The sequence below is a fragment of the Dyella sp. SG609 genome, assembly GCF_012275375.1.
GTDB classification, from domain to species: Bacteria; Pseudomonadota; Gammaproteobacteria; order Xanthomonadales; family Rhodanobacteraceae; genus Dyella_D; species Dyella_D marensis.
Genome location: NZ_JAAZQJ010000002.1, coordinates 344,708 through 400,819 on the forward strand (window position 1 = coordinate 344,708; position 56,112 = coordinate 400,819).

Sequence of the window (56,112 nt, forward strand, 5' to 3'; positions counted from 1 at the left end):
CGGTATAGCCTGCAGGGTTAGCAAGACTCAAGGTATCGGCGAGGTAGATAAGCGTTGCCGCCAGCGCCACCTGCCCCGCCCATACGCGCCAGGCTTTTCGAAGCATGCCTGCAAGCGAAACCCGTCCGACGAAAACGAGTACGACGGCCGAAGGGAGCCATAGGGCAGCAAGCAGGAAGGTGATCAGGATGACCGCGAACATTTTGCCCTCATTGCGATGAATGGACTTGCCATATCTATGACGGCCCTGTGGCGCCAAAAGCTCACTGGGATGTGGCACCGAGTCGCTCAAGATAAGCGCAAAACATATCCGCCATGGCATCCGCATATGCCTTGATCTCATGTTCCGTCCGCGGACTCTCCGAAAACTCCTTCCCCACCGCACTCATCGTCGCCTTCACCAGCTCCCCCGCCAACTCCCTCTTAGCCTTAGGCGTCTCAGGCAACACCTCCCGCATGAACGCCTGCATCGCCCTCTCTCCGGAAGCCTTCACCTCCTTCGCCTCCGGCGCATCGCGATAAAGCGGCGCGGCGTCGCTCAGCGCCACGCGCATCGCGGCCTCCTCGCATTCGGAGCGGATAAAGGCGTGGATCAGGGCGCGCAGACGATCGAGCGGCGCCCTGCTCTTGTCCTGCAATATCTGGTGCAGCAAGCCCGTGGTCTGCTGCCATTCGTCGCTCTGCAGCCGGAACAGGATCGCTGCCTTGTTCGGGAAATACTGGTAAAGCGAGCCGATGCTGACACCTGCCTTCTCGGCCACCCGCGCCGTGGTGAAGCGGTGCGCGCCCTCCTTCGCCAGAACCTGAGCAGCCGCTTCGAGAATGGCCGCCACCAGCTCGTTCGAGCGGGCCTGTTTGGGCTGTTTTCGCGAGGAAATCCTGGGGTTCTTGGGTTCGCTCATGGCCGCTCCGGCAATGCGAATAGGAAAACTGACGAATTACTCGCATTCTAATCCGGCCCCGCAATACCCACGCAAGTACCGGAGAAAACCCATGAGCACCCTCACCACTGCCCCGCTTGCCCCGCTGCTGGACGACCTGTTCGCGCAGTCCCAGGCGAACAGCCCGAACTGGTCCGATTTCCCGCGCGAGGAACTGAACCGGCTGATGCACAGCAAGACCGAGTATCGCGATCTTTATGAACGCATGAAGGATTTGTGGCTTCCCGTGTCGCGCGAAACGGCGCAACTGCTCTACATGCTGGCGCGCAGCACCCGCGCGAAGACCATCGTCGAATTCGGCACCTCGTTCGGCATTTCCACCCTGCACATGGCCGCGGCCTTGCGCGACAACGGCGGCGGCCGCCTGATCACCACCGAGTTCGAGCCGGCCAAGGTGGCGCGGGCGCGCGAGCACCTGAAGGCCGGCGGCGTGATCGACCTGGTGGAGATCCGCGAAGGCGACGCGCTGACGACGCTCCGCACCGGCCTGCCCGATGCGATCGACCTCGTGCTGCTCGATGGCGCCAAGGCGCTCTATCCGGACGTACTCGCCCTGCTGGAAAGCCGCCTGCGCCCCGGCGCCCTGGTGGTGGCGGACAACGCCGACTACAGCCCGGAATACCTGGAACGCGTGCGCGCCCCGGCCAGCGGGTACATGTCGGTGCCGTTCGCGGAAGACGTCGAGCTGTCGATGCGGCTCGGCTGATGGAGCACTGACCGGCCTTAGAACACGGCCGCGGAGGACAACCATGAGCAACAGTCTGCTGCTGCATATCCTTGCTCTGGCGGAACAAGTCGAGCCCGACCGCGAGGCGATCTGGGAGTGGTTCTTCCGGACGCCCATTTCGCCTTACGGCAGGACGGCTTATGAGCTGGGAACAGACGATCGTGGGGATATCGTCATTGCGTTCCTCGAGCGGGTGCTGGACGAAGCCGACAAGGTACCGACCGTCGATCACAGCCCCTATGGCGTCATCCCGGCGTAGGCCGGGATCCAGTGGCGTCAACGCGTGATGGACGCCAGAGCGATCTGCGCTTCGCTGAAACCAAACGCTACCGCCGCTGGATCATGGCCTACCCCAGGATGACGCGCGGCGCACCTATCTCACCGACCGGCTCGAAGCAGCATACCGGGCCGCCGACCCAACGCCCGGAACACCCATGACTTCCACTCCCGCACGCGACCCCGCACAGGGCCGCCTCCTTCTGCTGACCGCCATTCTGTTTATTTCCTACCTGTGCATCGGCATCGCCCTGCCCATCGTGCCGGTCTACGTCACCACCCGGCTGCAACTCGGCAATGCCTGGGCCGGCCTCGGCATCGGCATTGCGTTTCTCGCCACCATCGCCACGCGCGGCTATGCCGGCGGCATCTCGGATCGCCGTGGCGCCAAGCTCGCGGTGGGACGCGGCCTGGCCTTCTATATGGCTGGCGCGCTGGTTTCGCTGATCGCCGACGTTTCCTTGCCGTCGGCATGGATCGCCTATGCAGGCCTGCTCGCGGGGCGCTTGCTGGTCGGGCTCGGCGAAAGTCTGGTCGGCGTCGGCATCGTGGCCTGGGGCATCGGCATCGCCGGCCCTGCCCGCTCCGGCCGCGTGCTCGCCCTGATCGGCGCGGCCATCTACGGCGCGCTGGCGGTGGGCGGGCCCATCGGCGTGGCGCTGCTCGGCCGTATCGGCTTTGCCGGCGCGATGGCGATCAGCGCCGTGCTGCCATGCCTGGGATTGCTGGCCATCGCCTTTATCGACGGCGTACCGGCGCATCCGGATACCAGCCGCCCTTCGTTCCTCAGCGTGATGAGCCGGATCTGGCTGCACGGCTCCATCGTCTGCCTGCAAGGCATCGGCTTTGCCGCGATCGGCGCATTTTTCACGCTGTACTTCCTCGACCGGCAATGGAGCTATGCGGGACTCGGACTGACCGCCTTCGGCACCGGCTTCGTGCTGATGCGCGTGTGCTTCGGCCATCTGCCGGACCGCATGGGCGGCCTGCGCGTGGCGATCGGCTCGCTGGCCATCGAAGCCGTCGGGCAGGTGCTGATCTGGGGCGCGCACGATCCCGCGCTCGCCTTTGCCGGCGCCTTCCTTACCGGACTGGGCTGCTCGATGATCTTTCCGGCGATGGGGCGCGAAGTGGTGCAGCTGGTGGAACCTCATCTGCGCGGCACGGCCCTGGGCGGTTTTGCGGCATTCCAGGATGCCGCTTACGGCCTCACCGGCCCGTTGGCCGGATTACTGGCCGACCGGGCGGGATACGGCAGCGTGTTCCTGATCGGCGGCGTGGCGGCAGGCATCGGCTTGCTGATCGCGGCAAGTCTCCGCCACGCACGTGCCGTCGCGCTGGAAAGATGACAAAAGCCACCACGGCGCGCTGGCCATTCGGTCGATACCGGATGCTGCCTGCAGCGGGCTAGCATCGGTGCGTTTCGCGCCACGCCAAGGAGTGCACCGATGCCACGAAACCTCCGCCTCGCCGCCCTCGCCCTCGCGGCGCTCGCCGCCACGCCATGCGTGGCGCAGCACGACCACCGCTCCATGGTGCCGAACGGCTGCCAGCCGCTGGGCACGCACAAGGTGGGTGATACCGGTTGCTATATCGTCGCGCAGGAGTCGATGGCCGATCCTCCGGCCGGGCCGCTGTACTGGCATCTCGATACCTTCGCCGATGCCAGGGCGGCGCGCACGGCGCGCGGCAGGAACGGCAGCGTGATCGAAGCCTTCGGGCAGGTGTGGCTGCTGACCATCGCCGAAGAAAGCTGGCGCCCGGAAGGCGGCCGGCACGTCGCCACGATCGGCCCGTTCACGCCGCCGACCGACGGCGTGCAGACGGCGACTTATATGGTCGCCACCACCGACGCCACCATGGATTCACTGCCGCATAGCCATCCCGGCCCGGAAGTCTTCTATGTCGTCGAAGGCGCGCAATGCCTGGAAACGCCGGATGGCACGCAGACCCTGCAGGCGGGCGAAGGCAGCGCCGTCGCCGCCGGCGTGCCGATGAAACTCTATGGCGCGGGAGATACGACGCGCCGCGCACTGGTGCTGGTGCTGCACGACGCCGCGCAGCCCGCGGTCATGCGCAATCCGCCGTGGAAACCCAAGGATCTGTGCCTGGCGCAGGGCGGAAAAACGCCGGGCGGCGCGATCAGCCAACCGGAATATCAATCCGCTCGATGAATTTCCGCCGCGGAAACCATTTCACGCCCGCATCGCGCAGCTTCGTGGCCAGCTTGGGCATGGCCTCCAGCGTGGCGGGAATGGACTGGTAGACGTTGGTCGCCGCGGTTTCCCAGCGCGCGAAATGCATGTCGCCAAGCGCCTGCTTGAACTGCTCCATGGTGATCGGCTTGCCCATGATGCCGGCGCGGGCCGCCATGGGATGCACGATCTCGAACAGCAGGTCGTTGCGGATATTGAGATGCAGAATGCAATCGTCGTAGCGGCGCTGCACGGCTTCCACCTGCACGATCAGGTGGGCATCGCCGCGCTCCACCAGAAAAGTCAGGTCTTCCGCGCGCTGGCGCGCATGGCTGCTGGGCGGGTTGGGAAACGCGCGCAGGTTGGAGATCTGGTGCCAGGTGTCCTTGCCCTTGGTCAGCTCGGCCTGCACGGTGGAGAGGTAATGCGCCTGCGATACCAGCACCAGGATGGCGCGGTTGATCGCGCCGGCGCGCAGCTCCTCGCGCCGCATGGCTTCGTTGATGCCCTGGTATTTGAAGGCGAGGATCGCGCCGAGCAGCGTGCCCACGAAGGGGAACGTCCAGGTCGCCAGGTCCTTGGGCGCGACGGCTTCCGTGTAGAACGCCACGGCCACCAGCAGCCCTACGAACAGCAAGGCAAGCAGCGCGAGCAGCCCACCACCTACGCCAGACAGTCTCATGGGATCACCCTTCGGTCACCAGTCCGGTCCCCCTGGTCGATCGACGATGTTCGCACAGCATAGTGTGAAGGCGCCGGCGGGCCGGCCCTCGACGGCAGCCGAAGGGGGTTGCCGTTCAGCCAATCGGCGTTGCGCTTATTTGCCGCCGTTCTCGATGCTGTGGTGGTCGTAGCTGACCACGCGCGTCAGCTGCCACTGGCCGTTCTGGTAGCGCCAGATATGGAGGAACTTGCCCTCGCCCTGGCAGGTCTTGCCGCCGATCTGGCAGAAGCGGTGCGTGCCCGTTTCGATCGCGCCGTAATCCTTGATCGGATACACCTCCAGCGTGCCGACCAGCTCGCGCCGCACCTTGTGGCAGATATTGCGGCGGGTGGCTTCGACCACCGGTTCGCGGCCGAGCATCAGGCCGCCGTTGTCGTGATAGAACTCGATGTCGGCGCTGAAGAAATCGCCGAAGGTCTTCAGGTCGCAGCTGTTGTAGGCATCGAAGACTTTTTTATCGAGCTCGTTGACGGTGCGCACCAGCGCATCGCCTTGCGGAATGGCGGCGGGCGTCGCGGCATGGACAACGCCGCCAACGAACAGCGGGACCAGCCAAAGGGCAAGACGGCGCATATCGAACATGGAACGCTCCTGGTCGGCGGTTGACCCCTGAAGCCTAAGCCTTGGAGGCCTTCCGCACAGCATGCCTGATGGCATCCCGCTTCAGCCCTGCAGTTCGGCCAGCCGGCGGCGCAGCTCCTCGTTCTCCGCGGTCAGCTCGGCCACGCGCTGCCGCAGCATCAGCAGCTCCTCGCGCTCGTCCATTTCCGCGGACCCGGCGGCGGCCTCGCCTTCTTCCTGCTCTTTTTTGCGCGGCTTGCGCTTCGACTCGCGCGCCCGCTTGGCCGCCTCCTTCAATTCCTTTCCGCCCGCCTCGGCCGCCGCGCGCTGTTCTTCGGCGGGAAGGCTGGCCACGGCGGCGGCGGCATGGATCGACAGCACGCCGGACTTCACCGCGGCCACCACTTCCTCGGTGGCCTGCTTCTGGATCTTCTCGATCAGGCCGACCTGGCTGTGGCTGAGGCGCGCCTCGCGGGCGAGGTCTTCGCGGCTGGGTACCGGCTCGGGCGACGCAACCGGCGTTTCCGCGGCCGCCGCTTCGGCGGGTGCTTCCGGCGCGGCATGGACCTCGAAAGGCGGCGTTTCGTCTTCGGCTTCCTTTACCCGCCCGCGCCGCGCCGCCAGGATCTCGCGCTTGCGCAGCGCCAGCACGCCGCGCTGGAACGGCGACACGCTGCGCCGGCCCAGGTGCTGCTCGATCATCCACAGGTGCACGTCTTCCATCGACTGGAAGCGCGTGTTCTGGATGGTCTGGAACGGCAGGCCGTGCTTGCGGCAGACGCTGTAGCGGTGATGGCCATCGACCAGGGTGTCGCCCCACAGCACCAGCGCGTCGCGGCAACCCTCGGCCAGGATGCTGCGCTCCAGCGCCTCGTACTCGTCGGGCGTCATGGGATCGATATAGGCCTTGAGTTCCTCGTTGACGACCAGGTCCGCCATCGCTTGTCTTCCGGAAGGGCAAAGGGTGCGCATTGTAGAGAGGCCGAGGCGCCGGCGCTGCCTTGACGCGGAGCGGCATTTGTCCTCCGCTTCCGCCGACCGGGCGCACGTGGCGGCGGCCGGCTTCCAGGCCATGGCCGCGCCGCGCTATCGTGCAGGGCGCGGTACCCTCGATATCCCCACGACACGCTCATCCGGGAAGCCAGCCCATGGCCAGCAACCACCCGCACCTCTCCGCGCCCAGCCGCGAGCAGGCCCTGCACGCGCTGTACGAGGCGGCGGAGCTCGAACACTGCCTGATGTGCACCTATCTGTACGCCGCCTTCTCGCTGAAGACCTCGGTGGACGAAGGACTGACGCCGGCGCAGCTGGAAGCGGTGATGCGCTGGCGGCGCGCCATCCTGCAGGTGGCGACGGAAGAAATGGGTCACCTGGTGGCGGTGTGGAACATCACCGTCGCGCTGGGCGGCGCGCCGCGCATCGGCCGCTTCAACTTTCCGCTGGACCCCGGCATCTTGCCGGCCGGCGTGGTGGTGAAGCTGGCGCCGTTCAACCTGGCCACGCTGCAGCATTTCATTTACCTGGAACGCCCCGCCGGTTCGGACGAACCAGATGGCGAGGGCTTCACCTCGGACCGCAGCTTCGTGCGCGGCGCCGACGGCCCGCGCCTCACGCCGATGGGCGTGGACTACGACACCGTGGGCCAGTTCTACGAAAAACTCGGCGAAGGCCTGCGCCGCATGGTCGACATCTATGGCGAAGCCGGCGCGCTGTGCGGCACGCCGGAGCTGCAGCTGACCGACGCGGACGCCAACCTGCCCGGCTGCAAGCGCGTGATCTGCCTGAAGACGGCGCTGGCCGCGTTCGATGCCATCGTCACCCAGGGCGAAGGCGCGCTGGAAAACGTCGAAGACTCGCACTACCGGAAGTTCGCCGCGATCCGCACGGAATACCAGGCGCTGCTGGCGGAGGATCCCCTGTTCACTCCCGCCTTCCCCGCCGCCACCAATCCGGTGATGCGCCGGCCGCCGCGTCCCGAGGGCCGCGTGTGGATCGAGGATGCGCGCGCGATTGCCACGGTCGACCTGGCCAATGCCGCGTATGGCCTGATGCTGCGATTGCTCGGTTACGCGTATGCGGTGCCGTCGCCGGATCCGGACAAGGCTCTGTCGGTGGACCTGGCCGTGGGCCTGATGCGGGCGATCGCGCCGCTGGCCGAACGCGCGGCGCGTTTGCCGGCGGGGCCGTCGAATCCGCAGTGCCATGCGGGGCTGTCGTTTATCGCGCTGCGTGATGCGTCGGCGTTTCCGCCCGGGCCGGGCGCGCGGCGGTTCTTCGTCGAGCGGCTGCAGCAGTTGACGGAAGCGGCGCTGCGCTTGAACGAGCAAGGCGATGCGCGTACGGCGGCGGCGGCGACCTTGCTGCAGCGGCTGGCGCAGAGCGCGACGCAGGGTTTCGAGCTGGATCGTGCGGCAAGCACCGCGGGCGCACCGGTGGCTGCCGTCGCCGCACCGCCCGCTCCGTCCACGCCGCCGACCGTCGAAGACGGCATCGAACGCGTCGAGGGCGAGAAGCTGACGCTGCTGTTCGAAACCAGGCGCTGCATCCATGCCCGCTTCTGCGTCACCGGCGCGCCCACCGTGTTCCTTGCCAATGTGCAGGGGCCATGGATCCATCCGGACACCATGGACGTGGAACGCCTCGCCGACATCGCCCACGCCTGCCCTTCCGGCGCGATCCAGTACCGCCGCCGCGATGGCCGTCCCGACGAAACCGCGCCACCGGTGAATCTGGCCGGCACGCGCGAAGCCGGCCCGTATGCATTCCGCGGCGAGCTGTATCTGAACGGTGTGCCGGCCGGTTATCGCGCCACGCTATGCCGTTGCGGCGCGTCGAAGAACAAGCCGTTCTGCGATGGCTCGCATCACGACGCAGGCTTCACGGCCAGCGGCGAACCGCCGACCGGCAAGGCCACCGACATGCTGGCGTTGCGCAACGGGCCGCTGCATGTGGAGCCGCAGCCGAACGGGCCGTTGAAGGTGCGGGGGAACCTGGAGATCGTCAGCGGCACCGGGCGGATGGTGGCGCGGGTGACCAGCGCGTTTCTGTGCCGGTGCGGCGGGAGCAAGAACAAGCCGTTTTGCGATGGGACGCATGCGACTATCGGGTTTGTGGCGGATTAGTGGGGCACGCCCCAACTTTCACATTATCGCCTGGTTTTCGCGGTGACGCGAACTGGCCGCTTATGCAGCGGGCATTCCGGACGCCTGCCGGCGCCCGGGTCACTTTCTCTTTGCTGGCTCAAAGAGAAAGTAACCAAAGAGAAATAGCCTCAAGTCAAAGGCTCGCGACGCGACTAGAAGGAGCAGTGGGCGTCTGCGGTAGCCTGATTAACCTGGGTCTACACGAAACGGCAGTGCGTTTACGTAGCGGGTGCTTCAACGTGCCGTTGCCGAGAGGATGTTCAAGAACTGAGGCCAGCTTGAGCGGTGCGTTTTGCCTCAGCTTCTCAGGTCGAATCCTTCTCCCTCCGGGAGAAGGTGGCGGCAGCCGGATGAGGGTTCGGGCAGAGCGCAGCGTTACGCCCCGCCACGCCCGCGTAGGTTGGGGTGAGCGTAGCGAACCCCAACGTGGCGAGGCGCGTGAAGGTGCCTGTGTTGGGGTTCGCCTGCGGCTCACCCCAACCTACGTCACGGCAAGATTTGACGTTGCGCTCCGCCCGGCCCCTCACCCTGCCCTCTCCCCGGAGGGGAGAGGGGTGGCATCGTGAGGTAGGCAGGAACGAAGAGCCAAAGCTGGCCCCGGTTCTTGAACGACCTCTCGGCCACGGCACGTTGAAGCACCCGCTACGTAAACGCACTGCCGTTTCGTGTAGACCCAGGTTAATCAGGCTACCGCAGACGCCCACTGCTCCTTCTAGTCGCGTCGCGAGCCTTGGCTCTTAGGCCATTCTCTCTTTGGTTACTTTCTCTTTGGGCCAGCAAAGAGAAAGTGACCCGGGCGCCGGCAGGCGCACGGAATGCCCGCTGCATAAGCGGCCAAATCGCGACAACCACACCTAGTCGCTACTGGATCCCGGCCTACGCCGAAATGACGAGCAAAAAAATCCCCCGCCGCGGTGCGGCGAGGGATCTCATCAATCAGCGCTGAGCAATCAGCCGCCGATCACTCCTCCGGCGTCGGCTCGCCGGCATCGCCCGCATCCGGCGCCGCAACGTCACCACCCTGCTCCACGCCGCCGCTCCCGCCATCGGGTGCATCCGCACCCTCAACCTCCTCCTCCGCATCCAGCCGCACCACGCTGACCAGCGCCTCATCGGCCGGCAGCTTGATCAGGGTGACGCCCTGGGTGTTGCGGCTGAGCTGCGAGACTTCCGCCACGCGGGTGCGCACCAGGGTGCCCTGGTTGGAGATCAGCATCAGCTCGTGCGCCTCGGTGACCTGCACCGCGGAGACCAGGCCGCCGTTGCGCTCGGAGCACTGGATGCCGATCACGCCCTGGGTGCCGCGGCCCTTCTTGGGGAATTCCTCCAGCTGGGTGCGCTTGCCGTAGCCGCGTTCGGTGGCGGTGAGAATGTCGCCTTCCGGTTCGGCCACGATCAGCGACACCACTTCGGCGCCGTCGGCCAGCTTCATGCCGCGCACGCCGGTGGCGGTGCGGCCCATCGAGCGCACCTCGCCCTCGTCGAAGCGCACCGTCTTGCCGTTGGAAGCGAACAGCAGCACGTCGCTGTTGCCGTTGGTGAGCGCCACGTTGACCAGGGCGTCGCCCTCGTCGAGGTTGATGGCGATCTTGCCCTTCTGCAGCTGGAAGGCGAACTCGTTGAGCGGCGTCTTCTTCACCGTGCCCTGGCGGGTGGCGAAGAACACGTAGCAGTCGTCGCTGTATTCGCGCACCGGCAGCACCGCCTGCACCTTCTCGCCGGCGGCGAGCGGCAGCAGGTTGACCATCGGCTTGCCGCGGGCGTTGGGGCCCGATTCCGGCATCTGGTACACGTTGAGCCAGTACACGCGGCCGGTGCTGGTGAAGGTGAGCAGGGTGTCGTGGGTATTGACCACCCACAGCTGCTCGACGAAATCCTCGTCCTTCAGCGCCGAGGCCGAGCGGCCCTTGCCGCCGCGCCGTTGGGCACGATAAGTGCTGGCCGGCTGGCGCTTGACGTAGCCGGTGTGCGACAGCGTGACCACGACGTCTTCCGGCGCGATCAGGTCGAGGACGTTGAGGTCTTCCTGCGAATGCTGGATCTCGGTGCGGCGCTTGTCGCCGAATTCTTCCTTGACCACTTCGAGCTCGGCGCGGATCACCGCCAGCAGGCGGGCCGGGTCTTCCAGGATCTCGATCAGGCCGCGGATGGTGGCCAGGATCTCGCGGTACTCGTCGGAGAGTTTTTCCTGCTCCAGGCCGGTCAGGCGGTGCAGGCGCATGGCCAGGATTTCCTGGGCCTGCACGTCCGAAAGCTGGTAGCCGTCGGCCTTGAGGCCGTCGCGCGGGTCGAGGTCTTCCGGACGCGAGGCATCGGCGCCGGACGCGCCCAGCAGAGCCGAGACCATGCCCGGCTCCCACTTGCGCGCCAGCATGCGCTCGCGCGCTTCCTGCGGCGAGGCGGAGCTGCGGATCAGCTCGATCATCGCGTCGATATTGGCCAGCGCGACGGTGAGGCCTTCGAGGATGTGGGCGCGGGCGCGGGCCTTGCGCAGCTCGAAGATGGTGCGGCGGGTGACCACCTCGCGGCGATGGCGGATGAAGGCCTCGAGGATATCCTTGAGGTTCAGCAGGCGCGGCTGGCCGTCCAGCAGGGCCACCATGTTGATGCCGAAGGTGACCTGCAGCTGGGTCTGCTGGAACAGGTTGTTGAGCACCACGTCGGCCATCGAGTCGCGGCGGATCTCGATCACCACGCGCATGCCGTCCTTGTCGGACTCGTCGCGCAGCTCGCTGATGCCTTCGAGCTTCTTTTCCTTGACCAGCTCGGCGATCTTCTCGATCAGGCGCGCCTTGTTCACCTGGTACGGCAGCTCGCTGACGATGATCGTCTCGCGGCCGTTGGATTCGGTCTCGATCTCGGTCCGGGCGCGCACCAGGATGCGGCCGCGGCCGGTGCGGTAGGCCTCGACGATGCCGGAGGAGCCGTTGATGATGCCGGCGGTGGGGAAATCCGGGCCGGGGATGTACTGCATCAGGTCGTCGACCGACAGCGACGGGTCGTCGATCAGGCCGATGGTGGCGGCCACCACCTCGTTGAGGTTGTGCGGCGGCACGTTGGTGGCCATGCCCACCGCGATGCCCGCGGAGCCGTTGACGAGCAGGTTCGGCACGCGGGTGGGCAGCACCAGCGGCTCGCTTTCGCTCTCGTCGTAGTTGGGGCCGAAGTCGACGGTTTCCTTGTCGATGTCGGCCAGCAGCTCGTGGGTGAGGCGCGACATGCGCACCTCGGTGTAGCGCATGGCCGCGGCGTTGTCGCCGTCGACCGAACCGAAGTTGCCCTGGCCGTCGACCAGCATGTAGCGCAGCGAGAACGGCTGGGCCATGCGCACGATGGCGTCGTAGACCGAGGCATCGCCGTGCGGATGGTATTTACCGATCACGTCGCCGACCACGCGGGCCGACTTCTTGTAGGGTTTGTTCCAGGCGTTGCTCAGTTCGTTCATCGCGTACAGCACGCGGCGATGCACGGGCTTGAGGCCATCGCGCACGTCCGGCAGGGCGCGGCCCACGATCACGCTCATGGCGTAGTCGAGGTAGCTCTGGCGCATCTCGTCTTCGATGTTGACGCGGATGATTTCTTTGGCGAGTTCTGCCATCAATCGGCTTCCCTGGATGAAGAAAAAGGGCCGTGGCGCGCGAGCTTCAGCCGCGCGTGCAGCGGTCCCGGATATAGCCTTTGAAGTGTAGCAGAAATACTATCGAAACGACAGTATTTTGATGAATGGAATCAATGGCTTACGCAGAGCTTTTGGAGCCTTTGAAAAGCACCCCGCGCGCTGTCGAGAAATTGACCAGCGCAGCCGCCGCCGAACCGGCCAGCACGGCCACCGCCGGCCAGCGGTGCAGGGCCGGAAAACCGACCAGCATCAGCGCGTAGGTGGCGTAGTTGATCAGCGCGCCGGCGGTCATCAGGCCCATCCAGCGCAGCCATTCCAGGTGCAGCGGCTGCCCGCTGGCGCGGTGGGCGAAGGTGTAGCGGCGGTTCCACCACCAGGTCGCCGTGGCCGCGAGCAGGAAGGACGGCACGCGCGCCACATAGGCGTTGGCGCCGGCCAGCGAGACCAGGGCCTGCACGCCGCCGGCATCGACGATGAAGCCGATCACGCCGCCGACGAAGAACAGGCCCGCTTCGCGGCGCAGCCTCATGGGCCGGCCCCGTATGAGCCGTGCCTCATGAACCGAACATCGCCTGCATGGCCAGCGCGTTCGGATGCTCGATCACCCCGCGCTCGGTGACGATGGCGTCGATCAGCCCGGCCGGCGTCACGTCGAACACCGGGTTCCACGCCTGCGCGCCCTCGACCACGGTGCGCTGCCCGGCCACGGCCAGCAGTTCCGCCGGATCGCGCAGCTCGATCTCGATCGCCTCGCCCGAGGGCGTGGCCATGTCGACGGTGGACGACGGCGCCACCACCATGAACTTCACGCCGTGGTGGCGCGCGGCGATGGCCAGCTGGTAGGTGCCGATCTTGTTGGCGGTATCGCCGTTGGCGGCGATGCGGTCGGCGCCGACGATCACCCACTGCACCGCGCCGGAGCGCATCAGGTGCGAAGCGGCGGAGTCCGCGATCAGGCGCGCGGGCACGCCGTCGCGCACCAGTTCCCACATGGTCAGGCGCGCGCCCTGCTGCCACGGCCGCGTCTCGCCGGCATAGACCTCGTCGATGCGGCCAGCGCTGACGCCGGCGCGGATCACGCCCAGCGCGGTGCCGAAACCCGCGGTGGCGAGCGAGCCGGTATTGCAATGGGTGAGCACACCGGAACCCGGTGCAATGAGCGCGGCGCCGAGCTCGCCCATATGACGGTTGGCGGCCAGATCCTCGTCCTGGATCGCCTGCGCTTCGCGCTCCAGCGCGGCGGCGTCGGCACCGGCCGTGATGCGCGCCTTCATGCGGTCCAGCGCCCACATCAGGTTCACCGCGGTCGGGCGGGCGGCGCGCAGCATGGCCAGGGCCGGCTCGAGCGGCGCGCCCTGCTGCGCCGCCAGCACCACGCCCCAGGCGGCGGCGATACCGATGGCCGGCGCGCCGCGTACGGCCAGGTCGCGGATGGCCTGGGTCACCTGCGCGGCGTCGCGGCAGTCGATCCACTCCTCCGCGCGCGGCAGCAGGCGCTGGTCGAGCAGGCGCAGATGGTCGCCCTGCCATTGCACGGCACGGATGCGGTCGTAACGGTCGTAGTCGATGCTCATGGATGTACTCAAACGAAGCGGCAGGCGCGGTGGTGCGCCTGCCGGCAGCCGTGGGGTCGGCCGTTTAGACGTCCTGCGGCATCACCAGCCACAGGATCAGATAGATAAGGATACCGGAGCCGCCGGCCAGGGTCAGGACGATCCACAGCAGGCGCACGATGGTGACGTCCCAGCCCAGGTATTGGGCGACGCCGCCGCACACGCCGGCGATCATCTTCTGGCTGCTGGAACGGACGAGGCGCTTGTCGGTATTCATGGTGTTCTCCTTGTGCTGGAACTCAATCCCTGGAACTCAATCCCTGGAACGCAGCCACTGGTGGATGGCCGGCGGCACTTCGCGCTGCGCGCGTCCGGAAACGTAGATGCCGATATGCCCGCCCTTGAAGGCGAGCTGGGTGTAGTCGGTGGTGCCCACGTGCTTGCCCAGCGCGCGCGAGGCGTCCGGCGGCACGAGGTGGTCCTGCTCGGCGAAGATGTTCAGCACCGGCTGGGTGACCATGCCCAGATCCACCGGCTTGTCGCCGATGGTGAGCGTGCCCTTGACCAGCTTGTTGCCCTGGTAGAAATCCTTGATGAACTGCCGGAACGCTTCGCCGGCCTGGTCGGGCGAGTCAAAGATCCAGCGTTCCATGCGCAGGAAATTTTCCATCTCCTTGCGGTTGTCCAGCAGGTCGACCATCGACACGTATTTCTGCTGGTTGAGCCGCACGGGCTTGAGCGTGAGGTAGACGTAGTTCATCAGCTCGGCGGGGATATTGCCCAGCGTGTCGACGAACAGGTCCACGTCCAGGTTCTGCACCCAGTGCGACAGCATGTTGTCCGGCGTGTGGTAGTCCACCGGCGTGACCATGGTCACGAGGTTCCGCACTTTCTCCGGATGCATCGCCGTGTAGCACAGCGAGAACGCGCCGCCCTGGCAGATGCCGAGCAGATTGACCGCATCCAGGCCGTGGCGCGCGCGCACCGCGTCGACGCAGCGGTCGAGATAGCCGTTGAGGTAGTCGTCCAGGGTGAGCCAGCGGTCGGCGCCGTCCGGATAGCCCCAGTCGATCAGGTACACATCCTCGCCCTGCTCCAGCAGATTGCGCACCAGCGAGCGGTCGGCCTGCAGGTCGGTCATCCACACCGTGTTGACCAGGGCGTAGACGATCAGCAGCGGCGTCTTCGAGGTGGGCTTGCCGTTGCCCTTCATATGCCAGACGGTGAGCTTGTCCTCGCGATAGACGGCTTCGCGCGGCGTGTTGGCGTATTCGGGTTCGTGCATGCCGCGCAGGCTTTCCACGCCGGCGGCGAGCTTGCGCTGGAAGGCGGCGACTTCGCCGAGGAGCTTGGCCGGATCGATGCGTAGAGGGGTGAACATGCGTCAGTCCTTCACTTGCGCGTGCGTTGCGTGCCGCGCGCGGGCGCGGTCTTGGCGGTGCGGCGGGCGGCGGGCGGCTTGCGTTTGCTTTCCGCCTCGGCGCCCAGCGATTCGGACAGCACTTTCTTCGGCGCGTGGCCGGCTTCGGCGCGGCCGGCGAGCTTGCGCTTCAGCGCGGCGACTTCGTTGCGCAGCGCGTCCAGTTCCGCGTCCGGCGCGGCGGCGCGCGTCGCCTTGCCGGCGGAGCTGGCGCGCAGTTCGCGGCGCAGCTCCTGCACGCGCTTGCCCAGCGAATCGACTTCGCCGCGCGTGGGCATGCCCAGTTCGCGGCACCAGGCGTCGGTCTGGCGCTGCTGGCGCTGGCGCACCTGCATCTGCGTGTTGACCATGGCGCCGTAGGCTTCGCGGAATTCGTCCGACAGCGCGATCTGCGCATAGGCTTCTTCGGCGGCGTCGACCCACAGGTCGTACAGCGCCTTGAGCGAATCGACCTGGCGCGCCGGCTCGGTCATCTGCGTGAGCTTTTCGCGCAGGCGTTCGAAGCCGTCGGCGTTGGCGCGCAGGATCAGCGTGTTGTAGCGCGACGAAGCCTCGGCGTATTCGCGCATGGCTTCGAACAGCGCCTGCTGCTGCATCTGGCGTTCGCGCGTATAGCCGAAAGCCGGCGTGTCGCCCAGGCCCGCGCCCCAGGCGCCGGCCTGCGGCTGCGCGGCCTGCAGCCAGCTCTGCCATTGCTGGGCGAAACCGTGCGCGGCGGCATTGTCGATGCCGGCGAAAGCCTGCGCGAACGGCTGGTTGATGCCGGCGAACGGATTGCCCATGAAGCCCTGCCCCATGGCGGCCGCACCCGCCACCGGCTGCCCCATGAACAGCTGGCGCAGCGCCTGCTGCCAGTCGTCCGGCCCCTGCCCCGCGATGCCGCTGGTGGCGGCCGCCTGCATCCAGTCGGCATAGCTTTTCAGGCCGCCCATGGCGCGCGACAGCAGGTCGTCGGAAGCCGCGGGCGCCGGCGCGAACGGCGACGCGGGCCGCTGCAGCGATTGCATCCATGCGTCCCAGGATTGCTGCGCCCAGGCCTGGTATTGCTTCATCACATCGTTGGCGTGATCGCTCATGCCCGCATCCTCGTTTGCGCTCTGGGCATCGTAGCAAAAGCCACCTCGCGCCACTGTTGCGCAAAAAAGTGGAGGGCGCTGGATGAGCGTTTTGGCGGAGTGGTGCACATCACTCTTGCGCTCCGCCCGGCCCCTCACCCCGACCCTCTCCCCGGAGGGGAGAGGGGGATGACGGCAGACGCGAAAATCGAACGAAGAGCTCGCGGCGCAGCCGCGGCGTTCCGCTGGTGCGCTTCTGCTCTTGATCCACCGGGTCCCCTTGGCGCCGGCGGTGAGGGCTGGACGAAAAGGCCCCCGCAGGGGGGCGGGGACACGATGTCCCCGCCTTTTTGATCAGGGCATGGATGCCCTGTCAAAAAGCCCGGCCAGCCCTCACGGACCCTCAGCAGCTGTGCTGCTGAGGGCGCCAAGCAGGGTGCCCTCTCTTTTTGGTTACTTTTTCTCTGGGCACGCAGAGAAAAAGTAACTCGCCCCGCGGCAGCGGGACGAAACCCTCGCCAAAGGCGAGACCCATACGCGTCAACGCAACAACCAAGCGATATCGCCACTGGATCCCGGCCTACGCCGGGATGACGAGCAAAAAAAAGCCCGGCGATAAGCCGGGCTTTCTTCAACCTGCCTGCAGACAGCGCCTCAGGCGCCCTCTTCCTCAGTCACGGCCTTCATGGACAGGCGAATACGCCCCTGCTTGTCCACTTCCAGCACCTTGACCTTGACGATGTCGCCTTCCTTCAGCTTGTCGGAGACCTTCTCCACGCGCTCGTTGGAAATCTGCGAGACGTGGACGAGGCCGTCCTTGCCCGGCAGGATCGTGACGAATGCGCCGAAGTCCATCAGCTTGGCGACCTTGCCCTCGTAGATGCGGCCCGGCTCGACGTCGGAGACGATCTGCTCGATGCGCTTCTTCGCTTCGTCGGCCGCCAGGCGGTTGACCGAAGCGATGATGACGGTGCCGTCGTCGCTGATGTCGATGGTGGTGCCGGTCTCTTCGGTGATCGAGCGGATGGTGGCGCCGCCCTTGCCGATGACTTCGCGGATCTTGTCCGGGTGGATCTTGATGGTGAGCAGGCGCGGGGCGTACTCGCTCATCTCCGAACGCGGCTCGCTGATCACCTTGGCCATTTCGCCCAGGATGTGCAGGCGGCCACGCTTGGCCTGCTCCAGCGCCACCTTCATGATCTCTTCGGTGATGCCGTCGATCTTGATGTCCATCTGCAGCGCGGACACGCCGTTGGCGCTACCGGCCACCTTGAAGTCCATGTCGCCGAGGTGGTCTTCGTCACCCAGGATGTCGGACAGCACGACGTAGTCGTTGCCTTCCTTCACCAGGCCCATGGCGATGCCCGCCACCGGAGCCTTGAGCGGCACGCCGGCGTCCATCATGGCCAGCGAGGAACCGCACACCGAGGCCATCGAGGAGGAACCGTTCGACTCGGTGATCTCGGAGACCACGCGCAGCACGTACGGGAATTCCTCGATCGAGGGCTTGACCGCCTGCACGCCGCGCTTGGCGAGGCGGCCGTGGCCGATCTCGCGGCGCTTCGGCGCGCCGAAGCGGCCGGCCTCGCCCACCGAGAACGGCGGGAAGTTGTAGTGGAACAGGAACGGATCCTTCGACTCGCCTTCCGGCGCGTCGATGATCTGCGCGTCGCGGGTGGTGCCCAGCGTGGCCACGACCAGGGCCTGCGTCTCGCCGCGGGTGAACAGCGCCGAGCCGTGGGTGCGCGGCAGCACGCCGACGCGGACGGTGATCGGGCGCACGTCGTCCAGCTGGCGGCCGTCGATGCGGATCTTGGTCTTCAGCACGCTGTCGCGCATGGTGCGGTATTCGAGCTCGCCGAATTCCTTCGCCAGCTCGGCGGCCGGCCAGGCGTGCTCTTCGGCCTGGGCCTTGAGCGAGGCGATCACGTCCGCCTTGATGGCGGCGATGGCGTCGCGGCGCTGCAGCTTGTCCTTGACCTGGAAGGCCTCGTCCAGCTTGCTGCCGACGGCGCCGCGCACGGCGGCGGCCAGGGCCTCGTTACGGGCCGGCGGCTGCCAGTCCATCGACGGGCGGGCGGCCTCGGTGGCCAGTTCCGCAATGGCGCGGATCGCGGTCTGCATCTGCTGGTGGCCGAACACCACGGCGCCCAGCATGACTTCTTCGCTGAGCAGCTTGGCTTCGGATTCCACCATCAGCACGGCGTTGGTGGTGCCGGCCACGACCAGGTCCAGGTCCGAGCTCTTCAGCTCGGTGGCGGTCGGGTTCAGCACGTACTGGCCGTTGGTGTAGCCGACGCGGGCGGCGGCGATCGGACCCTTGAACGGGATGCCGGCGAGGCTCAGCGCGGCGGACGCGCCCAGCATGGCCGGGATGTCGCCGTCGACTTCCGGATTGAGCGAGACCACCTGCGCGATGATCTGCACTTCGTTCTTGAACTCTTCCGGGAACAGCGGGCGCACCGGACGGTCGATGAGGCGCGAGGTCAGCGTCTCCTTCTCGGTCGGGCGGCCTTCGCGCTTGAAGAAGCCACCGGGGATGCGGCCGGCCGAGTAGAACTTCTCGACGTAATCCACGGTGAGCGGGAAGAAGTCCTGACCTTCCTTCGCCTTGGCCGCGGCCACCGCGGTGACCAGCACCACGGTGCCGTCCATGCTGACCATGACGGCGCCGGACGCCTGGCGGGCGATTTCGCCCGTCTCCAGTGTGACCGTGTGATTACCGTACTGGAATGACTTGGTTACTTTCGCCACGTCGTTAGTCCTTGGAGTCGATTAACGGCGGAGGCCGAGGCGTTCGATCAGGCTCTGGTAGCGGGTCACGTCGCTGGCCTGGAGGTAGCTCAGCAGGCGCTTGCGCTGGTTGACCAGCTTGAGCAGGCCGCGACGCGAGTGGTGGTCCTGCTTGTGGGTCTTGAAGTGGTCGGTCAGGTGGGCGATGCGGGCCGACAGCAGGGCCACCTGGACTTCCGGCGAACCGGTGTCGTTCGGCACGCGGCCGTATTCAGCAATGATCTTGCCGGTCTGTTCTGCAGTAAGGGACATGGGTCTCTCTTCCTCAAAAGCGGGTGCGAAGCTTGCGCAACGTCACCGTCGATGACGTTGCGCAAGCTTCGGATGGATGGATAAAGCTCTGGAACAAGCGGGATATTCTAGCCGGCCGATGCTCATTACAACAAGAGCATGACAAGCGCGCCGATGGCGCTCTCATGCCGTTTGCGCCGCCGGCGGCAGATTGAAGCCACGCTGGATGCGCAACAGGCCGTCCGCGTCCAGCTCGCACAGCGCCACCGGGCGCCCGTCCGGGGCGAACGCGGCATAGGCGCCGGCCGCATGGCCGGCAAGCTGAATGCGCTGGCCGCGGGTCACGGCATGGCTCTGCGCCTCGTCCAGGGCCAGCGCCGGCCAGCCGGCCAGGCCGGCGGCGACCGGCAGCAGCAGGGCGTCCATGGCGGCCTCGCCCTGCTCCGCCGCGGCGTCGAGCTGATCCAGGCCGACCATGGCCGGCGCCCGGAACGGTTCGACCCACAGCCGGCGCAGCGCCGTGAGATGGGCGCCGCAGCCCAGCGCCTCGCCCAGGTCCACGGCGAGGCTGCGGATATAGGTGCCGGAGCCGCATTCCACTTCCAGCTCCAGCGTGTCGGCGGTGCGTGACAGCAGCTCCAGCCTGAAGATGTCCACTTCGCGGGGCGGCGCCTGTACGTCCTCGCCGCGGCGCGCCTTCACATACAGCGGCTCGCCGCCCTGTTTCAGCGCCGAGTACACCGGCGGAATCTGCACGATGCGCCCGCGCAGGCCGGCCAGGGCCGCTTCCAGCATGGCTTCGTCCAGCGGCGGCACGGGGCGTTCCCGCACCACCGCGCCTTCCAGGTCGGCCGTGGCGGTGGTGGCGCCCAGGCGCACCTGGGCGCGATAGGCCTTGCGCGAGCCGAGCAGGCTGCCGGCGATCTTGGTGGCCTCGCCGAAGCACAGCGGCAGCAGGCCGGTGGCCAGCGGGTCCAATGCGCCGGTGTGGCCGCCCTTCTCGGCGCGCAGCCGGTGGCGGACCTTCTGCAGGGCCTGGTTGGAACTCAGGCCCAGCGGCTTGTCCAGCAGCAGCAGGCCGTGCAGGTCGCGGAAGCGGCTGCGGCGCATCAGTCCTCGCCGTCGGCCTTGGCGGCGTCGTCCTTGGCCGGGGCCAGGTCGCGCGCCTGCTCGCGCAGCAGCGCCTCGATGCGCTCGCCCTTGTCCACCGAGTCGTCGTACTTGAAGCGCAGCTCCGGCACGCGGCGGATGCGCATGCTGCGCGAGAGCGAACGGCGGAATTCCACCGCCAGCTCGTTCAGCGCCTTCACGGCGTCCTTGGACTGTTCCGGCAGCAGCGCGGTCACCCACACCGAGGCCCAATCCAGGTCGCGGGTCACTTCCACGTCCGAGACGCTCACCGAGGGCAGGCCGTGGTCGCGCACGGCGGCGTGGACCAGCAGGCCCAGTTCACGGCGCAGCTCGGCGCCGACGCGGTCGGTACGCTTGAAATCGCGCGAGGGCATATAGCCTCCTTGAGACGGCCGCCATTCGCGGCCGATGGCGCGCCGCCCGGATGCCGGACAGCGCCGATACGAAAAACGCCGAAGCCCGGACAGGACTGTCCGGGCTCCGATTCCGTCGGAACGGGGAGCGTACGCCCCCTGCCCGGCTTACAGCGTGCGGGCCACTTCGATGCGCTCGAAGCACTCGATCTGGTCGCCGACCTTCACGTCGTTGTACTGCTTCACGGCGATACCGCATTCCATGCCGTTGCGCACTTCGTCGACCAGGTCCTTGAAGCGGCGCAGCGATTCCAGTTCGCCCTGGAACACTACCGTGTTGTCGCGCAGCACGCGGATCGGCTTGCTGCGCTTGACCGTGCCCTCGGTGACCATGCAGCCGGCGACCGCGCCGAACTTGGAGCTGCGGAACACCTCGCGCACCTGGGCGATGCCGATGATCTCCTCGCGCACTTCCTTGCCCAGCAGGCCCGAAGCGGCCTGTTTCACCTGGTCGATCACGTCGTAGATGATCGAGAAGTAGCGCACGTCCAGGCCGGCGGTATCGATCACCTTGCGGGCCGAGGCATCGGCACGCACGTTGAAGCCGATCACCAGCGCCTTGGACGCCGCCGCGAGGGTGGCGTCGGACTCGGTGATGCCGCCGACGCCGGCCGCGATCACGTTGACCTTCACGTTCTCGTTGCCGATCGAGCTGAGCGATTCGCGCAGCGCCTGCACCGAGCCCTGCACATCGGCCTTGACCAGGATGTTGAGGGTCTGCTGCTCGGCGCCCTGGCCCATCTGGGCCATGATGTCCTCGAGGCGGTTGGCCTTGCTGACCATGCGCGTTTCGCGGCGCTTGAGCTGGCGCTCGGCGGCCACTTCGCGGGCCAGGCGCTCGTCCGCCACCACCACGAAGTCGTCGCCGGATTCCGGCACGCCGGACAGGCCCAGCACCTGCACCGGAATCGACGGGCCGGCTTCCTGCACGGTCTTGCCGTTCTCGTCGATCAGCGCGCGCATGCGGCCGTACTCGATGCCGCAGACCACGAAGTCGCCGCGCTTGAGCGTGCCCTGCTGCACCAGCACCGTCGCCACCGGGCCGCGGCCGCGGTCGAGGCTGGATTCGATCACCACGCCCGACGCCGGGCCGTCTTCCACGGCCGTCAGCTCCATCACTTCGGCCTGCACCAGGATCGCGTCGAGCAGGTCGTCGATGCCCATGCCGGTCTTGGCCGAGATCGGCACGAACGGGGTGTCGCCGCCCCACTCTTCCGGAATGACTTCCAGGTTGCCGAGGCCCTGCTTGACGTGGTCGGGGTTGGCGTCCGACTTGTCCATCTTGTTGAGCGCCACGATCAGCGGCACCTTCGCCGCCCGCGCGTGCTGCACGGCTTCGGCCGTCTGCGGCATGACGCCGTCGTCGGCCGCCACCACCAGCACCACGATGTCGGTGGACTGGGCGCCGCGGGCGCGCATCGAGGTGAACGCCGCGTGGCCCGGGGTATCCAGGAAGGTGATCACGCCCTTGGGCGTTTCCACGTGGTACGCGCCGATGTGCTGGGTGATGCCGCCGGCTTCGCCCGAGGCGACCTTGGTGCGGCGGATGTAGTCCAGCGTCGAAGTCTTGCCGTGGTCGACGTGGCCCATGATGGTGACCACCGGCGGACGCGGCTTCTTCTCGCCCTCGAGCTCGGCGTTCTGGGTGTGCGCGGCCAGCGCGGCCTCGGCGTTGTTCTCGCTCGCGGCCACGGCCGTGTGGCCGAGCTCCTCGATCACCAGCACGGCGGTGTCGTGGTCGATGGTCTGGTTGATGGTGGCCATCACGCCCATCTTGAAGAGCGCCTTGACCACTTCCGAACCCTTGACCGCCATCTTCTGGGCCAGGTCGGCGACCACGTTGGCGTCGCCCACCACCACTTCGCGCACCACCGGTGCGGTCGGGCGGGAGAAGCCGTGCGGACCGGAGCTGGAGGCCGACGAGCCGCCACGCACGGGCTCGTTGCGGCCCGGCCGGCCCGGCTTGCCGCGCTTGTTGCGGCGGGCGCGGTCGGCTTCGGACAGATGCAGTTCGCCGGCGGCGAAACGCTTGCCGCCCGGGCCTTCGTCGCGGTCGCGGCCGCCCGGACGCGCCTTGTTGCGCGCGTCGGTGGCGCCAGCCGGCGCGGGAGCGGCGCCAGCCGCCGGAGGACGGCCCGCGGCCGGAGCCGAGGGGCGGCCGGGAGCGGCAGCGGGAGCCGGTGCCGGCGCAGCCACGGGAGGAGCCACCGGCTTCTCGCGACGGCGCGGTTCGTGAATGCGCGGCAGGATCATGCCCAGCGCCTTCGGATCGATCTTCTGCACGGACGACGCAGCCGGCGCGGCGGCCGTCTTTTCCTGCGCCTGCACCTGCGGCTCGGGAACGGCCTGCGGCGGCTCCTGCACCTGCACCTCTTCGCGCTCGACGGCGGCCGCAGCGGCGGCTTCGCGTGCGGCTTCGGCTTCCGCCTCGGCCTGCAGGCGGCGCTGCTCGGCTTCTTCCTGGCGGCGCAGCTCGGCTTCCTCGCGCTCGCGCACTTCGTCCTGGCGGCGGCGCTCGGCGTCGACGCGCTCGGTTTCCTCGTGCTCGCGCTGCTGCGCGGACTCCTGCAGCTTGCGCAGGGCGTCCTCGCGCTCGTGGTCGGCGCTGGCTTCTTCAGCGATGACGCTGCGCTTGACGTAGGTGCGCTTGGCGCGCACTTCCACGTTCACCGTCTTGGCGCCGCCGGCACCGCGGGCACCGGGCGTGGAGACCTTCAGCTCGCTCACCTTGCGGCGCTTGAGCGTGATCTGGCGCGGCGAGCTGTCTTCCGCTTCCGCGGTCTCCTCGCTCTTGCCGTGCGTGCGGCGCAGGAATCCGAGCAGCTTCACCTTCTCGGTGCTGCTGATGACCTGCTCCGGATCGGAGAATTTCATGCCGGCTTCGGCAAGCTGCCCGAGCAGCCTGTCCACCGGTAGGCCAAGTACCTTGGCAAGTTGTTTGATCGTTACGTCCGACATCGTGTTCTTTCTCCGCCGTTCCCGCGCATACCCCGTGCGACCGAAGGCCGCCCGGATACCGCCATCCGTGGTGGAAGCCGTTCAAGGCTTCCCTCGGCGCGCCCATCCCGGGCGCGGCCGTCCGCGGTTAGCCGCCCCTCTCCAGCCGCTCGATCATGGGCTTGCGCGCTTCCATGATCAGCTTGGCGGCGAGGTCTTCGTCCACGCCTTCGATATCGATCAGGTCGTCGACCGCGAGGTCGGCCAGATCGTCCAGCGACACCACTTCGCGCTCGGCCAGCGCATAGGCGATCGACTCGCTCATGCCCGGCAGCGCCAGCAGCTCTTCCGAAGGCTCGTTCACGCCCTCTTCCACCGCCAGCGCCTCGGTCAGCAGGGCGTCGCGGGCGCGGGCGCGCAGTTCCTCGACGATGTCCTCGTCGAAGCCTTCCACCGCCAGCAGCTCGGCGCTGGGCACGTAGGCGATTTCCTCGACCGTGGAGAAGCCTTCCTGCACCAGGATGTTGGCGATCTCCTGGTCCACCTCGAGCTTTTCCATGAACAGCTGGCGCGCGGCCTCCTGTTCGGCCTCGCTCTTGGCGGCGACCTGGTCCTGCGTCATCACGTTGAGCTGCCAGCCGGTGAGCTTGCTGGCCAGGCGCACGTTCTGGCCGCCGCGGCCGATGGCCTGGGAGAGCTTCTCCTCGGCCACCGCGATGTCCATGGAGTGCTTTTCCTCGTCCATGATGATGGACTGCACTTCCGCCGGCGCCATCGCGTTGATCACGTACTGGGCCTGGTTGTCGGCCCAGGTGATGATGTCCACGCGCTCGCCGTTGAGCTCGTTGGACACCGCCTGCACGCGCGAACCGCGCATGCCGATGCAGGCGCCGATGGGATCGGTGCGGCTGTCATGGGCCACCACGGCGATCTTGGCGCGGTCGCCCGGATCGCGGGCGCAGCCCTTGATCTCGACCAGGCCCTGGCCGACTTCCGGCACTTCGAGCTTGAACAGCTCGATCATGAATTCCGGCGCCGCGCGCGAGACGAACAGCTGCGGGCCGCGGATTTCCGACTTCACTTCGAACAGATAGCCGCGCACGCGGTCGCCGACGCGGTGCGATTCGCGCGGGATGGTCTTGTCGCGCGGGATGAAGGCCTCGGCGTTGCCGCCCAGGTCCAGATAGACGTTGCCGCGCTCGACGCGCTTGACGATGCCGGTGATCAGCTCGCCCACGCGGTCGGTATAGGCGTCCACCACCTGCTGGCGCTCGGCTTCGCGCACGCGCTGCACGATCACCTGCTTGGCGGCCTGCGCGGCGATGCGGCCGAATTCGGCGTTCTCGATCTGCGTCTCGATGTACTCGCCGACCTGCGCGTCCTCGCGCTCGTCGACCGCGTCCATCAGGCGCAGCTGGTGATAGGGCGATTCCATCTCGCCGTCGTCGGCGATGATTTCCCAGCGGCGGAAGGTCTCGTACTCGCCGTTCTGGCGGTCGATGCTCACGCGGATGTTCGGATCCTCGTCGGGGTAGCGCTTCTTGGCGGCCGAGGCCAGCGCGGCCTCCATCGCCTGGAAGATCACTTCGCGCGGCACGCCCTTTTCATTGGCAACCGCGTCGACGACCAGCAACAGTTCTTTGCTCATTGCAGCAACTCCGTGGACGCCTTTCCGTCGCCCGCTCGCTCTGATGGATTACTTGGTCTTCTTGACCGGCTTCTTGCCGGGCTTGGGCTGCGGCACGTAGCCGAGCGCTGCCCAATCCGGCACCACGCGCGCGCTTTCCACCGCGTCGTGATCGAACTCGAACACCTTCCCCTCGGCTTCCAGCGAAATGCGCTCGCCTTCCACCGCGGTGACCTTGCCGCGCAGGCGGCGGCGCCCTTCGATCGGCGCCTTCAGCAGTACTTTCACTTCCTGGCCGGCGACCTTGCCGAACTGCGCCGCGGTGAACAGCGGGCGGTCGATGCCCGGCGAGGACACTTCCAGCAGGTAATGCCCCGGGATCGGGTCTTCCACGTCGAGCATGGCCGACAGCTCGCGGCTGGCCGCCTCGCAATCGTCGAGGGAGACTTCGCGCCCTTCCACGTCCAGGTAAACGCGCAGGGTACTCTGCCCCTGCGACGGGGAGAATTCCACGCCAAGGCAGCTCAGGCCCAGATCGGCCAGTACCTCGGTGAAGCGTTGTGCGAGTGCCTGCGTGTCCATAAAAACCGTCTATTTACCGTCGCCAGAAACGAAAAATGGGCTCCAACGGCCCATTCCCTTATCTCGCCGATGTCCCGACTCTTCCGGGGCTCTTTCCGGGCATGTGCGCGCGCAAACCGGTACGAATAGCAAGCCGGGCGTGACGACTATGCGACGCATCCTTGCGCCCAACAAAAAAGCCTCACGAGGAGGCTTTCTTGTTCAAAGAAAGATCCGGTAGCGGGGGAACTTAGGATGCGCTGTGGAAGCGCTTCGTTATTCCGCTTTGTCCGCCTCAGAGTTCACGAATCATAGTCTGATTAACGCGATTCCGCAACATTTACGCAGGCCGGCCTGAGCCTGGCGCGCGAATGCGAAGCGAGGTTTTTCGAACGCTCAAAGAAATTCGGCGCCCTCTTGCGAGGACGCCGAATCGAATAATTGGTAGCGGGGGTAGGATTCGAACCTACGACCTTCGGGTTATGAGCCCGACGAGCTGCCAGACTGCTCCACCCCGCACCAGAGAAATGAAACTATAGCGGGATGGCCGAATTCTTGCAAGGGCTCTAGGCGAATTCCGTAAAACTTTTTTTGCGGAATTCTTACCCGAACCCATACAACTCTTCTCAATCGCACGCTTGCTGCATCAACGCGGAGGCATCGGCCGCCGCATCGATCAACCGGGGAACACGCTCTTGCACCAGCCCAGCAGCGGACCCCAGGCCAGGCCCAGCACCAGCAAGGTGAGCGCATTGAGCGACAGCACCAGGCGCAGCGCCGGATCCTGCTGCAGCTTGATCTCGGTGCCTTCCACCGGCGCGTCGAAGTACATCACCTTCACCACGCGCAGGTAGTAGTACAGGCCGATGATGGCGAACACCGCGCCGACGATCGCCAGCCACAGCATGCCGGCATGGATGGCCGACTGCAGCACCAGGAACTTGGCGAAGAAGCCGAACAGCGGCGGCACGCCGGCAAGCGAGAACATCACCAGCATCATCAGGAAGGCCATCCACGGCGATCGCTGGTTGAGGCCCTTGAGATCGTCGATCTCCTCGCACTCGAAGCCCGCGCGGGCCAGCGCCATGATCACGCCGAAGGCCGCGGTGCCCATCAGCGCGTAGCTGATCGCGTAGAACAGCGCCGACGCGTAGCCTTCCGGACCGGCGTTGACCAGGCCCAGCAGCAGATAGCCCATGTGCGAGATGGTCGAATAGGCCAGCAGGCGCTTGAGGTTGGTCTGCACGATCGCGACCAGGTTGCCGATCGCCAGCGACAGCACCGCCAGCGCGGCCAGCATCTGCTGCCAGTGCGCCGACAGGTCGCCCAGGCCCGCTTCCAGCAGGCGGTAGGCCATGCCGAACGCGGCCAGCTTCGGCGCGGAACCGATGAAGATGGTCACCGCGGTCGGCGCGCCCTGGTACACGTCCGGAATCCACATGTGGAACGGCGCAGCGCCCAGCTTGAAGCCGATGCCGATGATCATGAAGATCATGCCGAACAGCAGCAGGTTGGGCACGCCGGTATGCGCGGCGGCGCCGTGCAGGGTGGCCAGGTCCAGCGTGGCGGTGGCGCCGTAGACCATCGACATGCCGTACAGCAGCATGCCCGAGGCCAGCGCGCCCAGCACGAAGTACTTCACCGCCGCTTCGGACGAGAGCTTCGAATCGCGGTTCAGCGCCACCAGCGCGTACGAGGACAGCGTCAGCAGCTCCAGGCCCAGGTACACCGTGATCAGGTTGCCGGCCGAGACCAGCAGCATCACGCCGATCACCGCGAAGATCATCAGCGTGTAGAACTCGCCGACGTAGAGCTTGCGGTCGGCCAGGTAGGAGCGCGAGTAGACGAAGACCAGCGCCACGCACAGCAGCGCGAAGGTCTTCAAGATCTCCGCCACGCCGTCGCGCACGAACATGCCGCCGAAGGCGCGCACCGGCTGTTCCGGCTGGCCGGAGATCACCAGGTAGATGGCCACCAGCACCACCGCGATCGACAGCCAGTGCAGCAGGCTGCGCTGCTCCGGCTTCATGAAGGCGTCCAGCAGCAACAGCAGGCACGCCGCCGCCACCAGGTACAACTCCGGCAGCATGATCAGAATGTCATTGAGATTCGGCATGGTCATTCTCAGATCTTGTGGTTGCCAAGCTGCTGCACCAGCTGCGACACGGAGCTGTCCATCAGGTGGATCAGCGGCTGCGGCCACACGCCCAGCGCGATCACCGCGGCGGCAAAGGCGATCAGCACGAAGGCTTCGCGCCCGTTGATGTCCTTCATCTCGGCCACGTGCGGGTTGGTCACCTCGCCCCACAGCACGCGCTTGACCATCCACAAGGTGTAGGCGGCGCCGATGATCAGGGTGAAGGCGGCGAACAGCGCGATCCACGGATTGGCCTGGAAGCTGGCCAGGATCACCTGGAACTCGCCGACGAAGCCGCTGGTGCCCGGCAGGCCGCTGTTGGCCATGGCGAACAGCACGTAGAAGAAGCCGAACCACGGCATCACGTTGATGACGCCGCCGTAGTCCTTGATCTGGCGGCTATGCAGGCGGTCGTACAGCACGCCGATGCAGGAGAACATCGCGCCCGATACGAAGCCGTGCGAAATCATCTGCACCATCGCGCCCTGCATGCCGAGCTTGGTCGCGTCCAGGTTGCCGGCGCCGCGCACCAGCATGAAGGCGATGAAGATGCCCAGCGTGACGAAGCCCATGTGCGCCACGGACGAATACGCCACCAGCTTCTTCATATCGTCCTGCACCAGGGCGATGTAGCCGATGTAGACCACCGCGATCAGGCTCAGGCCGATCACCACCCAGGCGTAGGCCTCGGAAGCGTCCGGCACGATCGGCAGCGAGAAGCGCAGGAAACCGTAGCCGCCGATCTTCAGCATCACCGCGGCCAGCACCACCGAACCGCCGGTCGGCGCCTCCACGTGGGCATCCGGCAGCCAGGTGTGCACCGGCACCATCGGCACCTTCACCGCGAAGGCGGCCAGGAAGGCGAAGAACAGCCAGGTCTGCTCGCGCATGCTCAGCGGCAGCGCCGCCAGCGTGGCCAGGTCGAACGAACCCGCCTTCAGGTACAGGTAGATCAGGCCCACCAGCATGAAGATGGAGCCGAGGAAGGTGTAGATGAAGAACTTCAGCGTCGCGTACACGCGGCGCGGACCGCCCCAGATGCCGATGAGGATGAACATCGGGATCAGCATGGCTTCGAAGAACACGTAGAACAGCAGCGCGTCGGTGGCGCAGAACACGCCGATCATCAGGCCTTCGAGCACCAGCATGGCGGCCATGTACTGGTGCGGGCGGTTCTGGATGACTTCCCAGGCGCCGACGATGACCAGGATGCCGACGAAGCTGGTCAAGAGGATCAGCGCCACCGCGATGCCGTCGACCGCCAGGCCGTAGTGCACGCCGAGCGAGGCGATCCACAGATAGCTTTCGCCGAGCTGCTTGCTGCTGTCGGCCGCGTTGTACTGCGTCAACAGGAACAGGCTGAGCACGAAGGTGAGCACGGCCACCAGCAGCGAGATCCAGCGTGCGGTATTGGGACGGCCGGAGCCGGCCAGCAGCACGGGGATGGCGCCGACGATCGGGAGCCAGATCAGCAGGCTGAGCAAGTGATTGAACATGGAGCTGGGTTCCCTTATTGCCCGACCAGCCAATACCCGCCAAGCAGCAGGATCAGGCCGAGGATCATCGCGAAGGCATAGTGATAGAGGTAGCCGGACTGCAGCGCGCGCACGCCGCCGGCGATGCGCTGGACCAGCGAGGCCGAGCCGTTCACCAGCGCGCCGTCGATCACCGCGGCGTCGCCGCCCTTCCACAGGGCGCGGCCGAGCTTCACGCCGCCCTTGGCGAACAGCGCGAAGTAGACGTCGTCGACCCAGTACTTGCGGTCCAGGACGGTCCACAGCGGCTTGAGCGCGCTCTTGATCTTGTCGGCGACGGACGGGTTGAACAGGTAGATGTAGGTCTGGATGACGAAGGCGGCCAGCACCAGGAAGAACGGCCACTGCAGGAAGCCATGCAGCGCCATCGCGGCCCAGCCATGGAACTCGTGGCCCACTTCCGCCAACACGTCATTGGCTTCGTTGACGTGGATGGCTTCGCCGAACCAGCCGCCGAACAGCATCGACTTCACGCCGATCGCGCCGATCACGATGGACGGGATCGCCAGCAGCACCAGCGGCAGGGTCACCACCCACGGCGACTCCTTCGGCGCATGGTGCAGCACGCCGGGCTCATGGTGGCCATGGTCATCGTGGTGTGCGTCATCGTGATGCGCATCGCCATGGTGCGCGTCGTGATGGGCGGCGTGCGCATCGTGGCCATGGCCATGCCCGGCCACCACGGTGAAGCGCTCCTTGCCGTGGAAGGTCAGGTACATCTGGCGGAAGGTGTACAGCGCGGTGACGAACGCGCCGATCAGCACGCAGGCATAGGCATAGCCCGCGCCCCAGCGGTGCGACTCGCCCACCGCCTCGATGATCGCGTCCTTCGAATAGAAGCCCGCGAAGAACGGCACGCCGCACAGCGCCAGCGAACCGATCCACATGGTGATCCAGGTGACCGGCATGTACTTGCGCAGGCCGCCCATGTAGCGCATGTCCTGCTCATGGTGCATGGCGATGATCACCGAGCCCGCGCCCAGGAACAGCAGCGCCTTGAAGAAGGCATGGGTCATCAGGTGGAAGACCGCGCCGGAGTACGCCGAGACGCCCAGCGCCACGGTCATGTAGCCCAGCTGCGACAGCGTGGAGTACGCCACCACGCGCTTGATGTCGTTCTGCACGATGCCGATCAGGCCGGTGAACAGCGCGCCGGTGGCGCCGATCACCATGATGAAGCTGAGCGCGCCTTCGGACAGCTCGAAGATCGGCGACATGCGCGCGACCATGAAGATGCCCGCGGTCACCATGGTGGCCGCGTGGATCAGCGCCGAGATCGGGGTCGGGCCTTCCATCGAATCGGGCAGCCACACGTGCAGCGGCACCTGGGCCGACTTGCCCATGGCGCCGATGAACAGCAGCACGCCGATCACGGTGGCGGCGTCCCAGGCATGGTTCTGGGTGATCTGCAGGGTCTTGCCGACCAGGCTCGGCGCGTTGGCGAACGCGGCGGAGTAGTCCAGCGTGCCCAGGAAGTACAGGATCGCGGCGATGCCCAGCAGGAAGCCGAAATCGCCAACGCGGTTGACCAGGAAGGCCTTGAGGTTGGCGAAGATCGCGGTCGGGCGCTTGAACCAGAAGCCGATCAGCAGGTACGACACCAGGCCCACCGCTTCCCAGCCGAAGAACAGCTGCATGAAGTTGTTGCTCATCACGAGCATCAACATGGAGAAGGTGAACAGCGAGATGTAGCTGAAGAAGCGCTGGTAGCCATCGTCTTCCGCCATGTAGCCGATGGTGTAGATGTGCACCAGCAGCGACACGAAGGTGACCACCACCATCATCATGGCGGACAGCTTGTCGATCAGGAAACCGACCGTGGCGGTGTACTTGCCGATCTCGAACCAGGTGTAGATGTTCTGGTTGTAGACCGGCACGGCGCCCGTGCACAGCTGGTACAGCACGTACATCGACAGCGCGCAGGAAACCGCCACGCCGAGGATGGTGACGCTGTGCGAGCCGGCGCGCCCGATGAACTTGCCGAGGAAGCCGGCGAGCAGGCAGCCGAGCAGCGGCGCCAGCGCGATGACCAGCAGGATGGAGGTGGAGATCATCGGCTCAGCCCTTCATGCTGTCGATTTCGGCGATGTTGATCGTGCTGCGATTGCGGAACAGCAGGACCAGGATCGCCAGGCCGATGGCGGTTTCCGCCGCGGCCACGGTGAGGATGAAGAACACGAACACCTGGCCGGCCACGTCGCCGAGGAAGCGCGAGAAGGCCACGAAGTTGATGTTCACGGCCAGCAGCATCAGCTCGATCGACATCAGCAGCACGATGACGTTCTTGCGGTTGATGAACAGGCTGGCCACCGCGATGCAGAACAGCACCGCGCCAAGCACGATGAAGTGCGACAGCGTGATCATGGCTTGGTCTCCGGATTCTGGGTCTGCGCGGGCGCGTCGGTCGCGGGGCGCTCGGCCGCCATCTTCACGATGCGCACGCGGTCGGTGGCCTTCACGGCGACCTGCTGCGCGGCCGTCTGGTGGCGGGTGCCGCCGCGGTGGCGCAGGGTCAGCGCCACGGCCGCGACCACGCCCACGGTCAGGATCAGCGCGGCGATCTCGAACGGCAGCAGGAACTGGGTGTACAGCGCCTGGCCCAGCCACTGCGTGTTGGACAGGCCGGCGGCGGTGGCCGGGTTGGCCCCCATCACCGCCTCGTGCATGGTGCGCACGCCGATCAGGGCGAGCATTTCCACCAGCATCACCACGGCCACCACGATGCCCACCGGCAGGTAGCGGATGAAGCCTTCGCGCAGGTGCTCCTGCTTGATGTCCAGCATCATCACCACGAACAGGAACAGCACCATCACCGCGCCGACGTAGACCACGATGAGCGCGATGGCCAGGAACTCCGCCTCGGCCAGCAGCCAGATGCAGGCCGTGCTGAAGAAGGTCAGCACCAGCGACAGCACGGCATGCACCGAGTTGCGCAGGGTGATGACGCCCAGCGCCGCCACCACGGTGACCGCCGCGAAAGCGTAGAAGCAGACAAGTTGGAACACAGACGGATCGATCACGGTTGTGTCCTTTAGCGGTACGCGGCGTCTTGGGCGCGGGCGGCGGCGACTTCATGCTCGAAGCGGTCGCCGATGGCGAGCAGCTGCGGCTTGGTCACCACGTTTTCGCCACGCTTTTCGAAGTGGTATTCGTGCACGTGCGTCTCGACGATGGAGTCGACCGGGCAGCTCTCCTCGCAGAAGCCGCAGAAGATGCACTTGAACAGGTCGATGTCGTAGCGCGTGGTGCGGCGCTGGCCGTCGCTCTCGCGCGGGGCGGAGTCGATGGTGATGGCCAGCGCGGGGCACACCGCCTCGCACAGCTTGCACGCGATGCAGCGTTCCTCGCCGTTGGCGTAGCGGCGCAGCGCATGCAGGCCGCGGAAGCGGTTCGACTTGGGGATGTGCTCCATCGGGTAGCGCATCGTGTACTTGGGGCTGAACATGTAGCGCATGGTCAGGCCCATGCCCTTGAACAGCTCGATGAGCAGCAGGCTCTTGAAATAGTTGCTAATGCCGGACATGGTTTTCTTCAGCCTCCCGTGCCGATGCTGACCCAGCCGAAATACTTCATGCAGCCGGCCACGAGAACCCAGACGATGGTGATGGGAATGAACACCTTCCAGCCCAGCCGCATGATCTGGTCATAGCGGTAGCGCGGGAAGCTGGCGCGGAACCACAGGAACAGGAAGGCGAAGAAGAACGCCTTCGCGAACAGCCAGAAGAAGCTGCCCTGCCCCAGGAACGGCACCGACGAGGGGAACGGCGACAGCCAGCCGCCCATGAACAGGATCGCGGCCAGGAAGCTGACCAGGATCATGTTGGCGTATTCGGCCAGGAAGAAGATGGCGAACGCAGAACCCGAATACTCCACGTGGAAGCCGGCGACGATTTCCGACTCGCCTTCGGCCACGTCGAACGGCGCGCGGTTGGTCTCGGCCACGCCGGAGATGAAGTAGATGACGAACACCGGCAGCAGCGGCCACATGAACCACTCGAAGATGCCCTTGCTGCCCGACTGCGCATGCACGATGTCGGTGAGGTTCAGGCTGCCGGCCAGCACCAGCACGCAGACCAGGCACAGGCCCATCGCCAGCTCGTAGGAGATGACCTGCGCGGCGGAACGCATCGCGCCCAGCAGCGCGTAGCGCGAGTTGGAGGCCCAGCCGGCCAGGATGATGCCGTACACGCCCAGCGAGGTCATCGCCAGCAGGTACAGCACGCCGGCGTTGACGTTGGCCAGCACCATCTTGTCGTTGAACGGGATCACCGCCCACGCGGCCATCGCCGGCACCAGGGCCAGCAGCGGCGCCAGGTAGTACAGGAACTTATTCGCGCTGGTCGGAAGGATCACTTCCTTGATCAGCAGCTTCACCACGTCGGCGAAGGCCTGCAGCAAGCCAAGCGGACCGATCTTGTTCGGCCCCATGCGCACGTGCATCCAGCCGATGACCTTGCGCTCCCAGTACACGAACATCGCCACCGCCAGGATCACCGGAACGGCGATGCACAGGATGTAGATGATCGGCCAGACGAGCTGGTTGAGGATCTGTTCGCCCATGGCTTACGCCTTGCTCAAGGTGATGGCCGCGCCGTAAGGCGGCAGCGTGGCGGTGAGTTCGTGCGCGGCTTCGATCCAGGCGGTGCCGTCCGGCACCGACTCGTCGACGGCCACCGGCAGCGCGACCTTGCCGATGCGCACCGAAGCGCCGTCGGCCAGGCCCAGGCGCTGCGCTTCGGCCGCGCTCAGGCGCACGGCCGGCTCGCGGTTCAGCGGATGCGCGCTGAGCGCGCCCGCGCGGCGCAGCACGGCGTCGGAGCGGTACATCGGCCAGGTGGCCAGACGGGTGAGGCCGTCGGCCGCGGCGCGCGGCGCCAGGCCTTCGCGGGCAGCCGGCACGCGGTCGGCGATGCCGTCGCGCAGGCCGGCCAGGTCGTCGAACTCGAAGCCGGCCAGCTTCAGGCCGCCGCCGAGCGCGCGCAGCACCTTCCAGCCCTGGCGGGCGTCGCCGGGCGCGCGGGCGCCCTGGACCACGCTCTGCGCGAGGCCATCGACGTTGACCAGGGTGCCGTCGATTTCCGGCAGCAGCGCGATCGGCAGGATCACGTCGGCCAGGTCGCGCAGCGCCGGGGTGGCGTAGGCGGAGAACGCGACCACGCTTTCGGCGGCGGTCAGCGCCTGCAGCGCGGCGGCGCCGTCGGCGACGTCGTGCGGCAGCTCCACGCCGTACAGCACGTAGGCCTTGCGCGGCTGCGCCAGCATCGCCTGCGCGTCGAGGCCGCCGTTGCCCGGCAGCACGCCGACGCGGCTCAGGCCCAGCGCGTTGGCGCCGACCGGGATTTCGTTGTAGCCGGCGCCGGTGGCCTGGGCGATGAAGCGCGCGATCGCGCGCAGCCAGGAGGCCTGCGGATGCGTCGCGGCGGCTTCGCCGAGGATCACCACGGCCTTGCCGGCCTTCAGCGCGTCGATCGCGCCGCGGTCGCCGTCGTCGGCCTGCACGGCGTCGATGGCGGCAGCCAGCGCGGCCGGTGCGGTGGCACCGCCCTGCACTGCCGCCTTGGCCAGCGCAAGCAGCGCGTCGGCCATGGCCTGCGGCGCGACGATCTCTTCGCCGGCCAGCGCGTAGTTGAAGTTGAAGCGCGCCGGATTGACGGCGTAGACCTTGGCGCCCTTCTTCACCGCCTGGTGCACGCGATGGTTCAGCAGCGGCATTTCGTAGCGCAGGTCGGCGCCGACCAGCAGCGCGGCCTTGACCTTGTCCACTTCCGCCACCGGCAGGCCGAAGGCCTGGGCGTGGGCCTGGTCGGCGAAGTCGGTCTGGCGCAGGCGGTGGTCGATATGCGCCGAACCCAGACCATGGGCCAGGCGCACCAGCAGGTCGCCTTCCTCGTTGGTGGTGGCCGGGGAAACCAGGAAGCCGAGTTCGCCGCGCGCCTTGGCCAGCGCTTCGCCGGCCACGATCAGCGCGTCTTCCCAGGTGGTCGACTGCCACTGGCCGTTGCGCTTGACCTGCGGCGCGGTGATGCGGTCGGCCGCGTACATGCCTTGGTGGCTGTAGCGGTCGCGGTCCGACAGCCAGCACTCGTTGATGCTTTCGTTGTCGCGCGGCACCGTGCGCAGCACCTCGCCGCGGCGCGTATGCAGCCACAGGTTGGAACCCAGCGCGTCGTGGTAGCCGACGGACGGCTTGGCCACCAGCTCCCAGGCGCGCGCCTTGAACTGGAACGGCTTGTTGGTGAGCGCGCCGACCGGGCACACGTCGATGACGTTGCCGGACAGCTCGGTCTCCAGCGCCTTGCCGATATAGGTGCCGATCTGCAGGTTGTCGCCGCGGCTCATGCCGCCCAGCTCGTAGGTGCCGGCGATCTCGCTGGTGAAGCGCACGCAGCGCGTGCACTGGATGCAGCGGGTCATCTCGGTGGCCACCAGCGGCCCGAGGTTTTCATCGGCGATGGTGCGCTTGCGCTCGGTGTAGCGCGACACGCTGCGGCCGTAGCCCAGGGCCACGTCCTGCAGTTCGCACTCGCCGCCCTGGTCGCAGATCGGGCAGTCCAGCGGATGGTTGATCAGCAGGAATTCCATCACGTCGCGCTGGAACTTCAGCGCGCCGGCGGAACGCGTGGTGACCTTCATGCCCTCGGCCACCGGGGTGGCGCAGGCCGGCTGCGGCTTGGGCATGGGCTTGCCGCCCATTTCCACTTCCACCAGGCACATGCGGCAGTTGGCGGCGATGGGCAGCTTGCGGTGATAGCAGAAGCGCGGGATCGACACGCCGATGGCGTCCGCCGCTTCGATGATCATGGCGCCCTTGCGGATCTGCGTGGGCTTGCCGTCGACCTCGATGTTGAGGAGATCGGGCGGCGTGTTGTTCACGGGCTGCGCGCTCATGCGGCGACTCCGATCTGGTCGTCGACGATGGAACGCCCGTTGACGATGTAGTACTCGAATTCATGCCAGAACTGGCGCAGGAAACCCTGCACCGGCCAAGCCGCCGCCTCGCCGAACGCGCAGATGGTGTGGCCTTCGATCTGGCCCGCGATCGCCTTCAGGCGATGCAGGTCGTCCATGGTGCCCTTGCCTTCCACGATGCGGTCCAGCACGCGGTGCATCCAGCCGGTGCCTTCGCGGCACGGCGTGCACTGGCCGCAGGATTCCTTATGGAAGAACTGCGAGATGCGGCGGGTGAAGCGCACCGTGCAGACGGTGTCGTCCAGCACCACGATGGCGCCGGAACCCAGGCCGGTCTTGAGGTCGCGCAGGGTGTCGTAGTCGAACGGCAGGCCCTTCAGCTGCGCCGCCGTCAGCACCGGCATCGACACGCCGCCCGGGATCGCGCCCTTGAGCGTGCGGCCCGGACGCAGGCCGCCGGCCATTTCCAGCAGCTCGTCGAAGGTGGTGCCCAGCGGCACTTCGAAATTGCCGCCCTTCTGCACGCAGCCGGAGACCGAGAAGATCTTCGGGCCGCCGTTCTTGGTCTTGCTCTGCGCCAGGAACCAGTCCGCGCCCTTGCGCAGGATCGCCGGCACCGAGGCGTAGGTTTCGGTGTTGTTGATGGTCGACGGCTTGCCGTACAGGCCGAAGTTGGCCGGGAACGGCGGCTTGAAGCGCGGCTGGCCCTTCTTGCCTTCCAGCGATTCCATCAGCGCGGTTTCCTCGCCGCAGATGTAGGCGCCGGCGCCGAGCGCGCCGTAGATGTCCACGTCCAGGCCGGTGCCCTGGATGTTCTTGCCCAGCAGGCCCGCGGCATACGCTTCCTTGAGCGCTTCCTCGAAGTGCTCGAAGGGTTCGTGGTGGAACTCGCCGCGCAGGTAGTTGTACGCCGCGGTGGAGCCGGTGCAGTAGCAGGCGATGGCCATGCCCTCGATCACCGCATGCGGGTTGAAGCGCAGGATGTCGCGGTCCTTGCAGGTGCCCGGCTCCGACTCGTCGGAGTTGCAGAGGATGTACTTCTGCATGTTGCCCTTGGGCATGAAGGACCACTTCAGGCCGGTCGGGAAGCCCGCGCCGCCGCGGCCGCGCAGATTGCTCTTCTTGATCTCTTCGATCAGCGCGTTCGGGTCGGGCTTCTCGGCGAGGATCTTCTTCCACGCTTCATAGCCGCCGACCTGGGTGTAGCTGTCCATCGCCCACGGCTTGTCGAAATGCAGCGTGGTGTAGACGACCTGGTGTTCCTGGGGTGCGGGACCGTATGCCATGACGCCGTGACCCTTACTTGAGACCGTCGAGGATCTCGTCGACCTTGTCGGCCGTGAGACGCTCGTGGTAATGCCCGTTGACGGTCATCGCCGGCGCGCAGGCGCAGGCGGCGATGCATTCTTCTTCGCGCTTGAGGTAGACGCGGCCATCCGGGGTGCTCTCGCCCAGCTTGATGCCCAGCTTCTTCTCGCAATGCGCGACCAGCGCCTCGGCGCCGTTGAGCCAGCACGAGATGTTGGTGCAGATGGCGACGTTGTTGCGGCCGACCGGCCTGGTCTCCAGCATCGAATAGAAGCTGGCCACCTCGTACGCCCACACCGCGGGCAGCTCCAGGTACTTGGCGACGGCGGTGATCAGCTCGTCGGTGAGGAAGCCCTGGTTCTGCTCCTGCGCGGCGAACAGCGCCTGGATCAGCGCCGAGCGCTTGCGGTCTGGCGGGAACTTGGCAACCCACTCGTCGATGTGATGGCGGGTGTGCTCGTTGAGTGCGACGAGCGGGTCGACGTGCTTGACCTGCTCGTAATTTCCGGTGGCTTTCATGCGTATGCTCCCGTCGGCTCAGCGATCGACTTCGCCGAACACGAGGTCATAGGTGCCGATCATCGCCACCACGTCGGCCAGCATGTGGCCGCGCACGATGGGATCGATCGACGACAGATGGGCAAAGCCCGGCGCGCGCAGGTGCACGCGGAACGGCTTGTTGGCGCCGTCGGAGACCAGGTAGCAGCCGAACTCGCCCTTCGGCGCCTCGACCGCGCAGTAGGTCTCGCCGGCCGGCACGCCGTAGCCTTCGGTGAACAGTTTGAAATGGTGGATGAGGGCTTCCATGTCCTCCTTCATGGCCTCGCGCCTGGGCGGCGCGACCTTGAAGTTCTCCACCATCACCGGGCCCGGGTTGGCGCGCAGCCAGGCCACGCACTGCTGGATGATGCGGTTGGACTGGCGCATTTCTTCCACGCGCACCAGGTACCGGTCGTAGCAGTCGCCGTTGACGCCGACCGGGATGTCGAAATCCATCTCGGCGTACTTGGCGTAGGGCTGCTTCTTGCGCAGGTCCCAGGCCACGCCCGAGCCGCGGATCATCGCGCCGGTCATGCCCCACTGCTGGGCCAGCTCCGGCGAGATCACGCCGATGCCGACGGTGCGCTGCTTCCAGATACGGTTGTTGGTGAGCAGTTCCTCGTACTCGTCCACCTTCGACGGGAAGTCGGCGGTGAAGGCCTCGAGGAAGTCGAGCATGGAACCCTCGCGCCAGGCGTTCAGGCGCTTGAGGTCGCTGCCCTTGTGCCAGGGCGACTCGCGGTACTGCGACATCTTGCCCGGCAGGTCGCGGTAGACGCCGCCCGGACGGTAGTACGTGGCGTGCATGCGGGCGCCGGAGACGGCCTCGTACACGTCCATCAGTTCTTCGCGTTCGCGGAAGGCGTACAGGAACACCGCCATCGCGCCGAGATCGAGCGCGTTCGAGCCGATCCACATCAGGTGATTCAGGATGCGGGTGATCTCGTCGAACATGGTGCGGATGTACTGCGCGCGTTCCGGCGCCTCGATGCCCAGCAGGGTCTCGATCGCGCGCACGTAGGCGTGCTCGTTGCACATCATCGACACGTAGTCGAGGCGGTCCATGTAGCCGATCGACTGGTTGAACGGCTTGGCCTCGGCCAGCTTCTCGGTGCCGCGATGGAGCAGGCCCACGTGCGGGTCGGCGCGGACGATGGTCTCGCCGTCCATCTCCAGCACCAGGCGCAGCACGCCGTGCGCGGCCGGATGCTGCGGGCCGAAGTTCATCGTGTAGTTGCGGATTTCCTGCATGCTCAGTTCTCCCGCCAGTTATCGGCGGCTTCGGCCTTGGCCTGCAACAGGTCGGCGTCATCGCGGATCACGCGCGGCACCAGCACGCGCGGCTCGATCGACACGGGTTCGTAGACCACGCGCTTCTGCTCGGGGTCGTAGCGCACTTCGACGTTGCCGATCAGCGGGAAGTCCTTGCGGAACGGATGCCCCACGAAACCGTAGTCGGTGAGGATGCGGCGCAGGTCCGGATGGCCTTCGAAGATGATGCCGTAGAGGTCGAACGCCTCGCGCTCGAACCAGTTGGAACCGGCCCACACGCCGGTGACCGAGGGCACCACCGGCAGGCTGTCGTCCTCGCCGAACACGCGCAGGCGCAGGCGCTGGTTGTTCTCGACCGACAGCAGGTGGATGACCGCGGCGAAGCGGCGCGGCTGGCTGACGTCGCGCGGACGGTCGGCCCACTTGAAGCGGCCCATCGCCTCGCCTTCGACGCCGCGCGAGAAACCGGTGCCGGACACCGTCTCGGTATCCCATTCGGTCTGGCCGTAGCCGAGGTAGTCCACGCCGCACAGGTCGATCAGCTCGCCGAAGCGGAAGGCCGGCTCGTCGCGCAGCGCGGTGGCCACCGCGATCAGGTCGGCGGCGGCCACTTCGGCGGTGACTTCGGTGCGGGCGACGCTGATCTTCAGCGTGTCGCCGAATCGCGCGGACAGGCGCTCGGCCAGCGAGTTCGTTTGCGTTTCGCTCATGGCTTAAGGCCTCAGGACCGCGCGATGGTGCTGGTGCGGCGGATTTTCTTCTGCAACTGCAGGATGCCGTGGATCAGCGCTTCGGCCGTCGGCGGGCAGCCCGGCACGTAGATGTCCACCGGCACGATGCGGTCGCAGCCGCGCACCACGGAATACGAATAGTGGTAGTAGCCGCCGCCGTTGGCGCAGCTGCCCATCGAGATCACCCACTTGGGGTCGGGCATCTGGTCGTAGACCTTGCGCAGCGCCGGGGCCATCTTGTTGACCAGGGTGCCGGCCACGATCATCACGTCGGACTGGCGCGGGCTGGGACGGAAGATCACGCCGTAGCGGTCCAGGTCCAGGCGCGCGGCGCCAGCGTGCATCATCTCGACCGCGCAGCAGGCCAGGCCGAAGGTCATCGGCCACATCGAGCCGGTGCGCGCCCAGTTCATCAGCGCGTCGACCGTGGTGGTCACCGCGCCGCGCTGGATCACCGGGTTGTCGCCGGCCGGACGCAGGATGTCGTCCACCACGTTCAGCGGCTGCGGGTTGTGCATCACCCGGTCAAGCGAGGAGATCACTCCCATTCCAGTGCTCCCTTCTTCCACACGTAAGCAAAACCGATCACCAGGAGCAGCAGGAACAAGGCCATTTCGATCAGGGCCGTCAAGCCGATCTTGTCGAACACCACCGCCCACGGAAACAGGAAGGCGATTTCCAGGTCGAAGATGATGAAGAGGATCGCCAGCAGGTAATAGCGCACGTCGAAGCGCATGCGGGCGTCCTCGAAGGCCTCGAAGCCGCACTCGTAGGGCGAGAGCTTTTCCGATTCGGGACGGCGGGGGCCGGCCAGCAGGCCGATGGCCAGCAGGACGAGCCCTAAGCCCGTCGCGACGCCGATGAAGAGCAGGATGGGCCAGTATTCGGCAAGCACGATGTCGCGTACCTCCGCGCCGCCGGGGCGCATCAGTGACCGTCCGGGGGAAACGGCCAGGGGTAAAACAGGTCCGGTCTACTGCGGATCGGCATGGCCAGGAGGCCGCGGGCTTTCGAGCCACGATCGCGCGCGTTGCAAGCACGAGCGTCCGACTTTCCACGATCGAATTCGGGAATCGGGACATTGTATCAGTGCGTTTAACAACAACAAGCCTTGACGGCTATTTCATCGGCCTGCTGGCAAGCGCTGCCGGCAGGCGGCAGCCGGCCCCGCGACGCCATGCCGCGCCTGCTGCCGTGACGGCGGCGTTACATCGTGTGAGTGGGGCGTTCGGAGCCGCTCATGCCGGCCAGGATGGCCTCGATGCGGGAACGCGCGACTTCGCCGTCGGAGGAATCGTTGAACTGCACGCCGATGCCGGCCGTGCGGTTGCCCTGGGCGCCGACCGGCGTGACCCAGACCACCTTGCCGGCCACCGACAGGCGCTCGCCTTCGTCGGCGAGGTTGACCAGCAGCACCACTTCGTCACCCAGCGAATAGCCCTGGGCGGTGGGGGCGAACAGGCCGCCGTGCTTGAGGAACGGCATGTACGCGTTGTAGAGCGCGGCCGTGTCCTTGATCTTCAATGAAATGATGCCCTGGCGGGCCGCGATGGCCGGATTCATGCTGCGTCCCCGCGGGCCGTGGACGGTGTCGGCCCGATGGCGGGCATCGTAGCGAGCGGCCCGCCTGGGCGTAAAGCGTGCATGACCTGCCGTGGGAGCCGGTTCACAGCCGCCCGCTACAGCTCGCACCAGCCCCAGCGGTCGAAGATCCACAGCGACGGCAGCTCGCAATGGAGCTTGACGAAGCGCGGGCCGGGCGCCGCTTCCGGCAACAGGCGCCAGCGGCCCGAGGCATCGCGCTCCAGCGGCGCCTTCGACCAGGGCCAGGTGCATGCGCCGTCGCGGCCGGCCAGGGTCAGCTTGAGCCAGGGCCGCTGCGTGGCGGAAGGCTGCCACGGCAGCCAGCCTTCGCCGCCGGCAGGCTCCACCGTGCGGAACACTTCCGGCCGCCCGGCCAGTCCGCGCATGCGTCCGCCGCTGAGCGCGACCTGGCTCTGGTGCTCGTCCAGCGCGGCCAGCTTGGCCGCATGGATGGCCGCGAAGGAAGGCAGCGCGACCGCTTCGCCGCGCTCCGCCGCGCGGCCATGCACCAGGTAGCTCAGCAGCAACGGCGCCTCGCCCTGCCCCGCTTCCCGCCAGCGCGCCACCGCCAGGCGCAGCAGCACATGGGCGGCGCTGTGGTCGGGGTGGCCGTCGCCGAGCGCCGGCACGGCGATGAGGTTCGGCCGGCAGCGATCCAGCCAGCCGGTCCAGGCGCGCAGCTGGCCATCGAGGTCGTCGCGGATGCACGCGGTCAGGCCCATGTCCGGCAGGCCCAGCGGATGCAGCGCTTCCTGCGGCAGGCCCAGCCGCGCCAGCGCACCGGCCACTTCCTGGCGCCGGCGCGCGCCCCAGCGGCGGCGGTCCTCGGCGCGGATGCGCAGCCGGCGTTCCAGCCAGCGCTGCGGCCAGGGATTGTTGTCGCCCAAGGTGAGCAGCAGGATCTCCACCGCGCCGCCCGCGGCGCGCACGTGCTGGATCAATTCGCCGGTGGCGATGCTTTCGTCGTCCGGATGCGGCGCCACCACCAGCAGGCGGGTCCGCGCGTCGATCGTCACTGGCATGCGTCCGCGCCCTCCTCGTCTTCCACCGGCGGCGGCAATGCCGCCGGTCGCCAGCCGCGCTCCCAGGCGCGTTTCCAGACCAGCACCAGGGCACGGCCATTGGCGGCGTCGATGCGATGGCGTCCCGCGGCCAAGGTCCATGCCGTACCGGCGGGCGCACCGTCGACCGAGGCCTGCACCAGGCCCTTGCCGTCGCTCAGTACATAACTGCCCGCCAAGGCGAGGTCGACGGAACGTGTTCCCGATGCAGGCGGCAGGTACTGGCCGGCCAGCCATACCTCGTCGCGCAGCGGCAGGTAATTGCGCCGCACGAAGGCATCGCTGGCCGGCGGCAGGCGCCGGCGCAGCACCAGCATGGTGCGGTCGCGCGCCATTTCCTCGGCGATGGTGTCGGCCATATGGCCGCGGCGCAGGCGGATCATCGCCATGCTTTCGATCACCGGAAAATACGGCCGCGGGCGGAAGATGGCGTCGCCCTTGGGGTCCATCACCGTCTCGCCCGCATCGGTGTAGTGCAGCACCGCGGCCAGCTCCGCGCGCTGCGGCGCGAGGCGGTCCAGCCACGGCGGCGCGCCGAGCAGCAGCGCGGCCAGTTCGACACCGATCACCACCTTGCCCACCGCGCGCCGGCGTGCCGCGCTTTCGCGCAGCCACGGCAGCCGCGCGATCGCACCGGCCAGCACCAGCACCAGCGGCGGGATCGCCGGCAGGAAATCCTGCGCGGTGATCAGCGGCCACACGAACCACACCAGGAACAGGAACAGGCCCGCCTGCAGCGCCAGGAATACGGGCCAATCGAACACCTCGCGCGCCACGCGCCGCACATGCCCATAAGCCAGCCGCACGCACACGCCCGACAGCAGCACGAAGACCAGCAGCTTGGGCAGCGCATACGCCTTGCGCGCGCCGCCGACGTTGTAGCCGACCAGCCCGTACCACGCCGGCCCCAGGTCGCCGCGCCAGGCCAGCCACAGCGCGAACAGCGCCGGCACCAGCAGCAGGCCCGCGATGCCGCAGGCGAGCGAACGCAGCCGCGGCACGCGCCGCCCCGGCGGCCGCGCCAGCGACACCACCAGGCCCGCGAAGCCGGCCACGCCCAGCAGCACCAACGTCTTCTGCGACACCGACAAGGCCGCGCCCACCAGCACGCCCGCGACGAACCAGCGCCACGCCCGCGGCGGCGCGCCCACCACCACGGCCAGCGCCGCCAGCCACAGCGCCATCCACATGTCGTCGGTGCGGAACTGGCCACTGACCAGGAAGAAGCGCGGCACCAGGGCCACGATCAGCATCGCGTAGAACGCGATGTTCGGCGTGTACAGCCGGCGCCCCATGCGCCACACCGCGAACAGCGCCAGCGCATACCAGGCCTGCATCGACAGGCGCAGCCAGGTCAGCGCGTCGGCGCGCGCGCCGATCAGGTCCAGCACCAGCGAGTGCAGGCCGCTGAACAGCGGGCCGTGGTTGTCGAACACATCGCGGTAGACGTGCAGCCCCTGCGTCCATGCCCAGGCCACGTGCGCGTGCTGCGCTTCGTCGGAATTGAGCGGATAGGCGTTCAACCACGCCAGGCGCAGCACGGCGAGCAGCGCCAATGCCAGCCATGGCCACCGAACCGTGAAGGGTTTTTCCTTGGCAAAACTCATCCAGCCAGTTTAGAAAAACGGGCTGTCTGCGAGCTTTCCAGTCCAGGACATCGGAGGTTGGGGTGAGCCGCAGGCGACCCCCAACATCGCAGTGCAAAGGTGTAGACGTTGGGGTTCGCCTGCGGCTCACCCCAACCTACGCCGCGGTGCGAGTCAGCGCCAGCGCGAGAGCAATTCCAGCAGCAGCAGGTCGCCGCGCAGCGGACCGCGCAAGGCATCGCGCGCATGGTTGGCGGCGCGATACCAGTCGTCGAGCGCTTCGGCATCCAGATGGCTGGACAGCGGACCGTTGCCCGCACCCGCACGGCCGCGCGCTTCGTCGGCCGCGGCCTGCGCGGCGAACCACAGGCGCTGCTCCGGTTCGTTGTCCAGCCAGCGGCGCACCACTTCCATGGTTTCGCCGCGGCCGGCCGCGAGCGCGGCGAGGTCCTTGCGCACTTCCTGGCGGCGCGCGAGCGCGCCCTGCTCCGCCCAGGCCTTGGCCAGGCCGGGATTGCCGCCGGCCGCATCGAGCGCGGCGGCCGCATCCTTCACGCCCTCGCCCTGCAGCCAGGCCAGTGCCTCCTCGCGCGCAGGCACCTGGAATTCGATGCGCTGGCAGCGGCTGCGGATGGTCTGCGGCATGCGCCAGGGCGCGTCGGCCACCAGCAGCAGCAAGGTGTTCCGCGAAGGTTCTTCCAGCGTCTTCAGCAGCGCGTTCGCCGCCGCGGTATTCATGAAATCGGCCGGATCGATGGTGGCGATCTGCCAGCCGCCGAACTGGCTGGCCATGGCCAGGCGCGAGGAAAGATCGCGGATCTGGTCGACCACGATGTCGCTGCGCTGCACGCCGTCCTTGCGCAGGCCGAAGCTCAAGGCGATCAAGTCCGGATGCGTGCCCGCGTCCAGCAACAGGCAGCTGCGGCAGCGGCCGCAGGCATCGCCGTCGACGGACTGCTCGCACAGCAAGCCGCGCACGAAGCGGCGCAGAAAGTCGCGCTTGCCCAGGCCCGCCGGCCCGCACAGCAGCAGCGCGTGCGGCATGGCATCGCGGCGGCGGCGCGCCTGCAGGCGTTCCCACAGTTCCGCATGCCAGGGCATCGCGCTCATGGCGCAGCCTCGAACAAGGGCGCAATCGCCTGCTCGGCTGCGCGCAGCACTTCCGCCGGCGAATGGCTGGCGTCGATCACGCGGAAGCGCTGCGGCTGCGCCGCGGCGCGCGTGCGATAGGCGGCGCGCACGCGCTCGAAGAACGCATCCGCTTCCACCTCGATGCGATCCGCTTCGCCGCGCCCCGCGGCGCGCGCGCGGCCGGTAGCGACGGGCAAGTCCAGCAGCAAGGTGAGGTCGGGCGCGAGACCGCCGGTGGCCCACTGCTCCAGCGCCTCGATGCGTTCGACCGGCTGGCCGCGCCCGCCGCCCTGGTAGGCGTAGCTGGCGTCGGTGAAGCGGTCGCACAGCACCCAGCGGCCGGCGGCCAGCGCCGGCTCGATCAGCTCGCGCACCAGCTGCGCGCGCGAAGCGAACATCAGCAGCAATTCGGTTTCCGCGGCCATGCCGCGCAAGGCGGGATCGAGCACGATGCCGCGCACCGCCTCGCCCAGGGTGGTGCCGCCCGGCTCGCGGGTCAGCAGCAGGTCGACGCCGCGCGCTTCGATGCAGGCGCGCAGCCCGGCCAGCAAGGTGCTCTTGCCCGCGCCTTCGCCGCCTTCGAGGCTGATGAATTTTCCGCGTGTCTGGCTCATTGGCACCGCTTCAACTGATAACAGGCGACATTGCGATTGTGTTCGTCCAGCGTACTGGAGAACACATGGCTGCCGTCGCCGCGCGCGACGAAATACAGCTCGCTGCCAGCCGCCGGATGCAGCGCCGCTTCCAGCGCCGGCTTGCCCGGCAGGGCGATCGGCGTCGGCGGCAGGCCGGCGCGGGTGTAGGTGTTGTACGGCGTGTCGGTGGTGAGGTCGCTGCGGTGGATATTGCCGGCATAGCTCTCGCCCATGCCGTAGATCACGGTGGGATCGGTCTGCAGCAGCATGTGCGTGCGCAGGCGGCGCACGAACACGCCGGCGATGCGCCGACGCTCGTCGGCGCGGCCGGTTTCCTTCTCCACGATGGAGGCGAGGATCAGCGCCTCGTACGGCGTGGCCAGCGGCACGTCCTTGTCGCGCTGCGCCCACAGCGCGTCGAGTGTCTTGCTCATGGCGGTATGCGCGCGCTTGAGCACGTCCAGGTCGCTGTCGCCTTTGACGTAGGCGTAGGTCTCCGGCAGGAAGCGGCCTTCCGGCATCTCGCCGGCGGCGCCGATCTTGTCCATCAGCTGGCTGTCGTCCAGCGCGACGCCGTCCTGGCGCAGCTTGTCGGCCTTGGCCAGGGCCTGGCGCAGTTCGCGGAAGGTCCAGCCGTCGACGATGGTGAAGTTGCGCTGCATCACCCGGCCCGCGGCCATGTTGGCGAGCAGGTCGCGCGGCGTCATGCCGGGGGTGAGCGCGTATTCGCCGGCATGCAGGCGGCCGGCCACGCGCAGCTGTTCGGCCAGCGCGCGCCAGTACAGCGGATGCTCGGCGCTGACGCCTTGCGCGCGCAGCTGCGCCACGATCTCTTTCAGGCTGCTGCCGCGGCCGACGTCGATACTTTGCCCCTGCACCTGCACGTTCAGCGGCGCCGCGCTGAAGCGCGCGAACTCGCGCCAGCCGTAGGCCAGCGCGCCGGCGACCGCCAGCAGCAGCAGGAGAACCAGGCCGCGGCCCAGCGCGCGCCCTTTCGTCTTGCGTCGACTCATGAGTGCTCCGTCGGAAAACCAAGCTCGCGCCAGTGCGACTGCAGGGCGCGGGTGACCGGTCCGGGAACATACACGGTCTCGGCCATGCTCCGCACCGGCACGATGCCGCGCACGCTGGAACTGAGGAACAGCTCCTGCGCATGCAGCAGCTCACCCAGGGCCAGTTCCCGCACCCGCACCTCGCGCACGGCCAGCACTTCCGCACGCGCCACGCCGGCCACGCCGCAGCGCTCCAGCGAGGGCGTCACCAGCGCGCCGCCGATCACCGCGAACAGGTTGGCCATGGTGGTGCAGATCACGCGGCCGGCGCCGTCGAGCAGCAGGCCGTCGGCGATGGAGGGATCGTCCCATTCCGCCCGCGCCAGCACCTGTTCCAGGCGGTTCAGATGCTTGATGCCGGCCAGCAGCGGCTGCTCGGCCAGGCGCAGCTGGCACAGGCGCAGGCGCAGGCCGTCGCGGTACGTCTCCGGCGCCGTCACGGGCGCGGCGAACGCGGCGACGATGCGGGTGGGCTGCGGCGATGCGGGCATGGCATAGCCGCGCTCGGCCACGCCGCGGGTGATGGTGATGCGCACGACGGCGTCGGCCATACCGTCCGCGACGGCAGCCGCTTCGCGTGCAAGCAAGGCTTCATCCGGCGCCAGCAGGCGCAGGCGTGCGCAGCTCTCGCGCAGGCGCTGCATATGCCGCGGCCACAACGGCGCACGGCCGGCGACGAAGCGGATCGTCTCGAACAGCCCGTCGCCGTAGGCCAGCCCGCGATCCAGCGGCGACAGCGCAGCGTCCGCCGCGCCGTCGACCAGCAGGCGCAGCGGCGCCGCCATCAGTCCGCCGCTCCCAGCGCGCGCAGCAGGCCGCGCGCCTTGGCGCGGGTTTCGTCCAGCTCCTTGTCCGCCACCGAGTCGGCGACGATGCCCGCGCCCGCGCGCAGGCTGACCTGGCGGCCGCAAAGAGTGAGCGTGCGGATCAGGATGTTGAGGTCCAGATCGCCGTTGCGGTCGAGATAGCCCAGCGCGCCGGTATAGGCGCCGCGCGGCGCGTGCTCCAGCGCCGCGATGATTTCCATGCAGCGCACCTTGGGGCAGCCGGTGATGGTGCCGCCCGGGAAGGTGGCGGCGATCACCTGCCCCGGCGTCACCCCGGCGCGCAGCTTGCCGCGCACGTTGGACACGATGTGGTGCACGTGGGCATAGCTCTCCACCACCATCAGCTCGTCGACCTGCACCGTGCCCGGCACGCAGACGCGGCCAAGATCGTTGCGTTCCAGGTCGATCAGCATCACGTGCTCGGCGCGCTCCTTCGGATGCGTGCGCAGCTCGCGGATGCGCGCCAGCTCGTCGTCCGCCGGCGTGCGCGGGCGCGTGCCGGCGATCGGCCGCGTCTGCGCGATACCGCCGCGCGCTTCCACCAGCCGCTCGGGCGAGGAACTCACCACCGCCCAGGCCGGCTGCTGCAGCAGGCCGGCGAACGGCGCCGGATTGGCCTGGCGCAGCGAGGCATAGAGCGAAGCCGGCGCGGGCGCTTCGGCGAACTGCGCGCGCCATGCGCGCGACAGGTTCACCTGGAAGATGTCGCCGGCATGCAGGTGTTCGTGGATGCGCGCCACGCCGTCGAGGAACAGCTGCGGATCGTCTTCGTCGCGCGCCACCGGCAGCGGCAGCGGCGCGATGTCCGCGTGCGCCTCGAGGTCGGCGGCCATGCGCTCGAGCAGTGCCTCGCAGCCGGCTTCGGCGACCAGCACGGTGCGCTCGCGTTCGTGGTCGACGATGACTGCCGCGGGGCAACGCAGCGCCAGCGCCACCGGCAGGACCTCGTCCTGCGCCAGGCGCAGGCGCGGCTCGATTTCGCCGGCCAGTTCATACGCCAGCAGCAGCACCCAGCCACCGTGGAACGGCAGGCCGTCGTCCGCGTCGCGCGGCAGGCGTTCGGCCTGCCAGGCGGCGTCGAGCGCATGGAGAAAACCGCCCGCGTGTTCCGCGCCCTGCCCGTCCAGCACGCGGCCGTCGCCGTGCAGGGTCAGGCTGTCGCGCGGAAAGGCGAACAGCAGGTCGAAGCGCGCCTGCGGGGTGCCGCGCACCACGCTTTGCAGCAGGCAGGGATAGCGCTCCGGAAATGCAGCGGCCGGCGCGAGCAGGTCGCGCCGGCCGTGCAGGGTGCGGCTGATGGAGGTCACGCGCCGGTCAGAGGCGGCGGAACGCCAGCGTGCCGTTGGTGCCGCCGAAGCCGAAGGAGTTGGAGAGAGCAACGTCGACCTTGGCTTCGCGCGCGGTGTGCGGCACGAAGTCCAGATCGCAGCCTTCGCCCGGCTCGTCCAGGTTCACCGTCGGCGGCAGCACCTGGTCGCGCAGCGCCAGGATGGTGAAGATCGCTTCGACGCCGCCGGCCGCGCCGAGCAGATGGCCGGTGACCGACTTGGTCGAGCTCATCGCCAGCTTGTAGGCGTGGTCGCCGAACACGCGCTTGGCGGCCAGCACTTCGCCCAGGTCGCCCAGCGGCGTGGAGGTGCCGTGCGCGTTGACGTACTGCACGTCGGCCGGGTTGATGCCGGCATCCTTCAGCGTGTTCTCCATGCAGCGCGCCGCACCTTCGCCGCCCTCGCTGGGCGCGGTGATGTGGTAGGCGTCGCCGCTCATGCCGAAGCCGATCAGCTCGGCGTAGATCTTCGCGCCGCGAGCCTTGGCGTGTTCGTACTCTTCCAGCATCAGCACGCCGGCGCCGTCGGACAGCACGAAGCCATCGCGGTCCTTGTCCCACGGACGGCTGGCCCTGGTCGGCTCGTCGTTGCGGGTGGACATGGCCTTGGCCGAGCAGAAGCCGGCCATGGCGGTGCCGGTGGTGGCGAACTCGGCGCCGCCGGCGATCATCGCGTCGGCATCGCCGTACTGGATCATGCGCGCGGCCAGGCCGATGTTGTGGGTGGCCGTGGTGCAGGCGGTGACGCAGGCGATGTTCGGGCCCTTCAGGCCGTACATGATCGACAGGTGGCCGGACACCATGTTGATGATCGAGCTGGGCACGAAGAACGGCGACACGCGGCGCGGGCCCTTCTCGTGCAGTTCGATCGAGGTGTGCTCGATGGTGTGCAGGCCGCCGATGCCGGCCGCCACCGCCACGCCGATGCGCGGCGCATTGGCTTCGGTCACCTCCAGCCCGGAATCGCGCAGGGCTTGCGTGCCCGCGGCGATGCCGTAGTGGATGAAGGGGTCCATCTTCTTGATGTCCTTCGGCGCGATCCACTGCGCCGGATCGAAATCACGCACCTGGCCGGCGATGCGGGTGGCGTAGTTCGTGGCGTCGAAATGGGTCACCGCACCGATGCCGCTCACGCCCTTGAGAACGTTGTCCCAGGCCGTGGCGATATCGTTGCCGACCGGCGAGATGATGCCGAGGCCGGTAACCACCACACGTCGTTTGCTCATGCTGATCTTCCTTCATGGTTCCGTGTGCCTGCCGCGAGGGCAGCCATCCCGCGGAGACCGCGTGGATGCCGTCTTCGCCGTATGTTGCGCGAGACGCGAACCATACGGGTTAGGACGTTGCAAATTGCAGAAACGAAAACTGCGCCAATGTGGCGCAGCTTTCTGGTGTCGCGTCGTGAGGCAGGCCGGGCCCGCCAGGCACGATCACTCCTTGGTGTGGGCCTTGATGTAGTCGACGGCCTGCTGCACCGTGGTGATCTTCTCGGCCTCTTCGTCCGGGATCTCGGTCTCGAACTCTTCCTCGAGCGCCATCACCAGTTCGACGGTGTCCAGCGAATCCGCGCCCAGATCGTCAACGAACGACGAGCTCGGCTGAACCTCATCTTCCTTCACGCCCAGCTGCTCAACAACGATCTTTTTGACGCGCTCTTCGATGGTGCTCATGTTGCCAATACCTCCCAAGGACAAAAATGCCGGCGGATTGTAGTGGCTAAGCCTCAGCTCCCGCCACGGTCCACCAACGTTGGTAAGGCGCTGGCCCTGACGACCGGCGCGAAAGCGTAATTGTCTCCTAAAAACGGTCCGATGGCGACAACCCCGGCCGCCCCGCCCTGGCGGGCTCTGCCGGGCCGGGCGGACGGTCTGGCCGTTGGCGCCCGGGGTGGTCATGCATACCCGGGCGGATGTCCGGAAACACGACCGCGGAAACGATGGAGCCGCCCCTCGGGACGGCTCTGTCCGGACCGTTGGAAACCGGCCTTACGGCATGTACATGCCGCCGTTGACGTGCAGCGTCTCGCCGGTGATGTAGGCAGCCGCCGGCGAGGCCAGGAAGGCCACCGCCTTGGCAATATCCTGCGCTTCGCCCAGGCGGCCCAGCGCGATCTGGCCCAGCAGCGCCTGCTTGGATTCTTCCGGCAGCGCGCGCGTCATGTCGGTGTCGATGAAGCCCGGCGCCACCACGTTGACGGTGATGCCGCGGCTGCCGATCTCGCGCGCCAGCGACTTGGAGAACGCGATGATGCCGGCCTTCGCCGCCGCGTAGTTCGACTGGCCCGGATTGCCGGTGAGGCCGATGACCGAGGCGATCGACACGATGCGGCCCTTGCGCGCCTTCATCATGCCGCGCATCACCGCCTTGGAGGCGCGGTAGACCGAGGTGAGGTTGGTGTCGAGGATGGCCTGCCAGTCCTCGTCGCGCATGCGCATCAGCAGCTGGTCGCGGGTGATGCCGGCGTTGTTGACCAGGATGGAAAGCGCGCCGACCTCCTTGCCGATGGCGTCGACCAGCGCTTCGATCGCGCCGGTTTCGGTCACATTGAGCACGCGGCCCTGGCCGCCGTGCGGCGCCAGGCGCTCGCCGATCGCGGCGGCGCCGCTTGCGCTGGTGGCAGTGCCGATCACGGTGGCGCCCTGGGCGGCCAGTTCGTCGGCGATCGCCGCGCCGATGCCGCGGCTGGCGCCGGTGACGAGGGCGATTTCACCTTGCAGAGGCTTGCTCATCGTTGCTTGTTCCTGAGGTCTGGTGTGATGAGTGGCGTGGGCGCTCAGGCCCACTCGGCGCGCGCGGCGTCGAGTTCGGCCGGGGTGCCGATGGCGCGCGCTTCCACGCTCTTGTCGATGCGCTTGATCAGGCCGGCCAGCACCTTGCCCGGGCCGCATTCGGCCGCCCGGACGGCACCGCCGGCGGCCAGCGCCTGCACGCATTCGGTCCAGCGCACCGGCAGGTAGAGCTGGCGCTGCAGCGCGGCGCGGATGTCCTCGAGCTGGCCATAGGCGCGCGCCTCGGCGTTCTGGATCACCGGAATGGACGGCAGCTGCCAGTCCAGCTTCGCCATGCGCTCGCCGAGCTGGTCGGCGGCGTCGCTCATCAGCGCGCAGTGCGACGGCACCGACACGGCGAGCTTGATGGTCTTCTTCACGCCCAGTTCGGCCAGGCGCGCCAGCGCGCGGTCCACCGCTTCGGCGTGGCCGGCGATGACCAGCTGGCCCGGCGAATTGAAGTTGGCCGGCGACACCACCTGGCCCTGCGCCACTTCCTCGCAGACGGCCGCGATCTGCGCGTCGTCGCCGCCCAGGACGGCGGCCATCGCGCCCACGCCCGGCGGCACCGCGGCCTGCATCAGGCGGCCACGCTCGGCGACCAGGGCGGCCGCGTCGTGCAGCGACAGCGCGCCGGCGCAGACCAGGGCGCTGTATTCGCCCAGGCTATGCCCGGACAGCTGCGCCGGCAGCGCGCCGCCGAGCTTGCGCCACACGCGCCACACGGCAACGCTGGCGGCCAGCAGCGCGGGCTGGGTGTTCTCGGTGCGGTTCAAGGCTTCTTCCGGTCCCTGCTGGCTCAGCGCCCACAGGTCGACGCCGGCGCCCTGCGAGGCCTCGTCGAAAGCGGCCTGCACTTCCGCATGGGCGGCGGCCAGTTCCGCCAGCATGCCCACGGATTGCGAGCCCTGGCCGGGGAAGACGAATGCGAGCGAGGCAGCGTGCTGAGTCATGCAGGAACGGATTCCGTCGGGGAAAAGCGGAATGGTGCCAGCAACGCCGGCCGTACGCAGCCGTATTCCGGTGGCGGCACCCCTGAAATGCGCATGCCGCCCGGAGGCGGCATGCGCTTGAAACGTTTCGCGGGAAGCCTCAGTAGCGCAGCAGTGCCGAGGCCCAGGTGAAGCCGCCGCCGAACGCTTCCAGCAGCAGGTTCTGGCCGCGCTGCACCTTGCCCGAGCGCACCGCGTAGTCCAGCGCCAGCGGCACCGAGCCGGCCGAGGTGTTGGCGTGCTTGTCCACCGTGACGATGACCTTGTCCATCGGCATGGCCAGGCGCTTGGCGGTGGCTTCGATGATGCGCAAATTGGCCTGGTGCGGGATCAGCCAGTCCAGCTCGGACGCGTCCATGCCGGCGGCGCCGAGGGTTTCCTCGACCAGCGCGTCCAGCGTCTTCACCGCGACCTTGAACACTTCGCGGCCGGCCATGCGCACCAGCACGCCGTGGTTCTTCTCGTCGGCCTTGAAGCCGACCGACACGCCGACCGGGTTGTACAGCAGCTCCTTGTGGCCGCCGTCGGCATGCAGGCAGGTGGCGTAGATGCCGGGCTCCGAGGAAGCCTCCAGCACCACGGCGCCGGCGCCGTCGCCGAACAGCACGCAGGTGGTGCGGTCGTCCCAGTCCAGCATGCGGGTGAGCGTTTCGGCGCCGATCACCAGCACCTTCTTGGAGTGGCCGCTGCGGATGAACTTGTCGGCCACGCCCAGCGCATAGACGAAGCCCGAGCAGGCCGCATTGACGTCGAACGCCGCGCAGCCGTTCGCGCCCAGCCGGTGCTGCACCAGGCAGGCGGTGGACGGGAAGATGATGTCGGGCGTGGTGGTGCCCATCACGATCAGGTCGAGCTCGGAGGCCTTCACGCCCGCCGCCTCCAGCGCGCGCTGCGCGGCCTGGGTGGCCAGGTCGCCGGTGGTCTCGCCGTCGGCGGCGATGTGGCGCTGGCGGATGCCGGTGCGTTCGCGGATCCATTCGTCGCTGGTATCGACGAACTTCTCCAGGTCGGCATTGGTGACGACACGCTCCGGCAGCGCGCTGCCGGTGGCGATGATGCGGGAATAGATCTGGGCCATGGACTGTCCGTGGGAAACGGCACGGAGCGCCGCCCACGCTGGGAGACTGCCCGCACCAAGACCGCAAAGTTACGTTCGTGAGCGCCTAAACGCAAAGCGGCGCGTCACCGCGCCGCCTTGCAGAACCGGATCCTTTAGGAGCGTAAAGCCCCCGCGGGAGCGCTCAGTCCTCTTCGACCACCGAAGTATTGGTGTCGATGACCTTCTTGCCGCGGTAGTAGCCATCCTTGGTGACGTGGTGGCGACGATGCACTTCGCCGCTGGTCGGATCGGTGGCGAGCTGCACGGTCTTCAGCGCATCGTGCGAACGACGCATGCCGCGGGTGGACGGGGTCTTGCGGCTCTTGGCAACGGCCATGGCGAGTCTCCAGCTAAGCGTTATTTCTTGAGTTCGCGCAGGATCGCGAACGGGTTATCGGAACGTCCCTCGACCGAATCCTCTTCGGGCGATGGGGGCACTACATCGTCGGGCAGCGTGCTGTCCGGATTGACCGGGATCAGCGGCAGCGCCAACAGCAATTCGTCTTCGATCACGTCCGCGAGGGCCAGCTTGCCGTCCTCGGCGATCAGGAGCGGCTCGCTGCCCGGAGGCAAGGCTGCTTCTTCGCGCTCGAAACGGATCAGGCCGAGCCGGGTATCCACATTCACCGGGAGCACGAAGGGCTCCAGGGAACGCTGACAGATCACGGCGAGCGGCGCTTCGACGCGTACGTCGAGGTACGCGTTGTCGAACTCGTCACGACCGAAATCCAGCTCGAACCGGGCCTCGCCTTCGGTACCGGCGAGGGCTTCGCTCAGGCGCCGCATGGCGGCGATGGGCAAGGCTCCCTTGAACGAACGCCGCGCCGAGACCATGCGCCAAGCGTCCACGGACTCTGGCAGTGTCACGGACATAATCGCGAAATCATAGGTTTGCGGCCGGTCCAAGTCAACATCTTGTTTACCTGGCCGGGCGCGGCGGCCACATAGGCTGCCCGGCTTCATTATTGTGCTTCAAGTCCGTCCGGGCGTTTTGCCTGAACGGGCCCCATGCGGCAGACTGCGCCCTCCCACGCCGCCGAGCCGCTCCGTCTCACGTGAATGACCTCCTGACGTACGGCCTGGCCACCTTCTTCGTATTCGCCGTGATCGTCACGGGCGGCAGCCTCTGGCTGCGGCGCCGCGGCAACCGCCGCTCGGACAGCCTGCACGAGCTGCTCGACGTGGCCGACCGGCTGGAAGCGGACCTGAAGACCTGCCGCGCCGGCCTGCAGCAGGCCCATGCGGTGATGTCGCTCAATCCGGACAAGCCCGCCGCCAGCGAACAGGAAGCCCGCCAGGCGATCGAGGCCGGCCTGCGCTCCCTGCTGCAGCAGCGCATCTGGATCCGCGACCAGGCGCCCCACGCCACCCAGGACCAGCTCAACCAGGCCGTCGCGGCGATGGCCGAGACGCGCAGCCGCCTGGCGCCCCTGCTGGAAGCGCTGAACGACGCGCAGCACGCGCTGGACGACGCCATGCGCGAGCACATCCAGCGCGATCCTCAAGCATGAGCCCGCCCCGCCTGGTGCTGGGTTCCACCTCGCGCTACCGCGCCGACCTGCTGCGCCGGCTCTGCCCGGAGTTCGAACAGCGCGCCCCCGGCACCGACGAAACCGCCCTGCCCGGCGAAGCCCCGGACGCCCGCGCCCTGCGCCTGGCCGTGGCCAAGGCCGAAGCCTGCGCGCAGGGGCTGCACAACGCGCTGGTGATC

At 67.6% G+C, this 56,112-nt stretch carries 54 protein-coding genes and 1 tRNA gene (2 of these 55 only partly in view); 7 read left to right on the forward strand and 48 right to left on the reverse strand.

Annotation, left to right across the window (positions count from 1 at the left end):
- Together FHW85_RS04810 and FHW85_RS04815 are read right to left on the reverse strand one after the other, a co-directional pair.
- A protein-coding gene (locus tag FHW85_RS04810) for a hypothetical protein (protein WP_168647545.1) crosses the window boundary here: on the reverse strand, positions 1-202 show its 5' portion. Its footprint begins 83 nt before the window's first position; 202 of the gene's 285 nt are visible here — the first part of the coding sequence; the start codon lies at positions 200-202; the stop codon falls past the left edge of the window.
- A gap of 61 nt (positions 203-263) precedes the next feature.
- Positions 264-902, reverse strand: coding sequence for a TetR family transcriptional regulator (locus tag FHW85_RS04815; RefSeq protein ID WP_167257471.1), 639 nt, complete (start codon positions 900-902; stop codon positions 264-266).
- Positions 903-993: 91 nt separating this feature from the next.
- Between FHW85_RS04815 and FHW85_RS04820 the strand changes: the two genes are divergently transcribed.
- The 4 genes from FHW85_RS04820 (at position 994) to FHW85_RS04835 (ending at position 4,118) form a co-directional block, all read left to right on the forward strand.
- Positions 994-1,647, forward strand: coding sequence for an O-methyltransferase (locus FHW85_RS04820; RefSeq protein WP_168647546.1), 654 nt, complete (start codon positions 994-996; stop codon positions 1,645-1,647).
- Between the two features lie 43 nt (positions 1,648-1,690).
- Complete coding sequence (locus FHW85_RS04825) at positions 1,691-1,927, forward strand: hypothetical protein (protein WP_168647547.1); 237 nt, start codon at positions 1,691-1,693, stop codon at positions 1,925-1,927.
- 175 nt (positions 1,928-2,102) lie between these two features.
- Complete coding sequence (locus FHW85_RS04830; RefSeq protein WP_167257474.1) at positions 2,103-3,293, forward strand: arabinose transporter; 1,191 nt, start codon at positions 2,103-2,105, stop codon at positions 3,291-3,293.
- A gap of 99 nt (positions 3,294-3,392) precedes the next feature.
- Positions 3,393-4,118, forward strand: a complete 726-nt coding sequence (locus FHW85_RS04835; RefSeq protein WP_168647548.1) for a hypothetical protein — start codon at positions 3,393-3,395, stop codon at positions 4,116-4,118.
- Here the strand turns inward: FHW85_RS04835 and FHW85_RS04840 are convergent.
- The 3 genes from FHW85_RS04840 to FHW85_RS04850 form a co-directional block, all read right to left on the reverse strand.
- Entirely contained in the window at positions 4,087-4,821 is a 735-nt protein-coding gene (locus FHW85_RS04840) for a hypothetical protein (protein ID WP_168647549.1), read from the reverse strand. The two genes, FHW85_RS04835 and FHW85_RS04840, sit on opposite strands and share 32 nt — an antisense overlap.
- 135 nt (positions 4,822-4,956) lie before the next feature.
- Entirely contained in the window at positions 4,957-5,445 is a 489-nt protein-coding gene (locus FHW85_RS04845) for a nuclear transport factor 2 family protein (RefSeq protein ID WP_208399863.1), read from the reverse strand.
- Positions 5,446-5,526: 81 nt separating this feature from the next.
- Complete coding sequence (locus tag FHW85_RS04850; protein ID WP_168647550.1) at positions 5,527-6,363, reverse strand: plasmid replication/partition related protein; 837 nt, start codon at positions 6,361-6,363, stop codon at positions 5,527-5,529.
- Positions 6,364-6,572: 209 nt separating this feature from the next.
- On the opposite strand from FHW85_RS04850, the gene FHW85_RS04855 reads away from it, so the two are divergent.
- Entirely contained in the window at positions 6,573-8,546 is a 1,974-nt protein-coding gene (locus FHW85_RS04855) for a ferritin-like domain-containing protein (protein WP_168647551.1), read from the forward strand.
- A 982-nt stretch (positions 8,547-9,528) separates the two neighbouring features.
- Here the strand turns inward: FHW85_RS04855 and gyrA are convergent.
- The 43 genes from gyrA to FHW85_RS05070 all read right to left on the reverse strand — a co-directional run bounded on the left by gyrA (position 9,529) and on the right by FHW85_RS05070 (position 55,235).
- Entirely contained in the window at positions 9,529-12,165 is a 2,637-nt protein-coding gene (gene gyrA / locus FHW85_RS04860) for a DNA gyrase subunit A (RefSeq protein ID WP_168647552.1), read from the reverse strand.
- A gap of 139 nt (positions 12,166-12,304) precedes the next feature.
- Complete coding sequence (locus FHW85_RS04865) at positions 12,305-12,715, reverse strand: GtrA family protein (protein ID WP_168647553.1); 411 nt, start codon at positions 12,713-12,715, stop codon at positions 12,305-12,307.
- A 25-nt stretch (positions 12,716-12,740) separates the two neighbouring features.
- Positions 12,741-13,760, reverse strand: a complete 1,020-nt coding sequence (gene mtnA, locus FHW85_RS04870; RefSeq protein WP_168647554.1) for an S-methyl-5-thioribose-1-phosphate isomerase — start codon at positions 13,758-13,760, stop codon at positions 12,741-12,743.
- A 64-nt stretch (positions 13,761-13,824) separates the two neighbouring features.
- A complete protein-coding gene (locus tag FHW85_RS04875) occupies positions 13,825-14,016 on the reverse strand; it encodes a PspC domain-containing protein (RefSeq protein WP_026634417.1) in 192 nt (63 codons plus the stop codon).
- A 36-nt stretch (positions 14,017-14,052) separates the two neighbouring features.
- Complete coding sequence (gene phaC, locus FHW85_RS04880; RefSeq protein WP_167257617.1) at positions 14,053-15,120, reverse strand: class III poly(R)-hydroxyalkanoic acid synthase subunit PhaC; 1,068 nt, start codon at positions 15,118-15,120, stop codon at positions 14,053-14,055.
- Positions 15,121-15,131: 11 nt separating this feature from the next.
- A complete protein-coding gene (locus FHW85_RS04885) occupies positions 15,132-16,235 on the reverse strand; it encodes a poly(R)-hydroxyalkanoic acid synthase subunit PhaE (protein WP_168647555.1) in 1,104 nt (367 codons plus the stop codon).
- A 633-nt stretch (positions 16,236-16,868) separates the two neighbouring features.
- Positions 16,869-18,968, reverse strand: coding sequence for a polyribonucleotide nucleotidyltransferase (gene pnp, locus FHW85_RS04890; protein WP_168647556.1), 2,100 nt, complete (start codon positions 18,966-18,968; stop codon positions 16,869-16,871).
- Between the two features lie 21 nt (positions 18,969-18,989).
- Complete coding sequence (gene rpsO / locus FHW85_RS04895; protein WP_167257614.1) at positions 18,990-19,259, reverse strand: 30S ribosomal protein S15; 270 nt, start codon at positions 19,257-19,259, stop codon at positions 18,990-18,992.
- Positions 19,260-19,421: 162 nt separating this feature from the next.
- On the reverse strand, positions 19,422-20,348 hold the full coding sequence (gene truB, locus FHW85_RS04900) for a tRNA pseudouridine(55) synthase TruB (RefSeq protein ID WP_167257613.1): 927 nt from the start codon (positions 20,346-20,348) through the stop codon (positions 19,422-19,424).
- Positions 20,348-20,743, reverse strand: a complete 396-nt coding sequence (gene rbfA, locus FHW85_RS04905) for a 30S ribosome-binding factor RbfA (protein ID WP_168647557.1) — start codon at positions 20,741-20,743, stop codon at positions 20,348-20,350. Before rbfA ends, truB begins: the two co-directional genes overlap by 1 nt.
- Positions 20,744-20,890: 147 nt before the next feature.
- Positions 20,891-23,740 (reverse strand): translation initiation factor IF-2, encoded by a 2,850-nt coding sequence (infB, locus tag FHW85_RS04910; RefSeq protein ID WP_168647558.1) that lies wholly within the window; start codon positions 23,738-23,740, stop codon positions 20,891-20,893.
- Between the two features lie 127 nt (positions 23,741-23,867).
- Positions 23,868-25,367, reverse strand: coding sequence for a transcription termination factor NusA (nusA, locus tag FHW85_RS04915; RefSeq protein WP_167257610.1), 1,500 nt, complete (start codon positions 25,365-25,367; stop codon positions 23,868-23,870).
- A 48-nt stretch (positions 25,368-25,415) separates the two neighbouring features.
- Positions 25,416-25,928 (reverse strand): ribosome maturation factor RimP, encoded by a 513-nt coding sequence (gene rimP, locus FHW85_RS04920; protein ID WP_167257609.1) that lies wholly within the window; start codon positions 25,926-25,928, stop codon positions 25,416-25,418.
- A gap of 421 nt (positions 25,929-26,349) precedes the next feature.
- Positions 26,350-26,426: transfer RNA gene (locus FHW85_RS04925), tRNA-Met, on the reverse strand.
- A gap of 157 nt (positions 26,427-26,583) precedes the next feature.
- Entirely contained in the window at positions 26,584-28,023 is a 1,440-nt protein-coding gene (gene nuoN, locus FHW85_RS04930) for an NADH-quinone oxidoreductase subunit NuoN (protein ID WP_167257636.1), read from the reverse strand.
- Between the two features lie 8 nt (positions 28,024-28,031).
- Positions 28,032-29,540, reverse strand: coding sequence for an NADH-quinone oxidoreductase subunit M (locus tag FHW85_RS04935; protein ID WP_168647559.1), 1,509 nt, complete (start codon positions 29,538-29,540; stop codon positions 28,032-28,034).
- Between the two features lie 14 nt (positions 29,541-29,554).
- A complete protein-coding gene (gene nuoL, locus FHW85_RS04940) occupies positions 29,555-31,633 on the reverse strand; it encodes an NADH-quinone oxidoreductase subunit L (RefSeq protein WP_168647560.1) in 2,079 nt (692 codons plus the stop codon).
- Between the two features lie 4 nt (positions 31,634-31,637).
- On the reverse strand, positions 31,638-31,943 hold the full coding sequence (gene nuoK / locus FHW85_RS04945) for an NADH-quinone oxidoreductase subunit NuoK (RefSeq protein ID WP_026634431.1): 306 nt from the start codon (positions 31,941-31,943) through the stop codon (positions 31,638-31,640).
- A complete protein-coding gene (locus FHW85_RS04950) occupies positions 31,940-32,596 on the reverse strand; it encodes an NADH-quinone oxidoreductase subunit J (RefSeq protein ID WP_167257635.1) in 657 nt (218 codons plus the stop codon). Before FHW85_RS04950 ends, nuoK begins: the two co-directional genes overlap by 4 nt.
- Positions 32,597-32,610: 14 nt before the next feature.
- On the reverse strand, positions 32,611-33,102 hold the full coding sequence (nuoI, locus tag FHW85_RS04955; protein ID WP_167257606.1) for an NADH-quinone oxidoreductase subunit NuoI: 492 nt from the start codon (positions 33,100-33,102) through the stop codon (positions 32,611-32,613).
- An 8-nt stretch (positions 33,103-33,110) separates the two neighbouring features.
- Positions 33,111-34,139, reverse strand: coding sequence for an NADH-quinone oxidoreductase subunit NuoH (gene nuoH / locus FHW85_RS04960; RefSeq protein ID WP_167257605.1), 1,029 nt, complete (start codon positions 34,137-34,139; stop codon positions 33,111-33,113).
- Positions 34,140-34,142: 3 nt separating this feature from the next.
- Positions 34,143-36,467: an NADH-quinone oxidoreductase subunit NuoG gene (nuoG, locus tag FHW85_RS04965; protein ID WP_168647561.1), complete on the reverse strand. Its 2,325-nt coding sequence runs from the start codon at positions 36,465-36,467 to the stop codon at positions 34,143-34,145.
- Positions 36,464-37,774, reverse strand: coding sequence for an NADH-quinone oxidoreductase subunit NuoF (nuoF, locus tag FHW85_RS04970; RefSeq protein ID WP_167257603.1), 1,311 nt, complete (start codon positions 37,772-37,774; stop codon positions 36,464-36,466). Before nuoF ends, nuoG begins: the two co-directional genes overlap by 4 nt.
- 13 nt (positions 37,775-37,787) lie before the next feature.
- A complete protein-coding gene (gene nuoE, locus FHW85_RS04975; protein WP_167257602.1) occupies positions 37,788-38,315 on the reverse strand; it encodes an NADH-quinone oxidoreductase subunit NuoE in 528 nt (175 codons plus the stop codon).
- An 18-nt stretch (positions 38,316-38,333) separates the two neighbouring features.
- Entirely contained in the window at positions 38,334-39,587 is a 1,254-nt protein-coding gene (locus FHW85_RS04980) for an NADH-quinone oxidoreductase subunit D (RefSeq protein WP_167257601.1), read from the reverse strand.
- A gap of 2 nt (positions 39,588-39,589) precedes the next feature.
- Complete coding sequence (locus tag FHW85_RS04985; RefSeq protein ID WP_167257600.1) at positions 39,590-40,318, reverse strand: NADH-quinone oxidoreductase subunit C; 729 nt, start codon at positions 40,316-40,318, stop codon at positions 39,590-39,592.
- 11 nt (positions 40,319-40,329) lie between these two features.
- Complete coding sequence (locus FHW85_RS04990) at positions 40,330-40,887, reverse strand: NADH-quinone oxidoreductase subunit B (protein ID WP_026634440.1); 558 nt, start codon at positions 40,885-40,887, stop codon at positions 40,330-40,332.
- Positions 40,878-41,234, reverse strand: coding sequence for an NADH-quinone oxidoreductase subunit A (locus FHW85_RS04995; RefSeq protein WP_167257634.1), 357 nt, complete (start codon positions 41,232-41,234; stop codon positions 40,878-40,880). Before FHW85_RS04995 ends, FHW85_RS04990 begins: the two co-directional genes overlap by 10 nt.
- A 311-nt stretch (positions 41,235-41,545) precedes the next feature.
- Positions 41,546-41,902, reverse strand: a complete 357-nt coding sequence (locus tag FHW85_RS05000) for a PilZ domain-containing protein (protein ID WP_035322846.1) — start codon at positions 41,900-41,902, stop codon at positions 41,546-41,548.
- 116 nt (positions 41,903-42,018) lie between these two features.
- A complete protein-coding gene (locus FHW85_RS05005; protein ID WP_168647562.1) occupies positions 42,019-42,945 on the reverse strand; it encodes a PIG-L family deacetylase in 927 nt (308 codons plus the stop codon).
- A complete protein-coding gene (locus FHW85_RS05010) occupies positions 42,936-44,591 on the reverse strand; it encodes a glycosyltransferase family 39 protein (RefSeq protein ID WP_167257598.1) in 1,656 nt (551 codons plus the stop codon). Before FHW85_RS05010 ends, FHW85_RS05005 begins: the two co-directional genes overlap by 10 nt.
- Before the next feature lie 153 nt (positions 44,592-44,744).
- On the reverse strand, positions 44,745-45,680 hold the full coding sequence (holB, locus tag FHW85_RS05015) for a DNA polymerase III subunit delta' (RefSeq protein ID WP_168647563.1): 936 nt from the start codon (positions 45,678-45,680) through the stop codon (positions 44,745-44,747).
- On the reverse strand, positions 45,677-46,315 hold the full coding sequence (tmk, locus tag FHW85_RS05020; protein WP_168647564.1) for a dTMP kinase: 639 nt from the start codon (positions 46,313-46,315) through the stop codon (positions 45,677-45,679). Before tmk ends, holB begins: the two co-directional genes overlap by 4 nt.
- On the reverse strand, positions 46,312-47,349 hold the full coding sequence (gene mltG / locus FHW85_RS05025) for an endolytic transglycosylase MltG (protein WP_168647565.1): 1,038 nt from the start codon (positions 47,347-47,349) through the stop codon (positions 46,312-46,314). The genes tmk and mltG overlap by 4 nt, the downstream gene beginning before the upstream one ends.
- Complete coding sequence (gene pabC / locus FHW85_RS05030; protein ID WP_168647566.1) at positions 47,346-48,173, reverse strand: aminodeoxychorismate lyase; 828 nt, start codon at positions 48,171-48,173, stop codon at positions 47,346-47,348. The genes mltG and pabC overlap by 4 nt, the downstream gene beginning before the upstream one ends.
- Entirely contained in the window at positions 48,173-49,522 is a 1,350-nt protein-coding gene (locus FHW85_RS05035; RefSeq protein ID WP_168647567.1) for an aminodeoxychorismate synthase component I, read from the reverse strand. Before FHW85_RS05035 ends, pabC begins: the two co-directional genes overlap by 1 nt.
- A 7-nt stretch (positions 49,523-49,529) precedes the next feature.
- The gene (fabF, locus tag FHW85_RS05040; protein WP_167257592.1) at positions 49,530-50,768 is read right to left on the reverse strand and encodes a beta-ketoacyl-ACP synthase II; all 1,239 of its coding nucleotides are present in this window, start codon (positions 50,766-50,768) and stop codon (positions 49,530-49,532) included.
- 204 nt (positions 50,769-50,972) lie between these two features.
- A complete protein-coding gene (acpP, locus tag FHW85_RS05045; protein WP_026634450.1) occupies positions 50,973-51,212 on the reverse strand; it encodes an acyl carrier protein in 240 nt (79 codons plus the stop codon).
- A gap of 315 nt (positions 51,213-51,527) precedes the next feature.
- Positions 51,528-52,271 (reverse strand): 3-oxoacyl-ACP reductase FabG, encoded by a 744-nt coding sequence (fabG, locus tag FHW85_RS05050; protein WP_167257591.1) that lies wholly within the window; start codon positions 52,269-52,271, stop codon positions 51,528-51,530.
- A 44-nt stretch (positions 52,272-52,315) separates the two neighbouring features.
- Positions 52,316-53,263: an ACP S-malonyltransferase gene (fabD, locus tag FHW85_RS05055; protein WP_167257590.1), complete on the reverse strand. Its 948-nt coding sequence runs from the start codon at positions 53,261-53,263 to the stop codon at positions 52,316-52,318.
- A gap of 139 nt (positions 53,264-53,402) precedes the next feature.
- Positions 53,403-54,380: a beta-ketoacyl-ACP synthase III gene (locus tag FHW85_RS05060; RefSeq protein WP_167257589.1), complete on the reverse strand. Its 978-nt coding sequence runs from the start codon at positions 54,378-54,380 to the stop codon at positions 53,403-53,405.
- A 163-nt stretch (positions 54,381-54,543) separates the two neighbouring features.
- Entirely contained in the window at positions 54,544-54,738 is a 195-nt protein-coding gene (gene rpmF, locus FHW85_RS05065; protein ID WP_026634454.1) for a 50S ribosomal protein L32, read from the reverse strand.
- Between the two features lie 20 nt (positions 54,739-54,758).
- Positions 54,759-55,235, reverse strand: coding sequence for a YceD family protein (locus FHW85_RS05070; RefSeq protein ID WP_167257633.1), 477 nt, complete (start codon positions 55,233-55,235; stop codon positions 54,759-54,761).
- A 269-nt stretch (positions 55,236-55,504) separates the two neighbouring features.
- Between FHW85_RS05070 and FHW85_RS05075 the strand changes: the two genes are divergently transcribed.
- Together FHW85_RS05075 and FHW85_RS05080 are read left to right on the forward strand one after the other, a co-directional pair.
- Positions 55,505-55,912 (forward strand): hypothetical protein, encoded by a 408-nt coding sequence (locus FHW85_RS05075; RefSeq protein ID WP_343203626.1) that lies wholly within the window; start codon positions 55,505-55,507, stop codon positions 55,910-55,912.
- Positions 55,909-56,112: the 5' end (the start) of a Maf family nucleotide pyrophosphatase gene (locus tag FHW85_RS05080; protein ID WP_168647568.1), read on the forward strand. It continues 381 nt past the right edge of the window; the window shows 204 of its 585 coding nt (coding positions 1-204); the start codon lies at positions 55,909-55,911; the stop codon falls past the right edge of the window. Before FHW85_RS05075 ends, FHW85_RS05080 begins: the two co-directional genes overlap by 4 nt.

Coding starts and splice junctions, on each gene's coding strand:
- FHW85_RS04845 (WP_208399863.1), bottom strand. CDS start 5,445: ATGTTCGATATGCGCCGTCTTGCCCTTTGGCTGGTCCCGCTGTTCGTT.
- FHW85_RS04835 (WP_168647548.1), top strand. CDS start 3,393: ATGCCACGAAACCTCCGCCTCGCCGCCCTCGCCCTCGCGGCGCTCGCC.
- infB (WP_168647558.1), bottom strand. CDS start 23,740: ATGTCGGACGTAACGATCAAACAACTTGCCAAGGTACTTGGCCTACCG.
- tmk (WP_168647564.1), bottom strand. CDS start 46,315: ATGAGCCAGACACGCGGAAAATTCATCAGCCTCGAAGGCGGCGAAGGC.
- FHW85_RS04840 (WP_168647549.1), bottom strand. CDS start 4,821: ATGAGACTGTCTGGCGTAGGTGGTGGGCTGCTCGCGCTGCTTGCCTTG.
- fabF (WP_167257592.1), bottom strand. CDS start 50,768: ATGAGCAAACGACGTGTGGTGGTTACCGGCCTCGGCATCATCTCGCCG.
- FHW85_RS04990 (WP_026634440.1), bottom strand. CDS start 40,887: ATGGGAGTGATCTCCTCGCTTGACCGGGTGATGCACAACCCGCAGCCG.
- FHW85_RS04935 (WP_168647559.1), bottom strand. CDS start 29,540: ATGTTCAATCACTTGCTCAGCCTGCTGATCTGGCTCCCGATCGTCGGC.
- nuoN (WP_167257636.1), bottom strand. CDS start 28,023: ATGCCGAATCTCAATGACATTCTGATCATGCTGCCGGAGTTGTACCTG.
- FHW85_RS04815 (WP_167257471.1), bottom strand. CDS start 902: ATGAGCGAACCCAAGAACCCCAGGATTTCCTCGCGAAAACAGCCCAAA.
- FHW85_RS04820 (WP_168647546.1), top strand. CDS start 994: ATGAGCACCCTCACCACTGCCCCGCTTGCCCCGCTGCTGGACGACCTG.
- holB (WP_168647563.1), bottom strand. CDS start 45,680: ATGAGCGCGATGCCCTGGCATGCGGAACTGTGGGAACGCCTGCAGGCG.
- rimP (WP_167257609.1), bottom strand. CDS start 25,928: ATGGACACGCAGGCACTCGCACAACGCTTCACCGAGGTACTGGCCGAT.
- fabG (WP_167257591.1), bottom strand. CDS start 52,271: ATGAGCAAGCCTCTGCAAGGTGAAATCGCCCTCGTCACCGGCGCCAGC.
- nuoH (WP_167257605.1), bottom strand. CDS start 34,139: ATGGGCGAACAGATCCTCAACCAGCTCGTCTGGCCGATCATCTACATC.
- FHW85_RS04985 (WP_167257600.1), bottom strand. CDS start 40,318: ATGAGCGAAACGCAAACGAACTCGCTGGCCGAGCGCCTGTCCGCGCGA.
- pabC (WP_168647566.1), bottom strand. CDS start 48,173: ATGGCGGCGCCGCTGCGCCTGCTGGTCGACGGCGCGGCGGACGCTGCG.
- FHW85_RS05005 (WP_168647562.1), bottom strand. CDS start 42,945: ATGCCAGTGACGATCGACGCGCGGACCCGCCTGCTGGTGGTGGCGCCG.
- FHW85_RS04980 (WP_167257601.1), bottom strand. CDS start 39,587: ATGCAGGAAATCCGCAACTACACGATGAACTTCGGCCCGCAGCATCCG.
- FHW85_RS05060 (WP_167257589.1), bottom strand. CDS start 54,380: ATGGCCCAGATCTATTCCCGCATCATCGCCACCGGCAGCGCGCTGCCG.
- FHW85_RS04885 (WP_168647555.1), bottom strand. CDS start 16,235: ATGAGCGATCACGCCAACGATGTGATGAAGCAATACCAGGCCTGGGCG.
- nuoL (WP_168647560.1), bottom strand. CDS start 31,633: ATGATCTCCACCTCCATCCTGCTGGTCATCGCGCTGGCGCCGCTGCTC.
- FHW85_RS05010 (WP_167257598.1), bottom strand. CDS start 44,591: ATGAGTTTTGCCAAGGAAAAACCCTTCACGGTTCGGTGGCCATGGCTG.
- nusA (WP_167257610.1), bottom strand. CDS start 25,367: ATGAGCAAAGAACTGTTGCTGGTCGTCGACGCGGTTGCCAATGAAAAG.
- FHW85_RS04825 (WP_168647547.1), top strand. CDS start 1,691: ATGAGCAACAGTCTGCTGCTGCATATCCTTGCTCTGGCGGAACAAGTC.
- nuoI (WP_167257606.1), bottom strand. CDS start 33,102: ATGTCCGGCATTAGCAACTATTTCAAGAGCCTGCTGCTCATCGAGCTG.
- phaC (WP_167257617.1), bottom strand. CDS start 15,120: ATGTTCACCCCTCTACGCATCGATCCGGCCAAGCTCCTCGGCGAAGTC.
- rpmF (WP_026634454.1), bottom strand. CDS start 54,738: ATGGCCGTTGCCAAGAGCCGCAAGACCCCGTCCACCCGCGGCATGCGT.
- FHW85_RS05000 (WP_035322846.1), bottom strand. CDS start 41,902: ATGAATCCGGCCATCGCGGCCCGCCAGGGCATCATTTCATTGAAGATC.
- nuoF (WP_167257603.1), bottom strand. CDS start 37,774: ATGGCATACGGTCCCGCACCCCAGGAACACCAGGTCGTCTACACCACG.
- nuoE (WP_167257602.1), bottom strand. CDS start 38,315: ATGAAAGCCACCGGAAATTACGAGCAGGTCAAGCACGTCGACCCGCTC.
- FHW85_RS05070 (WP_167257633.1), bottom strand. CDS start 55,235: ATGGTCTCGGCGCGGCGTTCGTTCAAGGGAGCCTTGCCCATCGCCGCC.
- fabD (WP_167257590.1), bottom strand. CDS start 53,263: ATGACTCAGCACGCTGCCTCGCTCGCATTCGTCTTCCCCGGCCAGGGC.
- FHW85_RS04850 (WP_168647550.1), bottom strand. CDS start 6,363: ATGGCGGACCTGGTCGTCAACGAGGAACTCAAGGCCTATATCGATCCC.
- FHW85_RS04865 (WP_168647553.1), bottom strand. CDS start 12,715: ATGAGGCTGCGCCGCGAAGCGGGCCTGTTCTTCGTCGGCGGCGTGATC.
- truB (WP_167257613.1), bottom strand. CDS start 20,348: ATGCGCCGCAGCCGCTTCCGCGACCTGCACGGCCTGCTGCTGCTGGAC.
- gyrA (WP_168647552.1), bottom strand. CDS start 12,165: ATGGCAGAACTCGCCAAAGAAATCATCCGCGTCAACATCGAAGACGAG.
- mtnA (WP_168647554.1), bottom strand. CDS start 13,760: ATGAGCATCGACTACGACCGTTACGACCGCATCCGTGCCGTGCAATGG.
- mltG (WP_168647565.1), bottom strand. CDS start 47,349: ATGAGTCGACGCAAGACGAAAGGGCGCGCGCTGGGCCGCGGCCTGGTT.
- FHW85_RS04875 (WP_026634417.1), bottom strand. CDS start 14,016: ATGAATACCGACAAGCGCCTCGTCCGTTCCAGCAGCCAGAAGATGATC.
- rpsO (WP_167257614.1), bottom strand. CDS start 19,259: ATGTCCCTTACTGCAGAACAGACCGGCAAGATCATTGCTGAATACGGC.
- FHW85_RS04855 (WP_168647551.1), top strand. CDS start 6,573: ATGGCCAGCAACCACCCGCACCTCTCCGCGCCCAGCCGCGAGCAGGCC.
- nuoK (WP_026634431.1), bottom strand. CDS start 31,943: ATGATCACGCTGTCGCACTTCATCGTGCTTGGCGCGGTGCTGTTCTGC.
- acpP (WP_026634450.1), bottom strand. CDS start 51,212: ATGAGCACCATCGAAGAGCGCGTCAAAAAGATCGTTGTTGAGCAGCTG.
- nuoG (WP_168647561.1), bottom strand. CDS start 36,467: ATGAGCGCGCAGCCCGTGAACAACACGCCGCCCGATCTCCTCAACATC.
- rbfA (WP_168647557.1), bottom strand. CDS start 20,743: ATGCCCTCGCGCGATTTCAAGCGTACCGACCGCGTCGGCGCCGAGCTG.
- FHW85_RS04830 (WP_167257474.1), top strand. CDS start 2,103: ATGACTTCCACTCCCGCACGCGACCCCGCACAGGGCCGCCTCCTTCTG.